The 57,671-nt window shown below is 32.6% G+C and carries 54 protein-coding genes and 1 riboswitch (2 of these 55 cut by a window edge); of the genes, 16 read left to right on the forward strand and 38 right to left on the reverse strand.

The genetic code is table 11. The annotated features are described in order from the left end of the window. Positions 1–210: the 5' portion of an aspartate 1-decarboxylase gene (gene panD, locus LQ622_RS12865; protein WP_025905023.1), read on the reverse strand. Its footprint begins 174 nt before the window's first position; 210 of the gene's 384 nt are visible here — the first part of the coding sequence; the start codon lies at positions 208–210; its stop codon lies off the left edge, out of view. Between the two features lie 411 nt (positions 211–621). Between panD and LQ622_RS12870 the strand changes: the two genes are divergently transcribed. Continuing rightward, entirely contained in the window at positions 622–978 is a 357-nt protein-coding gene (locus LQ622_RS12870; protein ID WP_103362065.1) for a transcriptional regulator, SarA/Rot family, read from the forward strand. A 192-nt stretch (positions 979–1,170) separates the two neighbouring features. On the opposite strand, the gene uidA is transcribed toward LQ622_RS12870, so the two are convergent. From uidA to LQ622_RS12890, 4 genes are all read right to left on the reverse strand, one after another. After that, complete coding sequence (gene uidA, locus LQ622_RS12875; protein ID WP_239763314.1) at positions 1,171–2,967, reverse strand: beta-glucuronidase; 1,797 nt, start codon at positions 2,965–2,967, stop codon at positions 1,171–1,173. Between the two features lie 24 nt (positions 2,968–2,991). Beyond that, complete coding sequence (locus LQ622_RS12880; protein ID WP_275589948.1) at positions 2,992–4,314, reverse strand: glycoside-pentoside-hexuronide (GPH):cation symporter; 1,323 nt, start codon at positions 4,312–4,314, stop codon at positions 2,992–2,994. Between the two features lie 395 nt (positions 4,315–4,709). Next, positions 4,710–5,930: a helix-turn-helix transcriptional regulator gene (locus tag LQ622_RS15185; protein WP_239763316.1), complete on the reverse strand. Its 1,221-nt coding sequence runs from the start codon at positions 5,928–5,930 to the stop codon at positions 4,710–4,712. A gap of 142 nt (positions 5,931–6,072) precedes the next feature. Further along, positions 6,073–6,993 (reverse strand): ABC transporter substrate-binding protein, encoded by a 921-nt coding sequence (locus LQ622_RS12890; RefSeq protein WP_239763317.1) that lies wholly within the window; start codon positions 6,991–6,993, stop codon positions 6,073–6,075. 153 nt (positions 6,994–7,146) lie between these two features. Between LQ622_RS12890 and LQ622_RS12895 the strand changes: the two genes are divergently transcribed. Both LQ622_RS12895 and LQ622_RS12900 read left to right on the forward strand, forming a co-directional pair. Next, positions 7,147–7,638 carry a GNAT family N-acetyltransferase gene (locus LQ622_RS12895; RefSeq protein ID WP_239763318.1) on the forward strand — a complete coding sequence of 164 codons (492 nt, stop codon included), beginning with the start codon at positions 7,147–7,149 and terminating at the stop codon, positions 7,636–7,638. Between the two features lie 13 nt (positions 7,639–7,651). Then, the gene (locus tag LQ622_RS12900) at positions 7,652–8,647 is read left to right on the forward strand and encodes an LLM class flavin-dependent oxidoreductase (protein WP_239763331.1); all 996 of its coding nucleotides are present in this window, start codon (positions 7,652–7,654) and stop codon (positions 8,645–8,647) included. Between the two features lie 1,050 nt (positions 8,648–9,697). Here LQ622_RS12900 and pruA read toward each other — a convergent pair. The 7 genes from pruA to LQ622_RS12935 all read right to left on the reverse strand — a co-directional run bounded on the left by pruA (position 9,698) and on the right by LQ622_RS12935 (position 17,505). After that, the gene (gene pruA, locus LQ622_RS12905; RefSeq protein WP_037589857.1) at positions 9,698–11,248 is read right to left on the reverse strand and encodes an L-glutamate gamma-semialdehyde dehydrogenase; all 1,551 of its coding nucleotides are present in this window, start codon (positions 11,246–11,248) and stop codon (positions 9,698–9,700) included. A gap of 229 nt (positions 11,249–11,477) precedes the next feature. Next, the gene (gene mmuM / locus LQ622_RS12910; protein WP_126476386.1) at positions 11,478–12,380 is read right to left on the reverse strand and encodes a homocysteine S-methyltransferase; all 903 of its coding nucleotides are present in this window, start codon (positions 12,378–12,380) and stop codon (positions 11,478–11,480) included. Further along, complete coding sequence (locus tag LQ622_RS12915) at positions 12,364–13,692, reverse strand: amino acid permease (protein WP_269154481.1); 1,329 nt, start codon at positions 13,690–13,692, stop codon at positions 12,364–12,366. Before LQ622_RS12915 ends, mmuM begins: the two co-directional genes overlap by 17 nt. Before the next feature lie 313 nt (positions 13,693–14,005). Then, a protein-coding gene (locus LQ622_RS12920; RefSeq protein ID WP_239775341.1) for an IS3 family transposase occupies positions 14,006–15,558 on the reverse strand; the annotation gives its coding sequence in 2 pieces (ribosomal slippage) (positions 14,006–14,881 and positions 14,884–15,558; 1,551 coding nt in all). A gap of 188 nt (positions 15,559–15,746) precedes the next feature. Then, a complete protein-coding gene (locus LQ622_RS12925; RefSeq protein ID WP_126476388.1) occupies positions 15,747–16,259 on the reverse strand; it encodes a thioredoxin domain-containing protein in 513 nt (170 codons plus the stop codon). A gap of 153 nt (positions 16,260–16,412) precedes the next feature. Then, a complete protein-coding gene (locus tag LQ622_RS12930; RefSeq protein ID WP_025905033.1) occupies positions 16,413–16,613 on the reverse strand; it encodes a cold-shock protein in 201 nt (66 codons plus the stop codon). A gap of 205 nt (positions 16,614–16,818) precedes the next feature. After that, the gene (locus LQ622_RS12935) at positions 16,819–17,505 is read right to left on the reverse strand and encodes a 2,3-diphosphoglycerate-dependent phosphoglycerate mutase (RefSeq protein WP_049320582.1); all 687 of its coding nucleotides are present in this window, start codon (positions 17,503–17,505) and stop codon (positions 16,819–16,821) included. 154 nt (positions 17,506–17,659) lie between these two features. Between LQ622_RS12935 and LQ622_RS12940 the strand changes: the two genes are divergently transcribed. Continuing rightward, positions 17,660–18,046, forward strand: coding sequence for a CidA/LrgA family protein (locus tag LQ622_RS12940; RefSeq protein ID WP_126476389.1), 387 nt, complete (start codon positions 17,660–17,662; stop codon positions 18,044–18,046). Continuing rightward, positions 18,043–18,726, forward strand: coding sequence for an LrgB family protein (locus LQ622_RS12945; protein ID WP_037560005.1), 684 nt, complete (start codon positions 18,043–18,045; stop codon positions 18,724–18,726). The genes LQ622_RS12940 and LQ622_RS12945 overlap by 4 nt, the downstream gene beginning before the upstream one ends. Positions 18,727–19,472: 746 nt before the next feature. Here LQ622_RS12945 and hxlB read toward each other — a convergent pair. Continuing rightward, positions 19,473–20,012, reverse strand: coding sequence for a 6-phospho-3-hexuloisomerase (gene hxlB, locus LQ622_RS12950; protein WP_239748896.1), 540 nt, complete (start codon positions 20,010–20,012; stop codon positions 19,473–19,475). Between the two features lies 1 nt (position 20,013). Then, entirely contained in the window at positions 20,014–20,646 is a 633-nt protein-coding gene (hxlA, locus tag LQ622_RS12955; protein ID WP_239775343.1) for a 3-hexulose-6-phosphate synthase, read from the reverse strand. A 112-nt stretch (positions 20,647–20,758) separates the two neighbouring features. Here hxlA and LQ622_RS12960 point away from each other — a divergent pair, with 112 nt between their 5' ends. From LQ622_RS12960 to LQ622_RS12975, 4 genes are all read left to right on the forward strand, one after another. Further along, entirely contained in the window at positions 20,759–21,112 is a 354-nt protein-coding gene (locus tag LQ622_RS12960; RefSeq protein ID WP_239775345.1) for a winged helix-turn-helix transcriptional regulator, read from the forward strand. Between the two features lie 60 nt (positions 21,113–21,172). Continuing rightward, positions 21,173–21,727, forward strand: coding sequence for a DUF4256 domain-containing protein (locus tag LQ622_RS12965; RefSeq protein WP_204196760.1), 555 nt, complete (start codon positions 21,173–21,175; stop codon positions 21,725–21,727). Positions 21,728–21,885: 158 nt separating this feature from the next. Further along, entirely contained in the window at positions 21,886–22,341 is a 456-nt protein-coding gene (locus LQ622_RS12970; RefSeq protein ID WP_239775347.1) for a LytTR family DNA-binding domain-containing protein, read from the forward strand. Positions 22,342–22,354: 13 nt separating this feature from the next. After that, positions 22,355–22,738, forward strand: coding sequence for a DUF3021 domain-containing protein (locus tag LQ622_RS12975; protein WP_075578408.1), 384 nt, complete (start codon positions 22,355–22,357; stop codon positions 22,736–22,738). 433 nt (positions 22,739–23,171) lie between these two features. Here LQ622_RS12975 and LQ622_RS12980 read toward each other — a convergent pair whose 3' ends face one another. From LQ622_RS12980 to isdC, 14 genes are all read right to left on the reverse strand, one after another. Next, the gene (locus tag LQ622_RS12980; protein WP_037589869.1) at positions 23,172–23,507 is read right to left on the reverse strand and encodes a hypothetical protein; all 336 of its coding nucleotides are present in this window, start codon (positions 23,505–23,507) and stop codon (positions 23,172–23,174) included. A 373-nt stretch (positions 23,508–23,880) separates the two neighbouring features. Beyond that, on the reverse strand, positions 23,881–24,345 hold the full coding sequence (locus LQ622_RS12985) for a hypothetical protein (protein ID WP_126477308.1): 465 nt from the start codon (positions 24,343–24,345) through the stop codon (positions 23,881–23,883). Continuing rightward, complete coding sequence (locus LQ622_RS12990; protein ID WP_239775349.1) at positions 24,346–26,394, reverse strand: AAA family ATPase; 2,049 nt, start codon at positions 26,392–26,394, stop codon at positions 24,346–24,348. Next, positions 26,381–26,572, reverse strand: coding sequence for a hypothetical protein (locus tag LQ622_RS12995; protein WP_107566179.1), 192 nt, complete (start codon positions 26,570–26,572; stop codon positions 26,381–26,383). Before LQ622_RS12995 ends, LQ622_RS12990 begins: the two co-directional genes overlap by 14 nt. Next, positions 26,556–28,619 (reverse strand): DEAD/DEAH box helicase family protein, encoded by a 2,064-nt coding sequence (locus LQ622_RS13000; RefSeq protein WP_239775351.1) that lies wholly within the window; start codon positions 28,617–28,619, stop codon positions 26,556–26,558. Before LQ622_RS13000 ends, LQ622_RS12995 begins: the two co-directional genes overlap by 17 nt. A 1-nt stretch (position 28,620) precedes the next feature. Then, positions 28,621–31,350, reverse strand: coding sequence for a sigma factor-like helix-turn-helix DNA-binding protein (locus LQ622_RS13005; protein ID WP_239775353.1), 2,730 nt, complete (start codon positions 31,348–31,350; stop codon positions 28,621–28,623). Next, complete coding sequence (locus LQ622_RS13010; protein ID WP_239775356.1) at positions 31,341–31,697, reverse strand: hypothetical protein; 357 nt, start codon at positions 31,695–31,697, stop codon at positions 31,341–31,343. The genes LQ622_RS13005 and LQ622_RS13010 overlap by 10 nt, the downstream gene beginning before the upstream one ends. Before the next feature lie 238 nt (positions 31,698–31,935). Beyond that, positions 31,936–32,286 (reverse strand): antibiotic biosynthesis monooxygenase, encoded by a 351-nt coding sequence (locus tag LQ622_RS13015; RefSeq protein ID WP_204256987.1) that lies wholly within the window; start codon positions 32,284–32,286, stop codon positions 31,936–31,938. A 20-nt stretch (positions 32,287–32,306) separates the two neighbouring features. Then, positions 32,307–33,026, reverse strand: a complete 720-nt coding sequence (srtB, locus tag LQ622_RS13020) for a class B sortase (protein ID WP_239775359.1) — start codon at positions 33,024–33,026, stop codon at positions 32,307–32,309. Further along, a complete protein-coding gene (locus LQ622_RS13025) occupies positions 33,010–33,795 on the reverse strand; it encodes an ABC transporter ATP-binding protein (protein WP_239775361.1) in 786 nt (261 codons plus the stop codon). Before LQ622_RS13025 ends, srtB begins: the two co-directional genes overlap by 17 nt. Then, positions 33,776–34,750, reverse strand: a complete 975-nt coding sequence (locus tag LQ622_RS13030; RefSeq protein ID WP_239748892.1) for a FecCD family ABC transporter permease — start codon at positions 34,748–34,750, stop codon at positions 33,776–33,778. The genes LQ622_RS13025 and LQ622_RS13030 overlap by 20 nt, the downstream gene beginning before the upstream one ends. Positions 34,751–34,762: 12 nt before the next feature. Then, positions 34,763–35,647, reverse strand: coding sequence for a heme ABC transporter substrate-binding protein IsdE (isdE, locus tag LQ622_RS13035; protein WP_239775363.1), 885 nt, complete (start codon positions 35,645–35,647; stop codon positions 34,763–34,765). Beyond that, positions 35,644–37,248 (reverse strand): NEAT domain-containing protein, encoded by a 1,605-nt coding sequence (locus tag LQ622_RS13040; protein WP_239775365.1) that lies wholly within the window; start codon positions 37,246–37,248, stop codon positions 35,644–35,646. The genes isdE and LQ622_RS13040 overlap by 4 nt, the downstream gene beginning before the upstream one ends. Then, positions 37,248–37,937 (reverse strand): heme uptake protein IsdC, encoded by a 690-nt coding sequence (isdC, locus tag LQ622_RS13045; protein WP_126477298.1) that lies wholly within the window; start codon positions 37,935–37,937, stop codon positions 37,248–37,250. The genes LQ622_RS13040 and isdC overlap by 1 nt, the downstream gene beginning before the upstream one ends. 230 nt (positions 37,938–38,167) lie before the next feature. Further along, positions 38,168–38,276, forward strand: a riboswitch (TPP riboswitch). 67 nt (positions 38,277–38,343) lie between these two features. Here isdC and LQ622_RS13050 point away from each other — a divergent pair. The 5 genes from LQ622_RS13050 to LQ622_RS13070 are packed head-to-tail and all read left to right on the forward strand — an operon-like array spanning position 38,344 to position 42,003. Beyond that, positions 38,344–38,937 (forward strand): thiamine phosphate synthase, encoded by a 594-nt coding sequence (locus LQ622_RS13050; protein ID WP_481817267.1) that lies wholly within the window; start codon positions 38,344–38,346, stop codon positions 38,935–38,937. Further along, the gene (locus LQ622_RS13055) at positions 38,930–40,039 is read left to right on the forward strand and encodes an NAD(P)/FAD-dependent oxidoreductase (protein WP_239775367.1); all 1,110 of its coding nucleotides are present in this window, start codon (positions 38,930–38,932) and stop codon (positions 40,037–40,039) included. The genes LQ622_RS13050 and LQ622_RS13055 overlap by 8 nt, the downstream gene beginning before the upstream one ends. Next, on the forward strand, positions 40,036–40,236 hold the full coding sequence (thiS, locus tag LQ622_RS13060; RefSeq protein ID WP_025905802.1) for a sulfur carrier protein ThiS: 201 nt from the start codon (positions 40,036–40,038) through the stop codon (positions 40,234–40,236). Before LQ622_RS13055 ends, thiS begins: the two co-directional genes overlap by 4 nt. Before the next feature lies 1 nt (position 40,237). Continuing rightward, positions 40,238–41,005 carry a thiazole synthase gene (locus LQ622_RS13065; protein ID WP_239775369.1) on the forward strand — a complete coding sequence of 256 codons (768 nt, stop codon included), beginning with the start codon at positions 40,238–40,240 and terminating at the stop codon, positions 41,003–41,005. Then, positions 41,005–42,003: a ThiF family adenylyltransferase gene (locus LQ622_RS13070; protein ID WP_239775371.1), complete on the forward strand. Its 999-nt coding sequence runs from the start codon at positions 41,005–41,007 to the stop codon at positions 42,001–42,003. Before LQ622_RS13065 ends, LQ622_RS13070 begins: the two co-directional genes overlap by 1 nt. Before the next feature lie 284 nt (positions 42,004–42,287). On the opposite strand, the gene LQ622_RS13075 is transcribed toward LQ622_RS13070, so the two are convergent. Then, positions 42,288–42,641: a DUF488 domain-containing protein gene (locus LQ622_RS13075; protein ID WP_210126523.1), complete on the reverse strand. Its 354-nt coding sequence runs from the start codon at positions 42,639–42,641 to the stop codon at positions 42,288–42,290. A gap of 149 nt (positions 42,642–42,790) precedes the next feature. On the opposite strand from LQ622_RS13075, the gene LQ622_RS13080 reads away from it, so the two are divergent. Continuing rightward, complete coding sequence (locus tag LQ622_RS13080) at positions 42,791–44,746, forward strand: fructose-1,6-bisphosphatase (RefSeq protein WP_239775375.1); 1,956 nt, start codon at positions 42,791–42,793, stop codon at positions 44,744–44,746. 601 nt (positions 44,747–45,347) lie between these two features. On the opposite strand, the gene LQ622_RS13085 is transcribed toward LQ622_RS13080, so the two are convergent. From LQ622_RS13085 to norA, 4 genes are all read right to left on the reverse strand, one after another. Beyond that, positions 45,348–47,348, reverse strand: a complete 2,001-nt coding sequence (locus tag LQ622_RS13085; RefSeq protein WP_239775377.1) for a CocE/NonD family hydrolase — start codon at positions 47,346–47,348, stop codon at positions 45,348–45,350. A 94-nt stretch (positions 47,349–47,442) separates the two neighbouring features. Further along, on the reverse strand, positions 47,443–49,206 hold the full coding sequence (locus LQ622_RS13090) for an ABC transporter ATP-binding protein (RefSeq protein WP_239775379.1): 1,764 nt from the start codon (positions 49,204–49,206) through the stop codon (positions 47,443–47,445). Further along, positions 49,190–50,980: an ABC transporter transmembrane domain-containing protein gene (locus LQ622_RS13095; protein WP_191836373.1), complete on the reverse strand. Its 1,791-nt coding sequence runs from the start codon at positions 50,978–50,980 to the stop codon at positions 49,190–49,192. The genes LQ622_RS13090 and LQ622_RS13095 overlap by 17 nt, the downstream gene beginning before the upstream one ends. 757 nt (positions 50,981–51,737) lie before the next feature. Further along, complete coding sequence (gene norA, locus LQ622_RS13100; RefSeq protein ID WP_204255316.1) at positions 51,738–52,883, reverse strand: multidrug efflux MFS transporter NorA; 1,146 nt, start codon at positions 52,881–52,883, stop codon at positions 51,738–51,740. Positions 52,884–53,036: 153 nt separating this feature from the next. Between norA and LQ622_RS13105 the strand changes: the two genes are divergently transcribed. Then, a complete protein-coding gene (locus tag LQ622_RS13105; RefSeq protein WP_204255315.1) occupies positions 53,037–53,852 on the forward strand; it encodes a MerR family transcriptional regulator in 816 nt (271 codons plus the stop codon). Positions 53,853–53,896: 44 nt separating this feature from the next. On the opposite strand, the gene LQ622_RS13110 is transcribed toward LQ622_RS13105, so the two are convergent. The 5 genes from LQ622_RS13110 to LQ622_RS13130 form a co-directional block, all read right to left on the reverse strand. Continuing rightward, a complete protein-coding gene (locus LQ622_RS13110; RefSeq protein WP_239775381.1) occupies positions 53,897–54,916 on the reverse strand; it encodes a DUF418 domain-containing protein in 1,020 nt (339 codons plus the stop codon). Between the two features lie 128 nt (positions 54,917–55,044). Then, positions 55,045–55,728, reverse strand: a complete 684-nt coding sequence (locus LQ622_RS13115; RefSeq protein WP_239775383.1) for a hypothetical protein — start codon at positions 55,726–55,728, stop codon at positions 55,045–55,047. Then, on the reverse strand, positions 55,721–56,602 hold the full coding sequence (locus LQ622_RS13120; RefSeq protein WP_204173444.1) for an ATP-binding cassette domain-containing protein: 882 nt from the start codon (positions 56,600–56,602) through the stop codon (positions 55,721–55,723). The genes LQ622_RS13115 and LQ622_RS13120 overlap by 8 nt, the downstream gene beginning before the upstream one ends. Then, complete coding sequence (locus LQ622_RS13125; protein ID WP_025905784.1) at positions 56,589–56,960, reverse strand: GntR family transcriptional regulator; 372 nt, start codon at positions 56,958–56,960, stop codon at positions 56,589–56,591. Before LQ622_RS13125 ends, LQ622_RS13120 begins: the two co-directional genes overlap by 14 nt. A 218-nt stretch (positions 56,961–57,178) precedes the next feature. Beyond that, positions 57,179–57,671 carry the 3' portion of an alpha/beta hydrolase gene (locus LQ622_RS13130; protein ID WP_239775385.1) on the reverse strand. Its footprint extends 209 nt past the window's final position, so 493 of the gene's 702 nt are visible here — the last part of the coding sequence; its start codon lies off the right edge, out of view — the gene reads right to left on this strand; the stop codon is at positions 57,179–57,181.

Consider the following 57,671-nt stretch of genomic DNA (forward strand, 5'->3'; position numbering starts at 1 on the left):
ACAAATTTTACCGCTTCCTCTTTCACCTTCAATTACATATGTTTCAAGTCTTGCCCCATTGTTATTATTCACAATCGCTACTTTCTCATTAGGCAAGATATCTACTGCATCTAATATGTCTGCATCTATTGTAATACTACCTACGTAATTTAAATTAGCTTCCGTAACTCTAGCACGATGAATCTTCCCGTTCATCATTGTTCTTATCATGAAATTCATCTCCATATATTTTTTTATTTTAAATTTATAAATTTTGATACTCGTTATTATCATACAATGATATTTTCATCCGTCAACTATTAAGTTCTTACACTTTTTATTTTATTTATCTTCTACCACGATTATAGATAGTTCAAAAAGAAAACATTTGTAATAAACAACTTTTTTATTTCGCACAAGATAATTATCATTTTATTTGTATAATACAATTATTTTTATAACTTTTCATTTTAATAAAATACATATGATTTTTTACTTATTATATTGCGTAAGTAGTTAATTTTTTGGTATTATTTAGGAGTAAACTATTTACTCTTTGAAAAATTCAACAAGTTTCAGACATTGCAATTTTACATTTTTAAAGATAAGAACAACTAAAAAATTAAACATTAGGAGGATAACATGGAAAACATTATTCATTATGAACTACTAAAAAAAGACATCTTTAATAGAATTTTTGATGAAACGCACTTAAAACGCATGGATTTAATCACACTATTCTATCTTAACGAAATCAATGAAGAGGAAGTCTACGTCCGTAAATTACGCAGACTCATGTTTGAACCTTCTTCGTCAGAATTAACAGGGGCATTAAAATCACTCGAAGAACTAAAATACTTCAATAAAGTGAGAGATCCTTTAGATGAACGTTCTATCATTTTAAAAAATATTAATTATGATGCAATCAAAGAAACATTAGATACTTGCAAAAAAATCACTTACGAAAATTTAGAAAAAATCAACCAAACTTCTAACTAAACTATTACATATTCATTATTATGCTTAACAAACTGAAACGCCTGGGACATTTACATATCCCAGACGCGTTTTAATGTTTAAATTGATTGTTTATCCATAATAAACTTCCATTATTCTGAATTGTGGTAATTAGAGGGACGCCTCTTACGGACATTTCTCAGAATTCTGTCCCTAACGACACCTACTTCACACTTATTTCTTCTTATATCCGAAGTCTGGTATGTTATTCCAGCGTTTTCTGAAGTAATGTGCGACTGCTTTTGGTCTTCTTTCTCTAGTAAAGATACCTTTACGGTTTCCTTGTACGCGAATGACACCATTACTTGTTTCAAAGTCTGCGAAATTCCATACTTGCTCTCCTACAAAATTAGGACATTGATCAATGATTTCATGGTTTGCTTCGTAATACTTAACTTGGTACTCTTCTGTAAACATAATATCATCTATTGCGTGTAAACCAACTACTGTATCTGCTCCATATTCTGTGAACATGATTGGTTTGTCTGGTTGTTTTTCTAGCCAGCCGTCTAATTCTTGTCGCAATGCTTCTTTTGCCGCTTCTAAATCACCACTTTGTACATACCATCCATAATATCTATTTAGACAAATAACATCTACTAAGTCTTGCACTTGGCACACGTCTGGTAATGAATTAAGTAATGTCACAATCGTACATGGTCTATTTTGCGGATCTAGTTCTTTTGCAAGATTCACTAGTGGTTCAAAGTATTCTTTTGCCCCTAATGAAGCAGAGTCTGGTTCGTTTGCAATCGACCACATCACAACACATGCTAAGTTTTTATCTCGAGCAATTAATTCTTTAATCACTTGCTCATGATCTTCTTTCGTTCTAATTTTCTTCCATGTATCTGTATTTTGACTACCGTCTAATGCTGCTGAGAAATTCAAATGCACACCGACTGCTGTTGTTTCATCAATCACGACTACACCTTGTTCATCAGCAAGACGCATCATTTCTTCAGAATATGGGTAATGTGAAGTTCTAAATGAATTGGCTCCTATCCATTTCATTAAATTTAAATCTTGAATATTAGAAACTTCATTCAAACCTCTTCCATGATAATAAGTATCTTCATGTTTACCAAACCCTTTAAAGTAGAACAGCTCACCATTAATGAGAAACTGGCCATTTTTCACTTCAATTGATCTTACACCAAATGGTTCTTCATAATAATCTATGACTTCATCATCAGCTTTAATAGATACTGCTAACGTATATTGATAACCATCACCTGGCTGCCATAAATGAACATTTTCAATTTCTACAGTACTTTCCGCACCATTTTCAGATGCTACGATACGACCATCTTGATCTATAATATCCACCTGTATAAATTGATTACCTGATGCTTTAACCGTATATTCTACTTGTGCATTCTGACCATCTACATGCGGTACGATAACGATATCTTCTATATAATGTTCTTTTGGCGTTGTATAAATTTTCACTGGTCTATGTAAACCTGCATAGTTAAAGAAATCGAAGTTCGGTTCATTGACTGCTTTAATATTTCCTTTTGAATCTTTAACTTCTTTAAAATTACCAACTGGAAGTGTTGAGTCATCTAGAATATTATTGATAATAACTGTTAATCGGTTCTTCCCTTTTTGTACAACATCATTGATTTCAACTTCGAATGGTAAGAATCCACCTCGATGTGACACAACTTTTTGACCGTTCACAAATACTTCTGCTTCATGTGTAGCTGAACCAAATCTGAGCACTTGTCGTTCTTGTTGTAATACGTTAGGAATTGTAAAAGTTGTTTCATAGACCACTTTACCGACATGATTTCTAATAGATGATACAACACCTTGATCGTTATAAGAACCTGGCACTGCCATTTGTAAATCTGTATCAATTTCAGTTGTAACGTCATATTCACCTTTATATTCAATCAATTTAAAAGACCAAATACCTGATAAATCAATCACGTTTCTCGTTTCTGTCATAATTGGATATAGCATATAACATTCTCCTTTATCTATTTATTATAGTTTTTCAAATAATGCGAGTTCTGAAACAATTCGTTTATGTTTTTTATCTGTAAGCGTATAGAACAGTCCAAATATGATGAGTGCTAATAATACTGCAACGCCTGGCACGATGAAATAAAGTATTTTCAAACCATGTATTGTGCCTGCTGTTTGCTGTACATTCGGTTGATAGCCGATAATCGTTAAAGCCATACCAGGAATAAAACCAGCTAATGCTTGTGATACTTTACGCGCAAAGCTATAACTTGAATAAATAATCCCTTCAGATCTAACACCTGTCTTCCATTGTGAATAATCTACAATATCACTAATAAAAGCCCAAACAACTGTATTCGGTATAACAAGGAAAAATTGAGATATACAGTTAATAACTAAGAATGTTATCACATGTTCACCACTGATTAAGAAGTTTGCCGCTTCAGCAATCGCAAACCCTAAAAGCCCGATAATCGCGGTATATTTCTTACCAAATTTTTTATTAAGAAAAGTTGTTAAGAATAATGCCGGAATTAACGTGATAATATTTAATACACTTACGATACCTACTAAATTCTGTTCGCCTAACACGTATTGGAAATAGTACAGTTGTGATTGTTGCTTTAAGAAGAGTGATGTAATACTGAGCAATGTAAATATAATTAAAACGATAAAAGGTCCGTTTTTAAAAAGACCTTTAAACGCTCTTAATTCACTGCCTTTCTTTTCATTTTCATCTCTTTCAACGATAAACCTTTCTTTAACACCTTTGTAACATAGAATATGGAATACCACACCTATCAGAGCTAACCCACCGATCACGACTGGATAACCAACAGATACACTATCAAAGAGCGATATCATTGGAATAACGATGATACCTGTTATAAACATCGCACCTTGAGAACCGAAATTCCTAAATACAGATAATTGTGTTCTATCATCTGAATTCAAAGTCATTGAAGCTGATAATGAACCATATGGTATATTGACTACTGAATAGGCAACATTAAATAATAAGTATGTCGCAAACGCCCAAATAATTTTACCTTGATCAGAAAAATCAGGTGAAATAAATGAAACAATCGTTAAAAATGCAAGTGGTAAAGTACCATATAATATAAATGGTCTAAATTTACCTTTTGGACCGATTTTATTTCTAGAATCTACTAATGCTCCAACACCTGTATCAACAAAAGCATCAAAAAGTTTAGCAACTAAGAACACTAAACCTCCGTAGAATGATGATATACCTAATACATCTGTGTAGAACTTCAGTAAATAAATTAAACCTAAATCAAACATGAGACCATTACCAAAATCTCCGGCACCATAAGCCATTTTTTCTCTTAAAGATAGTTTAGGTTTGTTAATATCCTTAAATGTTTCAATTTTTGTTTTCCCTTTTTTTACTTGGTGACTAGTTGTTGTTTTTGCGATGCTAATAACAACACCCCCTCAATAATTTGGGTAAGCGCTTACATAAATAAACTCGAATCTACGAGTTCATTATAATTCTATTAGCATTCGATGAAAATCATCACTCAAAATAACAACGTTGTTACAAAAATTGAAACGACTCTAAAAACGCTTATATATCAAGGATTATAGCAATATCGCACCCCCACACCTGTTGCCATAAAATGATACGATAAGTGACATTTTTCTTTTTAATTTATACGAAAAACCACACATTATAATATCAATATTTCGCTATTTATAACACAATTACGAACTTAATTATGTGAATTTTCAGTTTTTAACGTTTTTCTATAACTTAATGGCGTTTGACCATACACTTTTTTAAACAAACTAATAAAATAATGTGTATGTTGAAAACCGATATATGCTGCAATTTCTTGTATATTCATATTTGTCTTAATCAACAAGTCTTTTGCGAGGTCTAAACGAATCTCATTAATATATTGAATTACACTTTTGCCGACTTCTTGTTTAAATAGTCTTGATAAATATGATGTTGATACACCTAGATTTTCACAAATATCATCTAAAGAAATGTCTGTATGAATGTATTTATGAATATATTGTACAGCTGATTTAACATGTGCTGAATATTGAATAGCCCGTACTTTTTGTGCAGCTTTAGCATAATTGCAGCAAATTTCTTCTAACAATAATGCACTTTCTTTAACATCAGACGTATTAGCAATTAATCTCGCATGGGATTTGGACATATCATCAATCGTTAAATAATCTACCCCAGCCGCTTCAATCGCTTTTCTACCAAGTGTATTCGTTAAAGTAGCAGCATATAAGAAGTTATCCATTTTTGTACTCAATCTTTCAAGTCCTTGAACTTTATCATTTAACTTCCTATTTATTTCTAGTACTTCTTCAACTCTCCCATATTGCATAGCGAGCATCATTTGATTTTCAAGTTTATAGCGCTCCTCTAATTCTTTAAGTAAATAAGTCTTTGAAATTGGTTGTTGAATGATTTGGTCTTGATCCGTTTCATCCATATGTACCTCAACAACATCATAATTTCTTTTTTGTTGATGAACATGGCGCCCGACTAATTTAGCAAAGCGAACAATCTGTTGATAATGACCAGCAGAAATTCCCGTTAAATAATGTTTTAATATTTTTAAATCTGCACTAGAACGCATTTGTTCTTCTAACATACTTAGACATTCTTTCTCTGATGGTCGCTTTAATACAAACGGACCAAACAAAATAATCTCATTTATATTATGAAATTTCATCACCATAAAATGAATACCATAACCATTAATCATATGATAAATCTTTTTAGAACTTAGACCCTTTATCCATTTATAAATCTTTCGTTGAAACTTTTTTGATTTCACATTATCAAACGGTGTCGCAAGAACTTTAACAACATCTTCAATATCTTCAACATTAAACACATTTAAATGGATACTCAAAATTTGCTCAGCAACATCTCTATGCCATTGCAATAAAGTCTTCTCCACAATAACACTCCCCTCAACTACCATCCTATTGTTATTTTAACGTATAATATCATTTTGGTGTTTAGTATTGAATATTTGGGGTGGGATATAAAAAATACCTACTATAGATTGTCTTAATCATAGTAGGTATTTAGTCGTTATATTATTCAGCTTTTTTAAGAATTTCTTTTTTAAGTTTTACTCTAAGTTGTTCTAATGTAAGTGGATCTGTAAACCAATAATCTTCTGCTTTATACGTAATGACTCTATCATTTTTTACAGCGTCTAAGTTTTTCCAAGTTGCTGTTTTCTCAAAATCAAAGTTACCGTATGATGGTTTACTTAAGAAGATATAGTCTCCGGCATAATCTGAAATTTCTTCTTTAGAAATAGATTCATAACCTTTTCCGCCTTTTTTAACTTTAGCTTCATATTCTTTAGTCATTGGCATGCCAAATGCATCATGTACAATGTCTAATCCGCGTCCCCAGTTGCTTTCATAAATAAAGATTTCTTTTGAGTCTGGTTCAAATACTGATGCAGTTGAATCGCCAACTTTACTTTGAATCTCTTTTTTATCTTTAGCTGTTTCTTTATTCCACTTGTCGATCCAATCTTTAGCTTTATCTTCTTTACCAGTTAACTTCCCTAACTCTGTTAAAATTTCTTTATGGTTATACTTTGTATACGTATAAGGAACGGTTGGTGCAATTTTTTGATATTTTTTAAGATTTTTATCCATTGCATCCACAATAATTAAATCCGGTTTCTGTTTCGCTACTTGCTCAACATTCCCATCACCAACGAGTTCTACTCCATCTAAATGTGGTTTAATAATAGATGAGTCTTTCGTCCAATCCGGCACAGCAATTGGCTTAATACCTAATTCAATAAAATCCCCTACATAAAAAGCTGTTAAAACAGCAACTTTCTTAGGTTTCTTAGGAACTTGAATCGTCTTCCCGTTCTCTAGTTTGTAATCTTTCGTTTCATTCGATTCAGACTTTTTCGTATCATTTGAACTATTTGAGCACGCACTTAGAAGTAAAATACAACTTAACAATCCTATAATAAGCTTTTTCAAATTATGTTTCCCACTTTCTAATTGATATACATTATCAATTATATACACTTTTAAAAAAATAACCATACACATAAGCAAAAATAGTTAAAAATTTTAAAGATAAGATATACTAGAATTAAATAAATTACGAAGGTGATACATATGGAGTATAGAATGGCCACAATTAATGATGTACAGGGTATTATAAAAGTTTGTTCTGATGGATATCGTGTGACATATAAAGATATACTACCTGAAAAATACATCACACAAATTATTAATGAATTTTACAATGAACAACGCGTTTCAAAAGAAATCACGAATATTGATCAATATTGGAATGGTTGGTTTGTTGCTGAAGATAATGGACAAATTGTTGGCGCTGGTGGCGGCGGTTTTAGAGAAACACATATCTCTGAATTATATGTCCTATACTTGGATCCAACGCGTAAACGAGAAGGCATCGGTTCAGGTTTATTAAATATTATTACAGAAGATCAAATAAGAAGAGGTGCCAAAGAACAGTGGGTTTCAGTAAGTAAAGGAAACCATATGGGTATTCCTTTTTATGAAGCTAAAGGATTTAAATATCAATATGAAAAACCAATGTATACTTTACCAGAAAATGAAAACTACATTTCATTAAAATACAAACGTCAATTATAAGGAGCGTTATAACGTGAAATTAAGTGTATTAGATCAAGCACCCATTTCTAAAGGAAGTACACCTGAAGAAACATTACAAAATACTATCGCATTGGCACAATGGACTGAGTCTTTAGGTTATCACAGATATTGGGTTGCTGAACATCACAATACGAGTGGTCTCGCAAGTTCATCACCAGAAATCTTGATGACTCAAATTGCCGCTTCAACTGAACGTATTCGAGTTGGCTCTGGTGGCATATTATTACCACAATATAATCCTTATAAAATTGCAGAGAATGGTAAGACTTTATCTGCATTATTTCCTAATCGTATCGACTTAGGATTTGGTAATTCACCAGGTGGTTCTCCAATTACACAAAAAGCTTTAACCGATGATCATATTAAACCAATTGATGACTTTTACAGACAAGCATCTGACTTACAAGGATTCTTGCATAATTCATTACCTAGAGATCATCAATTTAGACTAGTCAAAGCAGGACCACGCATAGACAATCCTCCAACAATGTGGTTATTAGGTTTAACTGAAAATGGTGCTAAAAACGCAGCACAATTAGGTATTGGATTTGTATTCGGTCACTTTATAAATCCTAAATATAAAGAAATCGCTATGAAACGCTATTACGAAGACTTTAAACCATCCGTTAATATGAAAGAACCCTCAACCATTGTTTGTATTTTTGTAGTATGTGCAGAAACAGACGAAGCAGCAGAACAATTAGCCATATCACAAGACAAATGGTTATTAAACGTAGGTAAAGGATTAGGAACAAAAGTTCAACCACCAGAAGAAATCAATATAGACGATTATACAGAAGAAGAATTAGAACTCATTAAGACGAACCGAAAAAGAAGTATTATAGGTTCACCACAGACAGTGAAAAAACAACTTAACCAACTAGCAGAAGAATATCAAACAGACGAATTTATGATTATCACAAATATTTATGATTTCGAAGCCAAGAAAAAATCATATCAATTACTAGCAGAAGAAATCTTAACTTAAAATGAGATTTGATAGAGATGTGTGGCGATGGGTTGAGGTGTGTTGGGATGTAGGTGGGGATTTAACTACCATTATTTCGAATTGTGGTAATTAGAATGCTGTATCTTCCATTATTCTGAATTCTGGTAATTAGAACGCGCTAACTTCCATTATTCTGAATTCTGGTAATTAGAACGCTGTATCTTCCATTATTCTGAATTCTGGTAATTAGAACGCTGTATCTTCCATTATTCTGAATTGTGGTAGTTAGAACGCGCTAACTTCCATTATTTCGAATTCTGGTAATTAGAATGCTGTAACTTCCATTATTCCGAATTGTGGTAGTTAGAATGCTGTAACTACCATTATTTCGAATTGTGGTAATTAGAATGCTGTATCTTCCATTATTCTGAATTCTGGTAATTAGAACGCGCTAACTTCCATTATTCTGAATTCTGGTAATTAGAACGCTGTAACTTCCATTATTCTGAATTCTGGTAATTAGAACGCTGTAACTTCCATTATTCTGAATTCTGGTAATTAGAACGCGCTAACTTCCATTATTCTGAATTCTAGTAATTAGGTGAGCACTCACTTAGAGACATTTCTCAGAATACTGTCCCTAACAGCACCTCTTACGGACATTTCTCAGAATTCTGTCCCTAACAGCACCTCTTACGGACATTTCTCGGAATTATGTCCCTAACGACACCTCTTACGGACATTTCTCAGAATTATGTCCCTAACAACCTCTCTTACGGACATTTCTCGGAATTATGTCCCTAACAACCTCTCTTACGGACATTTCTCAGAATTCTGTCCCTAACAACCCCTCTTACGGACATTTCTCAGAATTCTGTCCCTAACAACATAAACTACTCATCAAAAAGAAAGACAGGCTGGGACATAAAGTAATGTCTCAGCCTGTTTTAGTATATTGGCAGTAGATGACTGAATTGAAAATGCGCTTGTATCAAGCTTTTTTCAACTCTAGTCATCCTTGCCGGGGCGGGACTACGAAATCTTTTTATACAAATTAGATTTCTGTCCCGCTCCCTCTCTTTATCTATTCTAGAATTGTTCTGATAAGATTTTTTGTTCTAAGAAGTTTAGCATATAGTCTGGGCTTCCTGTCTTAGCATCTGTTCCTGACATTTTGAAGCCTCCGAATGGATGATAACCTACTACTGCTGATGTACAACCTCTGTTCAAGTATAAGTTACCTACGTCATAATCTTCACATGCTTGTCTCCAATGTTCACGATTATTTGTAATGACTGCTCCTGTTAATCCGTAATCTGTATCATTAGCAATTTCTAATAATTCTTCAAAGTTATCGCCTTTAGTGAAGCCAACAACTGGTCCGAAGATTTCTTCTTGCATAATTTGATCACTTGATTTAAGTCCAGAAATAATTGTTGGATGTACGAAATAACCTTTACTGTCGTCAGTCTTACCGCCAACTTCTAACTTACCTTCTTTACTACCAATTTCGATATAATTTTTAATTTTATCGAATTGTTTTTTATTAATGACAGGTCCCATGTATACATCAGAACCGCCTTCTGTATGATTAATTGAAAGTTCTTTTGTTAATGCAATTGATTTTTCTAGAACTTCATCATAAACATCTTTATGCACGATTGCTCTAGAACATGCAGAACATTTTTGACCAGAAAAGCCAAATGCAGAATCTACAATTGCTTTAGCTGCTAAATCAGTATCTGTATTTTCGTCTACAATAATTGCATCTTTACCGCCCATTTCAGCGATAACACGTTTTAAGAAGTTTTGGCCTTCTTGAACTTTAGCTGCTCTTTCAAAAATACGTGTACCTGTTGCTCTTGAACCAGTAAATGTTACAAAGTGTGTATCTTTATGGTCGACTAAGTAATCACCGATTTCTTTCGGATCACCTGGTACAAAGTTTACAACGCCTTTTGGAAGACCTGCTTCTTCTAAAATTTCCATTAATTTATAAGCAATTAATGGTGTATCTTCTGCTGGTTTAAGTAATACTGTATTACCTGCAATAATTGGTGCAACTGTTGTACCTGTCATAATTGCAAATGGGAAGTTCCAAGGTGGAATTGTAACACCAGGACCCATTGGTTTATAAATATATTGGTTATGCTCCCCTTCTCTATCAAAGACTGGCTTACCATTAGCCAACTCCATCATAGAACGCGCATAATATTCAATAAAATCAATACCTTCATTTGTATCTCCATCTGCTTCATTCCATGGTTTACCCGCTTCATAAACCATTAATGCAGAAAGTTCATGTTTTCTTCTGCGAATGATTGCAGAAACTCTAATTAATAATTCGGCTCTTTCTTTATGAGACCATTTTCTCCAAGTCTTATAGGCTTCTTTAGCCGCTTCCATCGCTTGGTCAACTTGTTCTTTAGAAGCTTTTGAAATTGTACCTAGTACTTGTTGGTGGTTTGCTGGATCTACAGATTCAAACTTATCATCTGTATAAATCTTCTCACCATTTATTACTAGAGGAATTTCTTTCCCAAATTCAGATTTAACTTTTATTAATGCATCTTTAAACGCTTGTTGATTCTCTTGATTTGTAAAATCTGTTGCTGGTTCATTGTGAAATTCTACTACCATCCTTCATACCTCCTAAAAATATAAACCTAATAAGAGATAAATACCTCTTATAAAACATTTTACTATTGTATTTTAAAAATTATCAAGTAAAGGGCTTTCATAAAGAAATGATTATTATTCAAAAAGCTTATAATCGCTGTAACAACAGTACTTCAGGGCATCACACACATAAAAAGGATGAGACATCACAAGATGCCTCATCCTTACCCAAATAAAGAAATTATACACTTTATTTAATCGCTTGATGAATGTGTTGAATATCTTGTGGCGTTGTTTCACAACATCCACCCACAATTTGAATACCTTGCGATATCCACTCTTTAGACTTTTGAGCAAGCAATGCATGATCTCCTTGACCTACCCAAACTTTCTCTACTGGATCAAATGTCTTACCACCATTCGGATAAACAGCAATGACTTGTGGTAATGCCGTCAATCCTTTTTCAATTGCTTTATCAACACTTTCAATCTTTGAACAATTCACACCAAATACAGGCAGACGCGCTTCATGCTCTTTAATATATTGGCATACCGTCTCAAAGTCAGTACCATCAGATAAATTGCCTTCATCATTAACGGTACATGATATCCAGAATGTGATGTCATCTGAATATTGAGGAATGATATGTTCAACGATTGCTTTTATTTCATTAAAGTTAGGCACCGTTTCAAACACAAAATCATATATACCTCTATCAATTAGTGCTTGGATACGTGCTTGATGAAAGTCGATATAATCTTCTGTGGATACTTCATATGCCCCAGTATACTCTGAACCATCACTTAAATATGCACCGTATGGACCTAAACTACCTACTATAACTTGTTCGTCCGTTACAGATGATTTTATTTGTTCGACAGCTACATCAAATAAATGTTCTATTTCTGACGTTTGCATACCAATCGATTCAAATGTAGCAAAGCTTGCTTGATAAGTACTTGTTAATACAATATCAGCACCCGCATCTGTAAATGCTTGATGCGCTTGTTTCACTTTATTAGGTTCATGAATGATCACTTCACTAGACCATAATGACGAATTCAAATCACAGCCATAACCTTCTAATGTTGTGGCTAATCCACCATCTAATACTAAAGTGCGTTCTTGTTTAATTTTATTCAGAAGTCTCAATGATCTGACCGTCCTTTTTATGATATTTTACAAAATAAAATACAATCGCAATTATCGCAAACGGAATACCGAAATATAGTGCTGGTGATTGGTTCGAATCAAAGATCATACCAACACATGACACTAAACAAAGTATAAAGCCAATGATTGGTACACTTTGATGAATTTTCAAATGTTTATTTGCTCTTTTCGCATTGAAATAAGATAAACAAATACTCATCCATACGATAACGACAGCTAAACCTGCTATAGAAACAAGTACGATATATAATGTATCTGCAGTATAAATACTTGAGAATAATGCCAGTAAACCTCCACACATACTAAAAATAGTCGCGCGTATCGGCATTTGATGTTTGTTTAGTTTCTTAAAATATTTAGGGAACATGCCTTCATTTGAAAGACTCCAAACCATTCGACTAGCTGCATACAACCCTGAATTGGCTGCTGATAATAATGCAGTAATAATGACTAAATTCATAATATCTCCAGCATACGGAATACCCATATTTTGAAAGATGACAACAAATGGACTTTCTAAAGATTTCCCTTGATAACTTGGTATGAGAATAGAAATAATAACCATCGTTCCAATGAAGAAAATGATCAATCGCCATAACGTTGCATTAATCGCTTTCGGAATGACTTTTTTAGGATTTTTCGTTTCACCTGCTGCAATACCGATCAGTTCCGTACCACTAAATGCATAGTTAACTGCTAACATCGTTAAGAATACCGCACCTAAGCCATTCGGGAATGTTGGATTCGTATATCGTGATTTAATTGTATCTAGACCGTTATAACCACTGTAGTGAATAAGCCCGAATAACGTGAGAGCGCCTAAACAAATAAACAGTATAATCGCTAACACTTTTACTAAAGAAAAGTAAAATTCAACTTCAGCGTAGAATTTCGTAGATACAATATTAAAAGCTAAGACAAGTATAATCGCAATACTTGAAAATATGTATACAGGTACATCGGGTAGCCACTTCTGCATTAAAATACCCACTGCCGTAAATTCTGAACCAAGTGCTACAGTCCATGTTAACCAATAAAACCAAGCGACAATAAATCCTATTGAAGGATGTATATATTTTGAAGCATAAACATGAAATCCGCCTGTCACCGGATGTTCAATCGCTAATTGTCCGAGACATAGCATAACGAGATACACGAGAATAGCACCAACGACATAAGATAACATCGTACCTAACGGACCCGCTTGTTGCAAAGTATAACCAGAACTTAAAAATAACCCCGTTCCAATTACACCACCAAAACTTAATAACATAATATGACGTTGTTTCATATCACGTCTATATGACTGATTTGACACGATATACCTTCTCTCTAAAATTAAAAATATCTTCAATTTTATATCTTTCGAATAATTCAGTCAACTTATAATTTTCTGTAAATATAAAAAAAACTCTGTATAGCATGGTTTTTATACCTTGCTATACACAAGTTTTAGGTTGGGAGTCTTCGTGCGATACATCCTGCTTTTGCACCTTTGCGCACGATATCTCAGAGTCTTCGTGCGATACACCTTGATTTCACACCTTTGCGCACGATATCTCAGAGTGAACATAACCCTGTCAAGTAGACACTAAAAAAAGCAATCAATTTGTTGGCTGTGCTTTTATAAGCGCAGCCATTTTTAATGAAATTCTTTTAGAATTATAAAATTTTATATATTCGCTTATTTGCTTTGTGGCGTGTTTTATATCATTGAATGTTTGAGGTTTGTCTTTGAATACCTCTGATTTGAGTAACCCCCAAAAGCCTTCCATAGGACCATTATCAATACATCTACCTACACGAGACATGCTTTGCTTCATAGAAGCATTTTTAATCATCTCTCTAAATAGAACACTCGTATATTGGAATCCTCTGTCACTATGAAATATAATGCCTTCGGTATTTCTTTTAATTATGGCTTTGTTAAAGGTATCCAATACTAGTTTATTATTATTTTGAGATGAGATTACATGACTGATGACTTTTTTAGCACCTAAATCATAAATAGCACTTAAATACACTTTAGATCCATTTTTTAATTTAAATTCTGTCACGTCTGTTAACCAGACTTTGTTAACTTTAGTTGTTGTGAACTCTCTATTAAGGATATTTTGAGAAGTGATTTCTGGCTTACTAAGTTTATATTGCCTTCTCTTTTTTCTAATGACAGCTTTTAATCCGTACTTCTTCATAATTCTATATACGCGTTTATGATTAACCTGGAATTTAGTATATAGTCTCAAATAAATATAAATTCTTCTATATCCATATATGCCATCATGTTCATGATAAATCCTAAAAATCTCATCTTTTAATTCGTTATTGAATCTTTCAGATTCTGAAACCTCTCTGTTTTTCCATTTATAATAACTCGCTCTCGATATTTCAAGTGCGGCGCATATCCATTTGATTGGATACTTATCTTTTAATGCTTCGATTGTCTTGTATGCTGCTATTTGCCTGATTTTCGATTCATCAACTGCCTCTCTATTTCTTCCTGCTTTTTTAATACCTCATTCTCCATTTGGAGAAATTTATTTCTTTGTTCAAGTGCTTTTATTTTTAATTCAAGTTCTTCTTCTCTAGTTAAAGCTTCAACTGGTTTTCCTTTACCTCTACCATCTACTAAACCAATATCACCATGTTTTTCATATTTTTTTACCCAATTATAGACTTGTGAATAGTTAACTTGGTACTTTTCAGCTGTCTTATTAAAGTCTCTATTATTTTCAATACAATATTTAGCTATTTCAATTCTGTCTTCAAATGTTGTTTTTCTAGTATTCATAGTGTCTACCTCCAGATATGGAAAATAAGATTTATTTTCCTTTCCTTCAGTATACTTTACCACCCAATTTTTTAAAGTAGCGTGATGTGAAATATTGTAATAGGCTGCTAGATCTGAATACGTCTTATTAGTCTCTAGATATTCTTTAACAACTTTTTCTTTAAATTCACGTGTATAGATTTTATTTCGATTCTTATTTATAAGTGCTGTTATACCATGTTGCTTATACACTTTATATTTAAATCGAATCACACTATCACTAATATCTAGATTTAACTTATCAATTACATTTTGAAAGGAATAACCTTTTTCATGCAAATCGAAGATTTCCTGATATAGTTCAACAGGTAGTCTAGTTTTATACATAAAAATACCCCCTATAGAGTTTTAGTTTTTTTGATGTCTGCTCTATAGGGGATATTACAGAGTCTTCGTGCGATACACCTTGATTTTGTACCTTTGCGCACGATATCTCAGAGTCTTCGTGCGATACACCCTGATTTCGCACCTTTGCGCACGATATCTCGGAGTCTTCGTGCGTTCTCACCGCTTCATTATATACTTCCTAATGCATTTCTTAATTTTTCTTGTATTGTCTCTTTGTCATCTTCTACAGGATTAAATTCAAATTTTTCATCATTTATAAAAACGGTTGGTACGCCTTTAATCCCTCTTTCAAATGTTTCTTGCATAATGGCTAAGGATCGGTCGTCTGCATTTTTTTGTGGTGACAAGCCTAATTCATGTTCCATTTTTCTTTCTATCGTTTCAAAATTCAATGTCCATTCGTCTTGTGTTTCATATAGGTATCGTATTATTTTAAAAGTTTCTTCGGGGTCATCGTAATCCAGATAAATATTCGCAACAGTTCCTTTAAGCAATCTTTGTTTCGTCTTATCAAAATGCTTAACGATATATTGTACTTTATTCTCATTAATATAAGGTTCTAAAACTTCGTCAGCTGCTGCAAAATAATTTAAACAATATGGGCATGCAAAATTAATAAATGCCTCAATTGTTATGTTTGCGTCTTTGCTTCCTACTGTTAAATGTTGGATTTCTGTCATAACGTTTACCTCCTATATGTTGTTATACTTATTTAACCATTTCACAGCCGATAAAGCGAATGATTATATTCAGAATTGTTTATCAATTCTATTTTAATATAAAAAAAACACTCCATAACAAAGTTATGAAGTGTTTAACTAATTGGTTAAATATTAGTTTTTGATAACGTTAACTGCTTGAGGTCCACGTTGTCCTTCTTCGATATCGAAAGTAACTGAAGCACCTTCGTCTAATGATTTGTAACCTTCAGTTTGGATAGATGAGAAATGTACGAATACGTCGTTACCATTTTCTCCTTCGATAAATCCGTATCCTTTTTCTGCGTTAAACCATTTTACTGTACCTTTATTCATAATAAAAGTCCTCCTATTGTGCTTTTGCACGTATATTTGCAATAATCAATCTTCAAACTTAAATGGACTTTATTAACTATGAATAAAACTACCAATTAATTTAATCTCGAAATATCACTTGCTACCCACTATACGCTATAAATGATTGAAAGTAAAGCTTTATGTGAAATTAAACTTTTATTTTACTTTTATCATGCGTTATAACCTATAAATAATACTTGTCTATCACTTTTAAAGATTCATCTAATTCATATATTAATGGTGCACCTGTTTTGATTTCTAAGTTTGAAATTTCATCATCTGGAATATCTTCTAAATACTTAATCAGTGCTCTTAAAGAATTACCATGTGCAGAAACTAAAGTTGTTTGATGGTTTAATAAACTTGTTGAAATATGATCTATCCAATATGGGATGACTCTATCCAATGTATCTTTAAGACTTTCTGTAACTGGCATGATTCTTCTATCTAACATTTCATACCTTCTATCATTCAAGTATTCTTCTCGTAACTTTTCATCCGCTTCCGGCGGTCTTGTATCATAAGAACGTCTCCAAATATGCACTTGTTCTTCACCATATTCTTCTCGTGCTTGATCTTTATTTTTACCTTGAAGTCCACCATAATGACGTTCATTTAAACGCCACGTTTTGTAAACTGGTATCCAAAGTTGGTGAGAATGTTTCAATAATAAATATGTGGTTTCAATTGCTCTTGTTAAAAGTGATGTATATACAACATCTATTTCGATATTTTGTTTTAATAATTTTTCACCTGAGATTCTCGCTTCATTATACCCTTGCTCTGATAACTCTACATCTGCCCAACCTGTAAATAAATTTTTCGCATTCCATTCACTTTGCCCATGTCGACATAAAATTAATTTTGGCATATGATTCGCTCCAATCTTTTAATTGTTAAGTCTATTGAACCACTAATTGCAAACTTTTAAAAATAAAAAGACCGTCCGATAGCATTTCAAAATATACCAATCAGTTCTATAATAAATAAATATCATCATAAAATGTTCAAAGGATTGAGTTGTCATGATTTATAAATTCATAAAAATCATACTCCAAATATGTATGATCTATTTTATTACCGTTCTGGGTAGTTGGATTCAAGACACATTAAACATACCTATTGCAGGTAGCATTATCGGACTTGTGATACTTTTCTTATTATTACAATTTAAAATTATAAAAGAAGAATGGATTAAAGATGGCGCAAATTTATTATTAAGTACGATGATTTTCTTCTTCATCCCATCAATCGTCGGTGCTATGAATTTAGTTGACCAAATAAACGCACAGTTTATCTTTTTAATTGTATTAGTCATCGCAAGCACATGCATTGTTGCACTCTCTTCAGGATACATAGCTGAGAAAATGTTAAAAAGGAATCATATAGAAGAAAGTGGTGATCAATCATGATGATTAAAGCTCTTTTAATGATTCTTTTAACAGTTGTCATGTACATATTCGCATTATTTATACAGAAAAAATTCAAGATTGCCATCCTACATCCTGCACTCGTTTCATCCATTGCGATTATATGTGTACTTGTGTTATTTGGATATAATTACAACGACTATATGGTCGGCGGACAATGGATTTATGACTTTTTAAATTGCACAGTTGTATGTTTAGCATATCCACTATATTTATATAGAAAAATGATTGTTCAACATTTTAAAGTCATTATCACAAGTGTATTAGTTGGGATAACGATTAATATTATTTTAATGTTTACGATTTTAAATATATTCGGTTATTCAAAAGAAATGATTGCATCCTTGTTGCCAAGATCTATAACAGCAGCAGTCGGTGTACAAGTTTCACAACAAATAGGCGGAATAGATAGCTTAGCCGTGTTGTTTATTATAGGTACAGGATTAATAGGAAGTATGCTGGGATCATATCTTATCAAAATAGCCAAATTCCAAACATCCATTGCCAAAGGACTCACTTATGGCAATGCATCACATGCTATTGGAACAGCCAAAATATTAGAAACAGATATCGAATCAGCAGCCTTCAGTTCAATCGGCATGATTCTAACAGCCTTAATCAGCTCAGTCGTAATACCATTGTTTGTTATATTAGTATATTGAGAATTTAGAGATATAGATTATAAAAAGATAGAGGTCGGAGTGAGTTGGTAGGTCTGTATGAGGTCTGTATGTTGCTTGTTTTGTATGTCTTGCAACATACAGGCGAGCTATGTTGCTTGTTTGGCCAGTCTTGCAACATACAGGAGCTCTATGTTGCTTGTTTGGGCAGTCTTGCAACATACGAAGGCGCTATGTTGCTTGTTTGGGCAGTCTTGCAATATACGGAGCTTCTATGTTGCTTGTTTGGGGAGTCTTGCAACATACGGGAGCTCTATGTTGCTTGTTTAGGGAGTCTTGATAAATACAGAGCCTCTATTTATCTTGTTTCGCCTGTCTTGATAAATACAGAGCCTCTATTTATCTTGTTTCGCCTGTCTTGATAAATACAAGGCATCTATTTATCTTGTTTCACCAGTCTTGATAAATACAAGGCATCTATTTATCTTGTTTCACCAGTCTTGATAAATACAAGGCGCCTATTTATCTTGTTTTACCTGTCTTGATAAATATGAGGCCGCTATTTATCTTGTTTCACTAGTCTTGATAAATACAAGGTCCTGAACATTGCTAGTCACACTCCACTTGCAATATTCACACCTCCAACATTGCTAGTCGCACCCCACTTGCAATATTCACACCTCCAATATTGCTAGTCGCACCTCACTTGCAATGTTCACACCTCCATCAACACTCATCTCTATATAAAAAGTAAGAAACCGTCTGAATGTTTCAGACGGTTTCCTCTATTATTCTAAATTCGCGTGTTTATTTTGCATAAATGTTTCACTTACGTTTAATTGTTCCATTAAATCCATTACGATACTATCTAAATATAATTGAGTGCTTTGTTCGAACAGACTTCCTAGTGGTTGTTCTGAACCTTTTTCATCATATTTAGTACCTGCTGGTAAAACGATCACGTCATCTGCTATTTCAGCGATTGGTGATTGTTCTTTTGTAGAAATTAATATGACATTCGCTCCGATATCTTTTGCTGTTTGTGCGAGTAATTTCAAGTGAGCTGTTGATCCTGAACCGGAGACAATCAATAATTTATCTCCTTCTTGAATAGAAGGTGTACTTGTCTCACCTACTACATAACTTTTCTTACCTAATTGATTCAATCTCATAGCAAAACTGTTCGCAACAAATGCAGAACGTCCTTTAGCTGCTACAAACACTGGATCTTCTGACAACAAGCTATTTACGAATTGCTCAGTATCCTTCAAGTCTACTTGATTTAATGTTTGCGTAATTTCATCCAATATTAATTGATAACGGCTCATATTATTTACCTTCAATAATTTCTCTACATAATTTTGCGGCTGCTTTTGGATCGTCTGCGTTAGCAATTCCTCCACCAACAATAATTAAATCTGGATTTTCATCAGCAACAGATTGAATTGTTTCTGGTGTAATACCACCTGCTACTGCTACTTTTGAATTTTTGATAACTGATTTAACTGTACGTAAGCTTTCTAATGGTGATATACCTTCAGCTTGTAAATCGTAACCAGTATGCACAGCGATATAATCTGCACCTAATGCATCTAATTCTTTCGCACGTTTTTCTAAATCTTGAACTGCGATCATATCCACTAATAATTCTTTACCATGTTTATGTGCTTCTTCAACTGCACCTTTAATAGAAGCATCTTCTGCTACACCTAAAATTGTTACAATATCTGCACCAAATTTAACAGCTTGGCTTACTTCATAACTAGCAGCATCCATAATTTTTAAGTCAGCTAATACTTGAACATCTTTAACAGATTGACTTAATTTTTCTACTGCACCTAATCCTTCATTAATAACGATAGGTGTACCGATTTCTACTATATCTACATATTCCTCAACTTGTTGTGCTAATTGAGCTGCTTCTTCTTTATTTAATAAATCAATTGCTAATTGTAATTTCATATTAATCATATCTCCTTTATCTATATTACTTTACACTAATAATTGTGATACAATGTATAAAATTATGCAATACTGACAAATATGTCACTTAGTGAAGAAATGGGGTTGTATTATGGTATTAATTAACTATAAAGAAACGGAATATTATAATTCTAAAGACTTAGCATTATCTGTTATTGGAGGTCGTTGGAAAATACCAATCATCTGGCATTTATTACAAGTGTCACCTCTTAGACTCAACGAATTAGAAAAGAAACTACCAGATATTAATCAGCGTATGCTTATTAGGCAATTGAGAGAACTTGAAGACGATCATATCGTAAATCGTACCGTATATCCGGTCGTACCACCTAAAGTTGAATATAGTCTGACACAAATAGGCAAAGATTTAGAACCTGTTGTTAATGGCATTTGTGACTGGGGAGACGAATTTTTAAACTTTTTAAATACAAAAGATAAAGCCTAATCACATATTGCTTTTAATCGCTTCATAGTTTGCTACAATAAAATAAAAAAGGGGTATTTTATGACAACTCAAAAACTTTCACAAGAAGAACAAGCTGAACTGCTTACAACTTTACAAAAGCGTTTCGAAAAATTTCCAGAACGTCATAAAAATATAGAATGGTCAGATGTAGAAAAACGATTAAATGAACATCCAGAAAAATTATGGTCCCTTAATCAAATGGAACAAACTGAAGGAGAGCCTGATGTAATAGGATTTGAAGACGATGCTTATATATTCGTAGACTGTTCGAAAGAAAGTCCTAAAGGTCGTAGAAGTGTTTGCTACGATAGAGCAGCATTAGAATCTAGAAAGAAACATAAACCAGAAACAAGCGTAATGGACATGGTTCATGAAATGAACGTTACATTACTTAATGAAGAACAATATAGACATTTACAAACACTCGGTGAATTTGATAAGAAAACATCTAGTTGGATTGAAACACCTGCAAAAATTAGAGACCTTGGCGGTGCATTATTCTGTGATTTACGTTATGACACAGTATTCACTTACCATAATGGCGCTGATTCTTATTATGGCGCAAGAGGTTTCCGAAGCATGTTAAAAATATAAAATTAAGCTTCCTCAATTTGTCTCAATAAGACAAGTTCAGGAAGCTTTTTCTATACAATCATTACCTAACCACTTACACCGTATATTCAACCGGTTATGACATAACTACTGACAAATAATGTGATACAACATACTATATAACCAAAGGAGGTTATGCTATGACAGAGCCATTCAACGTTCAACTAAACATCGACACTTCACAAACGACGACGGATATTTCAATCAGAACCTTTGAACAGGAACTTGGTCATAACCTATTAACGTATATTCAACAATTTGAAACATCCAACCATAAAATAGGTATTAAGACATCACAAGGAACGTCACTTATTTTAAAAGAAGATATCATTTTTGCAGAAGTCTTTGATAAACAACTGAACATCATAACACTCAGTGAAACACTCACAACTCGAATGTCACTCACTGCCTTACAACAAACTTTGCCTAAGCAGAAGTTCGTACAAATTAGTAAATCGTCTATCGTCAACATAGAACATATCACCAAAGTATCACCGTCATTCTCAGGGAATTTATATGCAACTTTATCCAATAATAAAAAAGTAACCATTTCAAGAAGGTATGTTAAAAATTTAACTAAAATATTAGGTATATAAGGAGGAGAACATTATGAACAAAATCTTTAAATCTATTCTACAAGGTATCGGTATAGGAAGCAGCATTATGCTCATATTCATCGCAATATTTGAAGTAACAATTGACTTCCAAGCAGTATTCAGCGTTTATATATTCGGTGCCATTTGTGGATTTCTACCAATAGTTTATGAAATCGATCAAATACCACTTTTATTCAAACTCATCATTCATTTAGGCGGCAGTATCATTACGTTCTTTATCGTATCAACAATTAATAACTGGATACCATTACAACCAGCACCACTCATTGGCGGACTCACAACCTTCGCACTGATATTCCTCGTTATCTGGTTTATATTTATGTATCTCAATATTCAGCAAAGTAAAAAAATAAATACAAAACTTAAAAAAATGTAAACAAAGACCCTTAAGGTTCACACCTTAAGGGCCTTATTTTCCGTTTTTACATGTTTTACTGAAATATCTGAAATTCACACGATATAAATTCCTTATCACACAAATGTGTAATCAATACTAAAATATATTATCTATTCATATCTTCTAAACTCATAATCGATTTCCCCATTGATTATGAAAACTTCTCTTATTTAGTGCTTAAAATCTTATAAAGTATAATTTTAACGCCATGAAAAATTTATAAACCTAAAACTCCCCAAAACATTCTTTGAATCATTTAAATCCCTCTAAAATTCTTTATAACCTATAATAACCCTTTCAAAAAGAGAAAACGTACAATATCACATTAAAATTAAGCTTAACTACAATTATAATCAATTAATAAACTGTGCTATGAACAAATATGTGTAATGCTTTAAACAAAATGTACTACCTATGTGCCAATCGCATCTTCAAAGTGACGATTCAAATATAAACAAATTTCATTTATCGTATCAATCGTCTCACCAAACAAAGCAGAACTTCGTTTGAGAACCTTAAAGTGCTTTTGGTCTTCCTCTAGCCTCACGCATGCAAATATAAAAATTGAATTGAAAAATTCAGTCTGATCAGTAAGAGACTCTCCATATCTCTCGTCCAAATCATCCAAAATATCATCCAAACTTATATCTTTCGGAATCGCCAGTTCCTCCACTCTATGCATACCAATCTTACCTTCAGTAATAAAACCTTGAATGTCGTAAAATTCAAATTTAATGATATTGCACATCTTAACCTCCTTTCCTTGGGGTTGTTATAGGTTATACTCTTATTATATTCAGGACTCATTTAATGTCAACTATTTTCTATTCTTTTTTTATACAAATTCTTTAAAATACAATGAAACGCCGTTAAATCAACGTTTTATAAGCCATAAAATTTAAAAATGTCTCAAAATAAGTAGTTCAAAATCGTAAAATTTTCAAAAAAATTTATTAGACATAATTTAAGTAATAGTAATATTTAAGACACTTTAAACTTCAAAAAATGTAATATAAAAATTAAATTTTTCTCAAAAAAAGTGAAAGAAAAACAAAAAAATCTGCAAAAAATCGACAAAAAAAGACACGACGTAAAAAGTCGTGTCTGGGATTAGAATATTTTTAAAATGGTACCATCTTTAATTGGGACAATATAAACTTATTCAGATCATAATAATAATCCTCATATTTTTGATTTAATTCATATCCATCCCAATTTTCATAAAGTGATTCTTCAACAATAAGTTTCATGCCACCATTTGAATACTCTTCTATAATTGTTTTTATTTTACCCTTATTATCATCATCTATTAGTGATTCTAACTCGTTTGATAATTCTGGATCAGTAAATGCTAGATTTAATAATAAATTTTCTTCCATTGGTGTTAAATATGTACTTCGTGTTTCTTTACCTTTCTTTTCAAGCTGTACTCTTGAAGCATTTTTAAATCCAATTGATGCTGCTAAAATAAATAAATGCTTAGTTTCAAATTTCTTTTCTTGTTTTAATTTAGCAAAAGTTTCGTACACGCTTGAATACTTTTCATCAGCATAAAACAGTAATTGATTATCTCTTAAAATCCCCATCTAGTATCCTCCTCTTGTAGCCATTTTTTCATCAATTGAAACATATTCAATTTCAGAATGATGTACATCAATTTGATTAATTCTGTACCAACTTCCTAGTCTATTTGTACGCTTAAATACTCTCTCTTCACTTGGTGTTAATTCTGTATCTGTGACTAATAATATCCATTGTCCTGTTAAATCTGGAATCTTCTCAATTAAATTATCTCTGTTCATACCACTAAGTCTGTTAAATGGCGAATCCATGAATAAAGGATAATCTATTTTTTCACCAGAATTTTCTCTTGCTGCAATCTTAGCTAAGGCAGTAATAAATGATAATGCTAAAATTTGTCTCTGACCTTGTGATATATCTTGAGTAATCTTATATTCATTTCTATTAATAGCACCAATTTCAAAGTTTTTATCTATTGTAACTTTATCAATAATGTTTATATCTTTAGGATCTATTAAAGTTTTAAAGATTTCTGTAGTATAAGTACCAATTAAGGAACGTACATCATTACTAAAAGTATCAGATATCTTTTTCAGTTCTTCTTCAAGTTTATACATTAATTTTAATTTTTGTTTTTCAATTGTATATTTACTTTCTTTATCAATAAGTTCTTGGTACTGATCTTTTATTTCCTTCAATTCCATTTCTAAGTTATTAAGTTTATCTTTATTTTTTTCTAATTGGACTGTCATATCAATTTTCTTATTAGTATCTTGATCTATCATTGTTTGAATAGTTGATAAATCTACAGTATTTCTTGCTTGTTCAGCAATATCATTTTCTAAATCTTTAATTTGAATATTTGTTTTATCAATTTTTTCAATTGTTTCTTTATATTTCTTGATTAGACTCTCTAAATCTTTTGTATCATCTTCAAATTGTGGCTCTTTATCTTCAATTAAGCTTAATAATCTTCTAGCAATATCATATGTTTCTGAATTATTCTGTTCTTGTATTAATATTTCAATATGATCTCGAGCAGTATGATTATCACTTAAGTTATTTGCACAAATTATACATTCATTATCTGTAATGGATTTTTCAAGTATTTCTCTTGGAATACTAATTTTTCTATCACCTAAAAAATTCTCTAAAAATAATTTGTTAGTTTTAAAAATATCTCTTGCTAGTAAATAAGGCATACTAGAAAATGACAAATTAAACAACTGAGATTTCAAACTTTCAAGCTGTTGATTTAAAGTTAATAGAACCGATTTTTTGTCTTCAATTCTATCTCTTTTTTCTATAATATTTTTATTTTTATCTAATGTTATATTATGATTTGCAATTGACTCATCAATTGAAGATATTTCTTCATTAATTTTATTATTTGTTTGGTTTAGTTCTTCGATTTCTAAATCTATATCATTAATTTTTTTAGATAAAACTGTTACATTACCATCAGAAGAAGAACTAGTTAATTTATAGTTTAATATCTTACTTTCATCTTTTAATACCTTTTTAGCAAAATTTATTTTGTCTATTTGTAAGAGATTAAATATAGCATTTTTTACTTCTGACCTTACCTTGTTATCAAATTTAGCTAATGTATCAATTTTTTCTGCATCAAAGAGAAAGAAGTCTTTAATTTTTTCATTCATAATTTTATTGATTTTCAAACTTATCTCTTGCTTATCTTTTAAATAATCAGGCATAACATTTCCTGTTTCTGGATCTATTTGCGTTAAAGATACTGATTTTTCCCGTTCTGTTATAATTGAAGGTGATTGTTTAAAAGCACTAATTTTTCTACTTATTTCATATACAATATTTTCATGTTCAAACCTTAAAGTAACTGTTGCTTCACCAGTCCCTGAACTATTCTCATTCAAATATTTAAAATTAGTTAAATGGATCTTATCATTACCAGTATCTTGAGAAATTTTAGTAGACCCAAATAGCACAAACATAATTGCCCTATATATACCTGTCTTACCTTTACCATTTTCCCCAAATAAAATTGTTGTATTACGAGTACCTTCATAAGCGAAATCAACAGTTTGTTTACCATAATATTGTCTAAAATTATTAAGTTCTAATCTAATTAACTTCATCTTTATGTTCCCCTTTAACATATTTATTTATATTGTTTTCAAACCTATTAATTGCTGATTTTTCTTCTGAAACTGTATCAGAATTTGCTAAATCCTCTAAGAATGGTCTTAATAAATCTTCATACTCTTTGTCTAATTCTGCCAAATGCTTGCTCAATTCATTATTTAATGTTGCCATTTTCAAACATCTCCTTCATTTCTTTATATACTTCCCAAGGTTTTTTATACATTAAATGCGACAAATTATAGTCATTCAAAATATTCCCCATATAAAGTTTTGTTTTACTATAATTTAATGCACTGTTACTAAATTCAGTAAATCTAGGTAATTCTTTAGAAGCAATTTTATTAAAGTCATCAAAAGGTAAGCCTAATGGAAGAACAATATAATCATGTAATTTTGCATACCTTTTACCAGTATGCTTTCTTAGAATTCTACCTCTTCTTTGAATAAATTCTTTTGGATTCGAAGTACTAGCTAAAAAGTATGCACTTCTAGTTGCTGGTATATCAACACCCTCATCTAAACATCTAATAGCTACTAATACTTGAATCTGTCCTTCATCAAACATTTTTAGTAATTTTTCTCGTTCTTTATTTTTTATTTCAGAATTAAATTTACTAACTTTTAACCCTAATTCATATAATTTTTTTACTATAATATCTATTTCTCCAGGAGCACAATATACAAGTGTATGCTTTAAATTAGGTAAATCCTCTTCTTTAATATCTTGTATAAACTGAGGAATTTTATTTTCTGCTTTATAAATTAAATTTGCACGTTTTGAATAAAGCCTCTCCAATTTTTCTTTTTCCTCATCGGAATCCTTTTTTAATAAGTTAAATATTTGCATACTAATTTTGTTGTACTCCGACATCTCTTTTTCACTAAAATTAACGATATGAGGATAATATTCATAAGGTGTGAGTTTATCATTTTCAATTGCTTGATCAAGATCATATTGATATACAACATCACCAACTGATTTTTTTATAAAAAATGTACCTTCTTCATCCCACCATCTATCCGGTGTTGCCGACAAACCTAATCTTCCATTAAATTTATCGAAAGGAAAATCTCTATATCCGTTATATGTTAAAGAATGACATTCGTCACATATCAATAAAGATGGTCCTATCATGCGGTTGAATATATTTTTAAAACCAACTGATGATGCCGTTTTATAAGTCGTTAAAAAAACTTGTTCATCAATTAAACCTAGATTATATTCTTGTACAATTTTTTTAGCTTTATTAAACCATGTTTGTTTAGAATTCATACATTTTAGAACATCTATATCTAAAATACTTTCAACATCTTTTGACCATTGTTCTATAAGATGTTGAAATGGAACAATAATTATTATGAGAGCGCGTTGTTGGTTCTTTTTAAACCTTTTTGCGGCTAATAAACTTGTTATTGTTTTTCCGGTGCCTGTTGCCATTTCTAAAATTCCAATATTCTGATTATTAATCCAATTATTTATTGCTATTTTTTGATAGTCTCTTTCTTCAACTTTATCAGTTTTTTGTTTCTCGCTCTTCGATGTGTATAAATTATATTTTTCAATATCTTTTCTATAGGAAATTAACCCCCTATTAATTGAATCAGGCATATCCATAACTTCTAATTCTCTTGTTCTGTTATGCCAAAGATTATCAAAGTCACTTTTTGAATTTTCAATTCTATGTATATCTCTGATGTCAGAGTATACATCAATTTTTTCAAAATTTTCACGTAAACCATAATATGTTTCATTTGCAGATCCAGAAAAGGCTATCGAATAACCAGTTTCATCTGTAAAAACACCAAATTTTTCATGATAAATAGCATTTCCTTTAGTAAAAGCTATCTTAAATTCTAATTGCTCTTTAAATATTAACCACGAAATAACATTCAATGTATCGTCTTCAATTGTTTTATAACCTAATTTAATTTCTTTTAACAAATTCTCTTCAATTATTTCTTCTTTTGCTATATGGCCTTTTTCAATAGCTTCTATATCATCTTCCGATAATTTAGGATTAGCAACTATTCGTATTTTCCCTCCATTTTCTAAAAATACTTCTAATCCTCTAGCTAATAATTTAAAGCTTTCACTCGTAAAATAACCTGATGCACGATCATATGAAACTGAATTTTTTAAACAAGGATAATAAAAATCTTCATATATATTACTATCACTCGACCTATATTGTAATTTAAAGTCTAAATTATTTAACATATTAAACTTCTCCTCTTTCAAAGGTAAAATAACCAATGTCATCAAATTTTAATCTATCTAAATTTAAAATAACGTAATATAATCTATCAGCTTTTATATTAACTAGTAATTTGCTTTTTAAATAATTTAAAAACACATTACTTTCATAAGCATCTCTATAATTATTTTCAAGCTCGTAATAGATAACATCTTCATATGTTTTAAATTCTTTCGACACAATAGGCAACTCGTATTTTGAACCTTGATATGCTTCGATTAGTGAATAACCATTAATTTCAAGAAGGTATGCAATTAAATTAGGTGTTAATCGATTTAATTCTTCATAGTTTATATCAATTTGTTCTAAATCGTTTTTATTAAGATATATCTTATCTTGGAGAAGTTTATCTGCTTTTTTCTTAACCTCTTGTAAAATATCTTCATCAAATACAGTATCTTTCAGATTTAAAAATAGATCATTATCGTATGGTGCTATTTTATTGTCTTCTATTAGATTATCTCTAGTCTGATAATATTTTTGCCTTGAATATCCTTTGTAAACGATACACTCTTCTAATTCTTTATTTGAGAATATATTTGGTAATTCATTCGTAATTACATCTTCGATTTTTCTAATTTTACTATCTTTAACATATAAAAATTGTTTTTGACCTCTGATATTGTCTAATTTAGACTTTATAAACTGTGAAAAACCATATAAATTATCTATATGATATTTCTCAAGTAAAGGTTTGTATTTATCATCTAATGACATATCCATAAATAGATCTACTGTATAGATATATTCTTTGTTAAATTCATTTTTAATTAAATCGATGACTTCTTCAAAAAATGGTTCATCTTCAATTCCTTTGATTGATACGACATCATTAAATCCATTAATAAGAATATCATTCATCCTCGCAATTAATTGCTCTAATTTTGTATTACTCCATTTCAAATCATTTAATAAAGTTTTTACATTCGCTGGGCTATTTCTTTCTATATATTTCATTAAAATTTCTTCGGAAGATAGTGACTTTGCGTCTTTTTCATAAATATATAATGTATTTTGATAACCAATTTTATATTCATCTTCATAAAAGTTCTTAATAATAGAATAAAGATGTGTATATGAATTAACCTTATTATCAATCATTAATGTATGATTATTATTAAAAATATCTCTTGGATCAACGTATGGATAATTAGTTAATCCTTCATCGATAATCTCTTTAAGTTGACTAATAAACTGCTTATCTACTTCACTGAAATCATCATACTTATAAGTGTTTCTATCCACTAAAATTACATTTTCTGCACTTGCTACTCTACTAAATAAACTCCTTTGATTAGAAGTTATCTCCATTCCTAACATGGACTTTATTAAATTTTTTACCTTAATAAATCCATCTTCGTTATTAGTAATAATTTCATTTCTGTTATTATCAAAAACATATTCAATAGCTCTAACAATACTTATACTATTCTGCACAAATTTATCTTCTGCAAAGATATAGTTAAATTCATTAAATATAAATTTAAGTATTTCGAACTCTGTTTTATCAATAAATGGAATTTCATTTATTTTAATAACGAGTGTGTCATCATTCAGTTTTGAACTCACATAATCTTTTATTCTACTGTAATGCGTCTTTAATAAAATAATATCTAGTTCATCTATAATAATAAATTTTTCACTTTTCTCTAATATTAGCTTTATTAAATAATTAGATTCTTTTATATTTAAAACATTTTCCAATTCATCTATATGTACTTGATTATTCTTTGTGAATAATAATAATAATAAAGTTTCAATTGTATTGTGTATTCCGTTAGAGATGATATTCTTTCGTACTTTTTCTTGAATTTGTCTAACTCTTTCTCTAGTTACTCCAATGTTAATTCCTATTTCACCTAACGTTTCCCCACGCGCTCTACCACTTATAACTTTTTTCTGATTATCATTTAAAGATTGGTCAATAAATGTTTTTATTTCTGAAACTTTAAAGACTTTTTCTATATAATCTATAATTATTTCTATCAATGTATAATCTTCTAACTGATTACCAAGTTCATATATATACCTTTTATCATCACGAAAAAGATTAGAAATTTTAGTTATTTTTACAAATTCATTAATTCTATAGTGACTTATCAACTTATAATTCATATGATTTTTTAAATTTGTCAAGCTTTCATTCATTTTTTTATAGTAATTATCCAAATTAACATTATTATCTTTACTATTATTACTTAAACGTTCAATCAAATTTAATCCATATTTATATGGTTCATCTTTTTGTAAGTTTTCTTCACTAAAGTAAATATTTATAAAATCAGCATAATTAATATTATTTTCTTCTAAAGTATATCTAAGCTCATTATTGAAAATATCACGATAGTCTTGTCCGCCTGGTTTTATCATGTTATTTAGTTCAAAGTATTCATATAGCTTTTTTATATAAGTCTTACTTACTTTCTCTCTTTTCTTATAATCTTCTATAAGCATCTTAAATGATCTATAATTTTTGTTTTTTTGATATTTACAAAAATCTTTAAAGTGATCGAACTCATCTCCAAAAATTAATTTATCCATATCATATCCAAATCCATTTACATAGGTTAAAACCTTTTTCTTGGATTTTATATTTGAACTATACACTAACTCAAATCCACTACTTAAAAGCTCTCTTTTAAAATATTCTCTTTTTTCTTTGGGAATATATTTATAAAAGCCTTCTAACGGCATATAGTTAAAAAAAGATCTGAATTAATATTATGGTCCGAAATAAGATTAGATAATGAGAACATATTCAACGATAGCGATTCAAACCTTTTCTTATCGTCTTCAACATATATATATGGATATAAATTATATTCAATTTTATGAAATAAATTAGTATTCCACTCCCCTTTAAAACTGATTCCCCTAATATAAAGCTCTTTCAAAAACAAATTAAAATCACGTTGATCATCTATGTATAATTTTCTTAAGTTAACGATCAAATCATCACAATAATATTTTTTCATAAGTTGGCTGTGCGTTTCTACTTTCTTTAAATCTGTATAATGAGGTATATCGACAATCTGAGACATTTAATCCTCCTTAGATCTATATAAATAAATTAAAATAATCTTTATCTACATTTTATACAATTATACTACATTTACAAGAAAATGTTTTGAAATATTACGTTAATAATTTCATATTAAATATATTTCTTTATTTTATTAGACTTATAATTTTTTTTGCTTATTAATACTTTATTTTTACTGTGTTATATTTTTAATTTATCCTTATCCCCCCACAAAAAAACCCAACATGACTTTAATGTCATGCTGGGTTTATAACTTCCGCTTCTACCTCATTATCAAAGTGATAACCGATTGTATATGTTGTGACTGTGTTTTCTAATATAGGACTTTCGCTATCTTCTCTGTTATGTCGTACGTTCTTATGTGCTTCTTTGAATACGTCTGATTTTAACCAGTTTTTGAAGCATTGTTCTGATTCCCAGATTGTAAGTATTTTTACTTCGTCGTATTCTTCGAGGTCATTCGTTTTTGTTACATACATTTTCTTGAATCCTTCGATTGTTTCTATACCTTGTCTCATATAGAATCTTTCTATTGTTTCGTCTGCTGTTCCTTTATAGAGTTGTAATTTATTTTCTGCCATAAACATGTTATTTCCTCTTTTCTATTTTATACTTTTACGAGTTTGGCTACGACGACGATTCGTCCTGATGTGAGTGAATATGGGTCTTCACATGTTGAGAGTGTGACAATCTTGTCGTTTTTATTTACTTCTGTTGTTGTTGAGATTTGTGATTTTTTTAATGTTTGTTCTAGAAATTGTTCATACGTTGCTTTGTCTTTAAAGTCTGTTTGTATGTAATTATCTTTTGTTGTCGTTTCATATGCGCTAATGACTTCTAATTGATATTTACCGTATTGTGTGTCGTACTGGATTGTTTTATGTTGATTATAAAATGATTGATCTAAATATTTTTCTACGACGTCAAACATGGTGTTATCTCCTACGTGATGTCCATATATGACGGTATTCATTTTATCGTGCTTTGGTGTATTACGATAATCCATAAAGATACTACCTTTTCTACTTTCTTGTTGTTCAAAGTCTTTCTTTAAGTAGTCTTTGTTGTCTTTCGATTGTAGTATTGGATAGTTCAATGATGTGCCTTCTAGATGTATCCACCCTATGATATCTTTGTTGATGTTGCTAAGTTGTTTGAATTGTGGTCGCACGGTATTAGTGTTTGTCATTTGTGTGTAATTTTGTTGTAAATGAATGTAGCGTTCTTCCGCTTCTTTATCTTCTTGCTTATTGTGAAACATGACATATCCAGACCATATGATGACAGCGACTAATGCTATTTGAATGATTTTAATGATGATTTTCATGAGGCGCTCTACCCTTTCTCTTACAAATCAACATGCCACATTCTGGGTCATGAATGATTTTCGCATCGATATTATATACGCGTGCAATAAAGGATTCTGTTACGACTTCTTCTGGAGGTCCTTGGATGACTTGATTGTTATGTATACATACGATTTCATCACTATATTCTATCGCTTGGTTAATGTCATGTAACACCATAATAATGGTGATATTAAAGTTCTCTTTCAGTGATCGGATAATGTCCAACACTTGATATTGATAGTTTAAATCTAAGTAAGTCGTTGGTTCATCTAGCAACATATATTGTGGTTCTTGCGCAAGTGACATTGCGATATACACACGTTGTAATTCTCCGCCTGACAATTCACTAATGGGTTTATCTTGAAAGTCTTCTAATTCTAGTTGATGTAACACATGCTGAATGACTTCTTCTTGTTTGATATCTTTCTTCAATATGGATTGGTAACTATATCTACCACATTGTACGACTTCTTTTACTGTAAAATCTTCTGGCGCACGGTTAGTTTGATGTACGGTTGCTAACTGCCTTGCTAACGTCTTTCTATTTAATGATGAAATAGCTTGATTATCTAAGTAAACAATACCTTCACTCGGCTCTAAATTACGTGATAATATCTGTAACAATGTTGATTTACCTGATCCATTAGGTCCAATGATAGTTGTAATGGCGTGCTTTTTGAGTTGTATGTTTAACGATTTAAAAATATGCTTTCGCTGGTATTTGAAACTAACGTTCTCTGTTCGCATGGACATACGCTCCTTTACAAATAAGGTAAATCAAGAATGGCCCACCTACTACAGTTGTTATCGTACTCGCTGGTATCTCTAAAGGTGGCGCTATTGTTCGACCTGCTGTGTCTGCTAATAATACGAGCCAGGCACCAAATATAATGGAATAAGGTATGACTTTTTTATAATTCGTCCCAACGATACGTCTTATAATATGTGGCACGATTAAGCCTACAAATGCTAATTGACCTACGATAGCTGTTGCACTACTTGCTAAAAATACAGCAACTAAACCGACGATGAGGCGGTATTTCGTGATATTAAAACCAATATTATGCGCTTGTTTATCTTCGAATGATAACAAGTTCACTTTGTTTACTAACATGAGTGCGAATATAATCCCTATTGTTGAAGTGACGGCGATTATATAAACATCTTGCCATACTTTCATCGTTAACCCTGTCGGTAACTGCATAACAGGACTCATAGATAAAAGCTCTATTACACCATTTAACATGGCATATATCGCAACACCTACTAATATGAGTCTAATCGGTGTTATGTGATAACGAGATACTAAAAGGAATAATATAAGAAACGGTATAACCCCACCAATAAAGACGAATATCGGTAAATAGAAATACAAGGTAGGTAAAAATATAAGTATGACACCTCGTGCAACAAGTGCACCAGATGTCACACCAATAATATTCGCTTCAGCTAGAGGATTTTGTAATACCGCTTGTAGCAAAGCCCCTGATACACTCAGAGCAGCTCCAACAAATAACGCGATGAATATTCTTGGCATGCGTAAATCAATAACTGCATCTACTTGAGGTTCAGTACCTGTTGTGAGTTTCGTGATGATTTGTTCTATACTTAAAGGTAACTTCCCACTTACAAGCGATATATAAATTGTTATGACAAGCATACATAACATGATCCAGAACGTGAGTCGCGAATATTTTTTCATGTTTTAACCTCTTTACTTATTATATAAAATGTCATAAAGCTGTACTAACGCATCGTCAGCTTTAATACTTGCTGTTATGCCAAATGGTATTTCTTCTAAATCATAAACTCTATTATTTTTAACTGCGTCAAAGTGTTTCCATATATCATTTGTACTAAACTCTTTTTTAAACATTTCTTTTACTTGATCTGGAAAACCATGTGGCAATCTTAAAATAATATCAGGATTGACTTTATAAAGTTCTTCCGTATTAGAAGATAAATAAGCTCTTGATTCATTTTGTATAACATTCTCTCCTCCGGCAATTTTCACTAAATCACCAATATAAGAGTGTTCTGTTGCTACAAGATAACTACCAGGCACACCCATAAGAATTAGTACTTTAGGGCGTTCTTTGCCTTGAATCTTAGCTTTAATTTCTGCTTCGGCATTTTCAAACTTGTTATTAAGTTTTTTAGCCTGTTCTTTACGGTTGAACGTATTACCCATTTCGGTGATAGATTTCTTCAAACCATTTAAACTGTCGTAATCATAATAAGTACCTTTCATTTTAAGTTGTTCAAACACAGGATCCATCTCTGATTTAATTGTTGTAACCGTTAATACATGTGTTGGATTAAGTGATTTTACAACTTCAACATTCGGTTTCTTAGGCTGACCAATTTCAGGTACATCTTTGTATCGCTTCGGTAAATCTTTATAAGTTGTCGGTTTACCTACGATATCTAAATCTAATGCATCTAAAGTTTCCGTTAAAGCTACAGTAGTTGGTACGATTCTGAATTCTTCTTTCTTCTGTTTACTTGCAGGTTCTGATGATTTACTAAAGTTGATGTTACAAGCCGCAAGTAGACAGCTACATATAAGCATTAAACTTAATAGCGATTTAATCTTCATTTAGATGCTCGCTTCTTACCTAAGAAGAATGAACCAGCTAATAACAATACTGCACCACTGAAGATAAGTGCATATGTCATCGCATCTCCACTGCTACTTGTTGAAGGATTAACGAGTTTCATGTTTGTTGAACCATCTGCGTTACGATCGAAACTTGGATTGGCTTTATCTGCACTTGTAGAACTTGTTGCATTGTTACCACTTGTCACAGCTTGATTTGCAGGTGTGGCAGGTGATGAACTATGATTTGTTGAACTATTTGCTGCAGATGAAGCATTCGAAGATTCGGCTTTTTGGTCATCTGACGGTATTGTCTGATTGTGTTGAACATTATTAGAATCATGACCTTTAGTGTCATCATCTTTACTTGGTGTGCTGACAGGTTGTTGTTGTTCATCACTTGTGTCTGTATTTCCGTTGCCAGATGCCGCTTCTTTATCAAATTCAATTCGTGTTGTGTAATGATTGTCGTAATTAATTGCTGGTACAACAATGTGCACTTTAGATGTTAATACTTTTAAATCTTTCGGCTTTTCAAAGCGAATGATTTTTGTATCTGCAGATTGATCTTCTGACACGGTTGTGACATTTAATTTTTTATCATGATCGAATAATTCAAACGACTTCCAATATGAAGCTGATTTCAATGTTAGTTCAACATATTGTTTACCATTTTCTTCAACAATACGTGCAGGTTTCACCATATATTGGTCCATATAAGATATTTCACTTGAACCATTTTTATAGACCATGTAACCTAACGTTGAAGTTGCTTTTTCTTGTTGAGTTGATCCTTGGTTGGAGCCAGACGGATTTTTAACTTTATCAGGAATTGGCACTTCTTTTTTTGTTATCGGCTTATTATCATTCTTAGGTGTTTCGTTCTTTGATATATCCTTCTTTGGTGATTCATTCTTTGATGTATCTTGCTTTGGAAGTTCTGTTTGTGGTTTCTCATGATTCGTATCCTTGGCAGGTGCTTGTTGTGTATCTTCATTATTCTGCGTTGTATTATCTTGCTTTTGGTCAGTCGTTGATTGGTTTGAATCATCTTTTGCTTTATCGTTTGAATCTACTTTTCCTGTATCTTGTTGATTTGAATTCTGAGTTGTCGGTGCACTAGGAATAACTTCTTTAAAATTTACATGAGTTGTATATTTGTTGTCATAATTGATTGCCGGTACAACAATGTGAACTTTTGAAGTAAGCGATTGACTACCTGGTTTAACTTTAAACTTAATGACTTTTGTATCAGCTTGATGATCTTCTTTAACTGTTTGAATGGCAATTGCGCCTGATTCATCATACAGTTCAAATGACTTCCAATAAGAAGCACTTTTCAAAGTCATCTCAACATACGTTTCCCCATTCTCAAAATATACCTTTGCTGGTTTCACCATATATTGATCCATATATGAGACTTCATTTGATTTATCTTTATTTACAACAAAATCAATTGTCTTACTTTCCACTGCTGATGCTTGTTCTTCTGCTGCTTCAACTTTTTTCATTGTTGTATGACTAAGCGGTTCATAAGTGTTGAATGAAAGAGTTGAGAATAATAAAGAAAACGCTAATAGTGACTTAACATTTTTCTTCATTAATTATGACCTCTTTTCAATTTTTTATTGAACATAAACGTAACGATTAATAACATACCCGCAACAATTGGAAGGACTGTGATCATTACTGGTGTGCCTGCGCTCGTTTGAGGATTTTTCACATCTTGTGAAGTTGTAGAAGTAGTAGAACCACTAGATGGTGTACTACTATCTGAACTAGTTGATGCTGCTGTTGTTGAATCTTTTGAAGCATCACTAGATGAATCTGCTGCAGCCTGTCCAGAAGGTTCTTTCACGTCAAATGTGATTTTATATTTGTTATCGTATAAGAACGGTTTACCATCGACTTTTTCATTGATATAAACATCAATTGTTCCAGCAAGTTGTCCAGATGTAGAATTCACTTTAAAGCTAGACGTTCTAACGTCTGAACCTTTATCTTCACTTACGATACTTTCAGCAGAACCATCAACTGTAATACCTTTAATCCAATGGCTATGATTCATCGTTAATTGAAGTTGCTTTTCACCATTCTTAACAACTAACTTACCTGGTTTATTAAAATAATCATTTGCAATCGAAACATCTGAAGTACCATGTTTCAATACTGTGTAATCAACGTCATAAGTACCATCCTTCACATCAGCAGAAGCCACCTTACCTACACCTACTGATAATAAAATAAGTACTAATAACCCAATATTTAAAACTTGTTTAAACCTTTGCATAATATACCTCCTTTGTAAATTTATTGAAATTCTCCTTCCATCTTATAATTTAATTGATAATAGTTATCAATGTCAATATTATTTTCTGTTTTAATAAATAATTGGTCTTTAAAATTTTATTTCACGGAATTTAAAAAATAGATTAATGGAATAATTTAGGATGTGACTTAATAACATATAAATTTGAACATTCTTACTTTTATATGTACAATGGATGTAATAACTGAATAAATGTCCACTGGAAGTGCCTTATTATAGGCTGAGACTGAAGTAGTGACTTCGGGATTCCTTGAACCTGATCCAGTTCATACTGGCGTAGGAAAGTGGCGTATATAAGCTTACTTATACTTATAATTAAATTTTTACGCTATTTTTCTATCCAGAAAAATAGCGTTTTTTATTTGGAGTGATTTCATTGTTTATTGCTGTTACACCGTATAAAGACTTAGATGTTGATGATTTAGAACATTATATAGAGATTGCTGAAGAGATTGATTTGTTATTACTGAGAGTGCCTATGACACGTAATGATCTATGCTGGGCGCTTGATTATTTATTAGCAAATGGCTTTCCGCAAACGAAATTAATGATTCATTCTGATATGGCCATACTTGAAAAATATGATTTAAATTTTATTCATTTTCGTGAAGATGACGTGCACGCATTTGAATATAAAAAACTTCATCCTCATATATCAGTCAGTATGTCTACACATTCAGTTGAAAGTGTGAAACGTGCACGTGAGTGGTCTTTAGATTTCGTATTCTTTGGTCACGTGTTTGAAACACGTTCTAAACATGGTCTTAAACCAAGGTCTTCTAAAGAAATAACAAATGCAGTATCTATAGATATTCCTGTTTATGCAATTGGTGGTATAGATACCCATTCTATTAAGTCGTTACCTCATGGTTTTAAAGGTGTTTGTGCAATTTCATTTTTCAGAGATCGAAGTTTGCGTGAAATTCAGTTATTAAGAGAGGAGTGGCTTGCATATGTATGACGTGTTAATTGTTGGTTCAGGCGTCATGGGCATGTCTATTGCACGTGAATTAGCAATTAAGAATGATTCTTTGTCTATCGCTGTGATAGATCGAGATGTGCCTGGATTACATGCATCTTATAAAGCTGGTGGCATGTTAGGTGCACAAAATGAATTTATTGAAGATACACCCCTTTATCAACTTGCATTACGTTCGAGAGATTATTTCGAATCACTTAGTCATACGTTATATAAAGAGACGAATATCAATATTGATTATCAAGCGCACGGTTTAATTAAAATGGCCGCTTCACGAGAAGATATCGACAGCTTAACAGCGCAATATCTTTTTTTGAACAAACGCGATCGTTCAGTTACGACGTTAGATAGTCAATCACTTCGTCATCTTTCAAATCATACGATTGCTTATAATCATAAAGCGATTTATATTCCATTTGATGGACAAATTAATGCTAATCAATATGCTAAAGCTTTATTGAAATCTATTGAGTATAAAGGAATTGAACGCATTTATCATACTGAAGTTAAATCCATTCATCGCTTAAATGATTCGTTTAAAGTGCTCACTGCAAACCAAATTTTACTTTCCAAAAAAGTTATAGTTGCTGGCGGTGCATGGAGTCATCAGTTATTAACCGACTATGAAATTGAGCCTAAAGTAACAGGTGTTAAAGGTGAAGTACTACTGTTAGAACATCCAGACTTAAAATTAGAACAAACACTTTTTATGACGAATGGCTGTTACATTGTGCCGAAACGTGGCAATCGATTTTTAGTGGGTGCGACAAGTTATGTAGATGACTATACTGTAGGCACATCAGTTGAAGGAGAAAATTGGTTAATGCGTCAAGCGTGTAAATACATTCCATTATTATCAAGTAGCCGACTCATTCATAAATGGTCGGGAATTAGACCATACACTGATAATGAATGGCCGATTATGGATGAAATCGATAAAGATTTATATATTGTTACGGGTCATTATCGTAATGGCATATTACTGTCACCTATCATCGGCAAATTAATGGCTGAATGGATTATTTATGAAGAAAGACCTACGTTATTAGAATCATTTAAAGTGAGGAGGTGTGTCCATTTATGAAATGTATCATTAATGGTGATGAATTTAATTTTGAAGATGCGTTAACGTTGTCAGATTTACTAGACTCGCTGGAATTAGATAAAGATAGAATCATTGTCGAATGGAACGATACACTCATCAAAAGTGAACAATTTAATGATATTACTGTTAGAGAATCAGATAGATTAGAACTACTAGAATTTGTTGGAGGCGGATAAAATGTTAAAAATAGGACCATATGAACTCAACTCAAGATTATTATTAGGTACTGGTAAATTTAAAGATGAAGAAACACAATCTAAAGCAATCCAAGCATCAGGTACAGAAGTGCTCACTTTTGCTGTAAGAAGAATGAATCTATATGACAAATCATTACCGAACCCATTAGCAAATGTTGATTTAAATCGCTTTATTACTTTTCCTAATACTGCTGGTGCACATACTGCTGAAGAAGCAGTACGTATTGCAGAAATTGCCAATCATGCTGGGCTTTGCAACTTAATTAAAGTAGAAGTCATTGGTGACGATAAGACTTTATTGCCAGACCCAATCGAAACTTATAAAGCATGTGAAATATTATTAGATAAAGGCTATATTGTCTGTCCATATATTTCGTGTGATGTTGTATTAGCTAAACGACTTGAAGCATTAGGTGTTCACGCGATTATGCCACTAGCTTCTCCTATTGGAACTGGTAGAGGTCTTAATAACCCACTCAATTTAAGATATATCATTGAACAAGCTAACATACCCGTTATTGTGGATGCTGGTATTGGTTCACCGAAAGATACTTGTTACGCGATGGAACTTGGTGCAGATGCAATTTTATTAAATACTGCCATTTCTGGTGCGAAAGACCCAGTTAAAATGGCTGAAGCGATGAAATTAGGTATTGAAGCCGGACAATTAAGTTATGAGGCAGGTAGAATCCCTGTTAAATATACAGCACAAGCATCAAGTCCAACTGAAGGATTAGGATTCTTGTAATGGAACGATACGAGCGACAAATGAAGTTTCAACAGTTCGGTGAGCATAGCCAAGAAACATTGCAGAATACCCGTATATTGATTATGGGTGCAGGTGCATTAGGCAGTCATGTTGCAGAACTACTCGCTCGCATGGGCGCTCATCAATTAACGATAATCGACATGGATATCGTTGAGCTTTCTAATTTACATCGTCAAGCACTCTATGATGAACGTGATGCACAAGAAATGCTTCCTAAAGTCGTTGCTTTAAAGAGGAAAATTAAACAGATTAATCATCATGTTGAATTAAATGCTATACATCAAGAATTAACAGCACAAAACATTGAAACGATTATTAAAAATGTCCAACCAGATATAGTAATCGATGGCATGGATCAATTTGATATGCGCTTTTTAATCAATGAAGTTTGCCATAAATTAAACATTCCTTGGATATATGGCGCAGCAGTCGGAAGTAAAGGAACTGTTTATGCAATTGATTATAGTGGACCTTGCTTAAGATGTATCCTTCAAAGCGTACCTCAAACTGGAGAAAGTTGTGCCATAAATGGCGTGCTACCACCAGTCGTTCAACAAGTAGCCAGTTTCGAAGTATCAGAATTACTCAGATATGTTGCAGGAAAATCTTTTTCCAAAAAGCTCATCACAATTGATACATTTGAAATGAACATACGCGCAACAAACATCAATTTATTAAAAGACGATGACTGCGTTGTATGTGAACAAGGGATATACCAAGCATTAAACACACCACCTCTTTCATCAATAGAAGCATTATGTGGAGATACGTTCATGTTTAGATTTAAACAACACGCATTTGAATTAGCACATCACTTCCCAGGACATATCGCTAAAGAAAACGCATATGTAAAATTTATAGCATATGACGATATGACCATGACCTTATTTAAAGACGGTCGCATGAACGTACGCGGCATAGCATCACATGAAATCGCAGAAGATATATATCAACAGTTTAATAGGTGTATAAGGTAGGGAGTGGGATAGGATTGGACCAAGTCTTGGAGGCAGTTGCGGGTGAAGTCTTGGCTTTACTCGGTACTTAAGCCATAACTTGGGGCATCTCTTGGCTTTACTCGGTACTTAAGCCATGACTTGGGTGATCTCTTGGCTTTATTCGGTACTTAAGCCATGACTTGGGTGATCTCTTGGCTTTATTCAGGCGTTAAGCCATGACTTCGCTCATCTCTTGGCTTTATTCGGTACTTAAGCCATGACTTGACCTATCTCTTGGCTTTATTCAGGCGTTAAGCCAAGACTCACCCATCCAATATTTCTTTTAACACGATTGCTTGATTGTGTTTTTCGTCTTTGGCGCCATACAGTATGATGAGTGTTTGTTTATTGTCTTTATAAATTTCTTTTAGCTGATTTAAAGCTTCTTGTTGATCTCCGGATTCGAGTTCTTTTTTATATTTTTCTTTAAATTCTTCAAATTTGCTTGGTTCGTGATTGAACCATTTTCTTAATTCACTTGAGGGAGCGATGTCTTTTAACCAATGATCTAAATTTGCTTTGTCTTTAGATATCCCTCTCGGCCATACTCGGTCCACTAATACTCTTACACCTTTTTCATCAAGATTATTATAAATTCTATCTATTTTACATGCCATGAATAATCGACTCCTTTATATATATTTAGCCTACAGAAGTGAATCTTAAACCATAAAAGAAAACGCTTAATGTGTTATACTATATCTCAAATGGTAGGTTTAATTTCTAAATAAAAAATCTCGAAATGATGAACGGAGTGAATTTTTTTATGACTCAATACGACAGCCAGATTTTAAAAGAAAAATACTTAAATTTATTAGCAGAAAAGTTTGATGAAGAAGAAAAAGTAGCAACTGAAATTATTAATTTACAATCTATTTTAGACTTACCTAAAGGAACAGAACATTTCGTAAGTGACTTACATGGCGAATATCATGCATTCCAACATGTTTTAAGAAATGGTTCTGGTAATGTGAGAGCTAAAATTAATGATATTTTTAAAGAGACACATTCTGAAGAACATATTAGCGACCTTGCTGCACTCGTTTATTATCCAGAAGAAAAATTGAAACTTGTTAAAAATCAATTTGCATCGAAATCAGAATTAAACGATTGGTATATTGAAACAATTCAACAAATGATACATCTTATTTCATACGCTTCAAGTAAGTATACACGTTCTAAGTTACGTAAAGCTTTACCTAAACAATTCGTATACATAATCGAAGAGTTATTATATAAAAGCAATGTCTATAACAATAAAACGACTTACTACGAAACAATTGTTCAAAAAATCATTTCACTTGGTCAATCAGATAAACTGATTATTGGTTTAGCATACACGATTCAAAGATTAGTCGTTGACCATTTACATGTTGTAGGAGATATTTATGACCGTGGTCCTGAACCTGATAAAATTATGGAAACGTTAATTAATTATCATTCTGTTGATATCCAATGGGGTAACCATGACGTATTGTGGATTGGCGCTTATGCCGGTTCAAAAGTATGTTTAGCGAACATTTTAAGAATATGCGCACGTTATGATAATTTAGATATCATTGAAGATGCATATGGCATTAATTTGCGACCTTTAGTTAATTTAGCTGAAAAATATTACGGCGATAATACTGCATTTCATCCAAAAAAACATGCCGACAAAGAACTATCAGAAGAAGAAAAACTTCAAATCACTAAGATTCATCAAGCAATCGCCATCATTCAATTTAAACTAGAAAGCCCAATTATTAAACGTCGTCCGTCATTTGATATGGAAGAAAGACTCGTACTTGAAAAAGTAAATTACGATAACAATGAAATTACTATTTACGGTCAAACGTATCAATTAGAAAATACATGCTTTGAAACCGTTGACCGAGCAAATCCAGCACAACTAAACGAAGAAGAAGAGGAAGTCATTAATAAACTTCTACTTTCTGTACAAGAATCCGAAAAACTGAAACGTCATATGAACTTTTTAATGAAAAAAGGTAACTTGTATTTAAAATATAATGGTAATTTACTTATCCATGGCTGTATACCCGTAGATGAACAAGGTAATATGGAAGAAATGGAAATTGACGGTAAAGTCTATAATGGGCGAGAATTATTAGACCAATTCGAATATCATATTAGAAATTCATTTAGTCGTAAACATGAAACAGATGACTTATCTACAGATTTAATTTGGTATTTATGGACAGGTAAATATTCTTCATTATTCGGTAAACGTGCCATGACAACATTCGAAAGATATTTTATAAAAGATAAAGCATCACATAAGGAAGAAAAAAATCCTTATTATTACTTAAGAGAAGACAGCGATATGTGTCGCAAAATGTTAGAAGAGTTTGATTTAGATCCTGAACAAGGTCGTATTATCAACGGTCATACACCTGTTAAAGAAATTGATGGTGAAAATCCAATTAAAGCAAATGGTAAGATGATCGTTATCGACGGTGGATTTTCAAAAGCTTATCAATCTACAACAGGTATCGCAGGCTATACATTGCTGTATAACTCATTTGGTATGCAGCTCGTTGCTCACAAACACTTTGGTACAAAAGAAAACGTACTACTCAACGGGGCTGATGAGCTATCCGTTAGACGTGTTGTAGACGAAGAACTCGAAAGAAAGAAAGTTCGAGATACAAATATCGGCGCCAAATTACAAGAAGAAATTCAAATGTTACAAGAATTGATGTCGTATCGTTATATAGATTAAAAGAACCGCGAAAACTAACGTGAGCTGTTAGTTTTCGCGGTTTTTCTTATATGTTATTTGAAAAGGAACATATGACTTTTCATATATTAGCGCACGATATCTTACAGTCTTCGTGCGATACGACCTGATTTTGCACCCTAGCGCACGATATCTCGCAGTCTTCGTGCGTTATGCCCCTTTTTTGCACCCTAGCGCACGATATCTCGCAGTCTTCGTGCGTTATGCCCCTTTTTTATACCCTAGCGCACGATATCTCGCAGTCTTCGTGCGATACGACCTGATTTTGCACCTTAGCGCACGATATCTTACAGTCTTCGTGCGTTATGCCCCTTTTTTGCACCCTAGCGCACGATATCTTACAGTCTTCGTGCGTTATGCCCCTTTTTTATACCCTAGCGCACGATATCTTACAGTCTTCGTGCGTTATGCCCCTTTTTTATACCCTAGCGCACGATATCTCGCAGTCTTCGTGCGATACGACCTGATTTTGCACCCTAGCGCACGATATCTCACGGTCTTCGTGCGATACGACCTGATTTTGCACCTTAGCGCACGATATCTTACAGTCTTCGTGCGTGATTCTCCAATTCAAATTTCATCTTCAAGTAAAGTCTCGTTCTATTTTCTTTTTCCATGTTTTTGAGAAGCATTGTTCGCCTTCGTTATAAGCTACAACTTTATTATATAAGTAATAATAGTCTGCATCACATGTCATTGTACTAAATGTCTCTACTTCAGTATCTATATCATCATCTTTAACAATCACTTTCCAATCACATTGGACTTTGGCTGATAATGGATCGTCTTCTTTAATTGTATAGACATTTAAGTTCTCTGTTCCATATGTGATATGACTTTCTTTTAATGTTCTTAATCCTTCATCTGAATAATCTCTTAATTCCCATTCATTGGTCGTTAACCGCTTCGTGATATCCCTCGTTCGAGACCCTTCTCTATGAATGATTTTTTCTAGAGGCTGTGCAGTTTCTGATAAAGGATAGTCTAATTGAATTTCTTCAAAATGATCAATTAAAGGTAATATCAATTGCGAATACTCTAAATCCACTTTTATATTTGCTATCTCTTTGCTCGGCCAAATTTGTGGCCAATATGTAGGTGAGATAGACACTTCTATTTTATGTCCTGCTGGTATTTGATAGCCTATGACATCTAAAGGTACTTCTGCATTGATATACTCGTTAATCGGTAGTGTCTCTGGCGTTTCATGACTCTTGTAGTGATTTAGATTCAACTGACCTTTCGTAATCAATGTCTTCTTGCCGTTAGGATGCACGTCAGAAATACGCACATGGATATTGCCATATTCACGATCAGATTTAACATGGAGCTTTGCGATAGGTTGTCCAATAATATTCAATCTTTCACCATACGTCTCAACCATAAATGAGCATGCTAAAGCATTATCGATTGTTTGATCATCTGGTAAGTCCCCTTCTTGGCCAAAAGGACAGAACACGCCTGAATAAAGACCATGTTGTTGATTATTTTTCAAAGTGATTTCTTGCGTCATACTACTAAAAATATCTTTCGACTTGATGTCTTCTTTCAATAAATCTAACCATTTACCTTCTCGATAGTCGTATGAAGTTTGTGGTTCCACGCTATCTTGAACATAAACAAGAAATTCATCTTTATGGTTTATATGTTCACTCGGTTCCATCCATTTATCTAACCATGCGACAACTTCTTGTAAATATCCAAATTGAGGTCCAGGAATTGCGACGTCTGGAAATTCATGTGCCCAAGGTCCTATAATACCTTTCTTCGGAACATTCAAATGACGCATTAAACGAAACACAGCATTTGTATAGCCGTCAGCCCAACCACTCATCGTTAATACTGGAATGGTAATGTTTGAATAGTCTTCATTTATAGAACCATGCTTCCAATAATCATCTCTTGTTTGATGACTAACCCATTCTTCCACAAACGGTGGTGTATGTTCTAAACGTTCAAGCCAATTTTCATACCATTTATCACCGAAATATTTCGGAAAAGCTGGTCGTGCATTATATGCAAACATCGTAGAAGCCCACCAAAGCATATCAGAAGCCATAAGTGTTCCGCCTTTATAATGAACGTCATCCGCGTATCGATCATCCGTTGAACATAATGAGATAATGGTCTTCAATGCTTCTGGTTGTCTCGCAGCAACTTGTAATCCGTTAAATCCTCCCCACGATTTACCGATCATTGCTACTGAACCATTTGACCATTCTTGGTTTGTTATCCATTCTATAATGTCCAATGCATCGTCTTGTTCTTGTAACGGATATTCGTCTTCGATAATACTTTCAGAATCCCCAGTTCCCCTTATATCAACTCGAATAGCAGTATACCCAAACCCTGCAAAATATTTATGTCTAATTTCATCCCGTAAAGCAGTAAATTCATCTTTTCTATATGGTAAATATTCTAATACCGCGCCTTTAGTCTTAGTGTCGGTCTTAGGTTGCCAGATTTTAGCTGATAATTTCGTACCATCTTGCATCGTTATCCAAGTATGATGAATCACTTCGATTTCATATGGAAATTGTGTTCGCTCAGTTATTTTATTATAGTCTACATCAAAAACACCCATGTAAAATCCTCCTCTATTTATCTATTACTGCTTATTATACATAATTACATATATAAAAACTGACCAGACACTTTCGTCTGATCAGTTCGTACTATTATCCATTTTGAAGTAAATACATTTTGTGATAAATGCCGTCTTGTTTAATCAATTCGTCATGTGTACCTCTTTCAACGATTTCGCCTTTATTCAATACGAGTATTTGATCAGCATCTTGAATAGTTGAAAGTCTATGTGCAATCGCTAATGTTGTTCTGCCTTTTCTCATTTTTTCTAAAGATGCTTGAATTTGCGCTTCTGTTTCTGAATCGATATTAGCAGTCGCTTCATCCAGTATTAATATTTTGGGATCACTTGCGATCGTTCTTGCAAATGCTAACAATTGTCTTTCTCCACTTGAGAATGCACTACCTTTTTCGATTACTTTATGATCATATTTCCCAGGTAATTTATTAATAAATTGATCTGCATTTACAAATTCAGCCGCTTCTTTCACTTTTTCAAAAGTCATCGTCGGGTGATACAATTTTATATTCGATGTAATCGTTCCGTAGAAAATAAATGCATCTTGAAGCACAAGCCCAATATTAGATTTCAGTTCTTTTTTCGGTATTTGCTTAATCGATTGTTGATCGATTAGTATTTCACCTTGTTCAAATTCATAAAATCTCATAAACAAGTTAATGATTGAACTTTTACCAGAACCTGTATGCCCAACAAGTGCAACTGTTTCACCTGGATTTGCGGTAAATGATATATTTTTTAATACATCTGTTTTGCCATCATAACTAAACGTTACATCTTTAAATTCAATTTTGCCGTCAGTAATTTGAAAATCTTGACGCTCTTGTTGCGCGGGTTCAAGCATATCATTATCGATAAGTTTAAATACACGACTCGCTGATACGAGTGCTTGTTGAAGTACGTTTAAATTTTGACTGACTTGGTTAATCGGTTCAAAGAAACGTTCCATATATTGTACAAATGCAAATACAACCCCTGCTGTAATACCACCTGAAAAGCTCAATATACCGAAGTAACTTAATATCATAATGACCGCAAATACTGAAATCATACTGATTGCAGGTCTGAGTAGTAAGCCATCAATTTTGACTGTCTTCATATTAAACTCATAGTGCTCATCGTTAATGTCATTAAATTCTTTTTGCAGTCTCTTTTCTTGATTAAATACTTGAATAATTCTCATACCTTCGATAGATTCAGCTAACTTCGCATTTAAATCTGATAAAAGCTGTCTCGCTTGAGAAAAGTATATCGCAGAATATTTTCTATAAAGTGCTAATATGACAACTATAATAGGTACAAATACAAGTGCCATTAGAGCCAATTTAAAATCTAAAATAAACATCATGACATAACTTGAAATAACCATAAATAATGCCATTAAAAATGATGAAAATACGCCGATAAACATTTCTACAATGGCTTCAGTATCATTCGTTAACCTTGATACAATACTGCCACCTGGCTCTTTATCAAAATAGCGCATGCCTAATTGGCCAATTTTATCAAAAGCATCAATTCTTAATTGTTGAATGACTTTAAAAGCTAAATATTGAAATAAGTATACATTCCAATATGTTGTTACAGCACCAATAATTTGAACGACAAAGAATATGACAATCAATAATGTCATATCAGATTCTGGAAATACTCGTGGTGTTAAATAATCATCGATAAATACTTTTACTAAATAAGGTGTTGCGACACTTGCAACTGTCGAAATCGTCAGCATCAAGAAAGCAAGTGCAATGATACCTTTAAAGGGGAACGTATATTTAATTAATCTTTTGAGTACATCAAACTGATCTTTGGCAGTTAAATTATGATTTTGTGCCATCGTTGTCATCCCCCTTTGCCAATTCATCTAGACTACTCGCAAGTTTTTCATGTAACGCTTGTGATTGATACGTGTCATAATACCAACCTTTAAGATTCATCAACTCTTGATGTGTACCTCGTTCAATGATTGTGCCTTCATCCATCACGATAATCATATCGGCATGACTGACAGCACTCATTCTATGAGCTGTTATAATATTCGTCTTACCTTGTCTGACGTTCTGCATATTTTCAAGTATATGTTCTTCAGTTTCTGCATCTACTGCTGATAATGAATCATCTAATATCAGTACAGGTGGATTCATAATTAACGCCCTTGCGATAGAAATCCTTTGCTTCTGACCGCCTGATAATGATACACCTCTCTCACCAACAACTGTATTGTAGCCTTCAGGAAAGCTTAATATATCTTGGTGAATATAACTAATATTACTCGCGTTATGAATAATATCATCATCGATAGTAGGATCACTAAAGGCAATGTTATTTCTTATTGAAGTCGAGAATAAAAAGTGGTCTTGAGGGACATAACCAAATTGCGCTCTTAAATGACGAATATCAAAATAACTTAATGGATGATGACCATATATAATTTCATCCGCTTCTTTCGTATCAAATTCGCGTAATAATAGTCGAATGATTGCACTTTTACCTGACCCTGTTCGACCAACAATGCCTAATGTTGTACCTTTTTCAATCGTGAAATGAATGTCATGTAATGCCACATTATCATCGTTTGGAAATTTAAAGGATTTAATGTCGACATGAATATCCCCTTCAGGAATCATATCCGTCTTAACTTCTGTATCGACATCGTTTGGAACATTGGTAATTTCATTAATCCTTTCATATGAAGCGTGACCTCTTTGAACAATGTTAAAGAATAATCCAAGTGCGAGCAGTGGCCAAACCATCATACCTAAATAAGTTGTAAAAGTAACAAGTTGTCCAATTGTAATATCATCTTGAATCACCATTCTTGCGCCAAAGAATATCGCTAAAAAATAACTCACACCAATTACTGACATAATCGTTGGATCAAACAATGCATCAATTTTAGAAACTTTTAAATTTTTGTATACGACATCATCACTTAGTTGCTTAAAATCTGCTTGATCGTCTTTTTCATAACCAAATGTCTTTGTGACTTTTATCCCAGCAATACTCTCTTGAGTCTTATCATTTAACTGACTAAACGCAGCTTGTGCTTTTTTGAAACCGCGGTTAAGCAACTTACCATAATAACTCGTTAATATAATCATAATAGGAAGTGGAATCATCACAATTAAAGTTAAACGCCAATCAACAGTAATCGCCATAGTAATCAGAACAGCCCCACCTGACATCAGTGAATCAGCAATTGTCAGAACGCCACCACCTGCAGTATTCTGAACAGCTCTAATATCATTTGTAGCATGTGCCATTAAATCTCCAGTACGTCTTTCTTGGAAAAAAGAAGGACTCATCGATGTATATTTATGATACAGTCGCTCTCTTAATATCTTCCCTAACCTCATACTCGCCCCGAAAATCATAATGCGCCAGTAGTAACGAAATACATATGTTAATACAGCAGCAAGAAATAAAATGATGAGATAAATAAGAAGCGTCTTTCCCGTTAAAGTATTAAAGCTAATACCATCAATCACTCGACCAATAATTTGTGGTGGCAACAAATCAATCAGCGCAACGAGTAATAAAATGAGAATGCCAAAAATATAATTTTTCCTTTCTTGTTTAATAAACCAGCCCAATTTTGCAAATACCTTCATAATCGTCCACACTCCCCTTATATCTACACATTTAAAATTTTAGCACAAAACAATCATCTGAAAATTGAAAGTTCATAATTTTCATACATTTATATAAAAATCATCCGAATGGCGTATACAGGAATTATGTAGATGAGGGAGATTGGGAGGTGTGGGGTTCTGGGTTTCGGCGGAGTTCTGAGGTTCGGGCGTTTGGCGGATTGGAGGATGTATGTTGCTAGTTTGGTGGGTCTTGCAACATACAGGTGTGCTATGTTGCTTGTTTGGGCAGTCTTGCAACATACGGACGTGCTATGTTGCTTGTTTGGGCAGTCTTGCAACATACGGGCGTGCTATGTTGCTTGTTCGGGCAGTCTTGATAAATACAAAGCCTCTATTTATCTTGTTTTGCCAGTCTTGATAAATACAGCGCCTCTATTTATCTTGTTTTACCTGTCTTGATAAATACAGCGTCCCTATTTATCTTGTTTTACCTGTCTTGATAAATACAGCGCCTCTATTTATCTTGTTTCACCAGTCTTGATAAATACAACGCCTCTATTTATCTTGTTTTACCAGTCTTGATAAATACAACGCTCCTATTTATCTTGTTTTGCCAGTCTTGATAAATACAGTGCTCCTATTTATCTTATAGACCCCATTTCTATAATTACAAACCGCTCCATCCTCCTCACCATCCCCGACCTACTCCCCATCCCATATACTTCTCCCAAAAAAGAAAGTCAGGGACATCACGCGAGGTGTCCCTGACTTTTTATTAGAATTTTAATTTATCTGGTCTATAAAATGCGATGATAATTGAAGCGATGATAAAGAATGCCATGGCTATAAATAACGGGAAGTCGATTTTAATATCGAATGCTGCTCCGGCTACTAATGGCCCTATCAAGTTACCAACACTTGTGGCGGCTGAGTTCAAGCCACCTGCAGTACCTTGGTTATTACCTGCTAATTTAGAGAAATAGTTCGTCATGGATGGTCTGATCAAATCAAATCCTATAAATATTACGAAACTGACTAACATCACAGTAATGTAGTGAGAAGCATATACAAAGGCTCCTAGAATTAACACTGAGTAGATTAATGAGAATAGCGTTAATTTAATTTCACCGATCTTACCGACAAGTTTCTCGAATAAGAATAATTGGAATATTACCCCTACTATAGCGCCACCTGTAATCGCGATAGAAATATCTTTCGGTTCAAAGCCTACTTTCTCTGCTGTATATAATGAGAACATCGTTTCTGTAGATGCTAAACCGTAAGACAATATCAACATAATGATAACTGGTACAATAAACAATTTATATGGGAATGGCTCTTTGACTTTAGGACGTGCTGTTTCATTTGAATCATCGTCACTTGCTTCTTTTAAAAGGAATACTGAGAATAACAAAGCGATGATGCCAAGTGCACCAGCAAAATAAAAAGGCATTCTATGCGAAATTTCTGCTAAGAATCCTCCTACACCCGGTCCAACTATGAACCCTGTATTAATAACGGCTGACATATAACTAAAGTTCTTTGCTCTATTTTCTGAAGTTGATAAATCACCAATCATACCATTTACACCAGGCATGACAAACGCTGCACTAATGCCACCTAATACTCTTGAAACTAAAAGTATTGAAAATGTATTACCCACTGCGAAAATAAATTCTGAAATGGAGAATAATAGCAGGCCGATAATGATAATAATTTTTTTACCAAACTTATCTGCAAATCGTCCTCCAAACGGTGAAGCGATCATTTGGAACATTGCAAATACTGCCACCAGCATGCCTAAATCACTTCCATTTAAATCTAAATCATGCAAAATTGTAGGTAATACTGGTATGACAATACTAATACCTAAAAACATTAAAAATATATTAAAATATAAAACGTTTAACTTATTATTCATTTTAGACCTCCTTCTTCATTACTTTTAAAAATATTAAGTGATTTTCACTATATTCTAATCTATTTATTTTGATTTGCATAACATAATGCAATCTTTAATATATACAATTTATAGTGTATAGTAACTATACAGTCAATAGGAGGAACTTAATTTATGCAAAAAATTAATCAAATACCTATAAGTGAGTTTGCAAGCTTAACAAATGTTAGCCGCCAGACACTCATATACTATGATAAAATCAATCTTTTTAAACCAGATTATAAGAACGAAATTGGATACCGATATTACTCCATTAAACAAATTGAACTTATAAGTGTGATTACTTTATTGAAAGAACTCGGCATGCCACTTAAAGAAATTAAAGAATATACACAAAATAAATCACCAGAGCACTTTTTAAATTTAATGACGCAACAGAAGAAAACGATTCAAGAACAGAAGAAGCATTTGGAATACAATGAAATGATCATTGATAGTAAAATTCAACTCATCAGAGACGCTATGAAAACTTCCTTTGATCAAATTGAAATTGAAGAATATGATGAAATGACTTTCTATATCAGTGACAACATCGCGAATGCTTCAGAACTCGATTTCTTAATATCGATTAACCAGTTTATTGATGAGCTGAAATCACACGAAATTTTTTCTAGTCAGCCAATCGGTGTCGTAACGCACAAAAATGATATTTTAAGTGGTAATTACTATCATTATAGTTACCTTTACGTGAATATCCCCAATTCTAAAAAGCACTATAAAAATACCGTTACGTTAAAAGGTAAATATTTAGTCGGTTATTATATTGGCATTGATGAACATGTTGAAGAAGCTTACAACAAAATGTTAAATAAAATCGATGAATTGAATTTAACAATGGGTGAATATGTATATGAAGAATACGTATTTGATTCAGTTATTAAAAATAATGAGAATGAATATATCACTAAAATTATGATTGAAGTCATATAAAAAAAGCATAGACTCCGGGATATCAACTCCCAGACTCTATGCTTTTATTTTATTGAAAACATCTTGAAATACGTACCGATTTTCCATAAGTATTCTAACGGACCATATTTAAAATAACTCAACCATAAACTTGAGAATATTAGCTGTATGACAAGAATGATTAAACAAAGATTCGCCGTATGTATTAAGCGACAATCTGATAATCCTAATCCATAGCTAAATAATAGTATCAATAATGTTTGCCCGATATAATTCGTAAGTGCCATTTGTCCATACATTCTTAACGGTTTCAATAATTGTTGCACGACTTTATATTGTAACAACGTGACGAGTATACTAAAGTAACAGATCGTCATGATAGGACTCAGTATTAAAATAAATTGATTTGTTAAAGCGTATTGTTTCAAATATTGCGCTTCAGTAATACCTGTATATTTAATCGCTTGATAAGAAGCGCCAACGTAGATTTGATTCAAGTAATAGATGCCGATTACCGAAATGATCATCGAAATTACCGCAATAATGGCATAATACTTTTTATGCTGGAACATTTTTTGATGTAGACCAAATTGAGCAAAGGTTAAACCTAAAGTAAACAGTGGAAGCGGCATTAATATTTTCCCGCCCAAACCAATCGCTACGCATAAGAGCACGATACCGATTACGAAATTCACCCACTTATTCACTTTAAACAGTGGTAGTAGCACTAAACCAAATATAGCGTACACGAGCAATACCTCTCCCGGTTGGAGTTGCATATGCCCTAATCCTAACAGCGCCAATATCACAATTCTTCTCAAATAAATCACATATGGATGTTCACTTTTCGCTTTCGCACGATTAATAAAAATATAAAAACCAACACCAAATAAAAATGAAAAAATCGACATAAACTTTGATTCAATAAATATATCTAAAAACTTCTGATAACGAACTTCTACTATTGAAAAATCAAATGGTACTTGTATAATGCTCGAAACATTAAGAAAAATAATGCCTAATAAAGCAAATCCTCTAATATAATCTAATTCATAAATACGATGATTCGATGCAGTCGGGTTCATGACTTATGCCTCCTTTAATTCCTTGTTATAATTTACCATTTATATAAAGAAATACAACGAACAATATTGTCACATGCCCTGTCACATAAAAAAAGACTAGGACAACTAGCCCTAGCCTTAATATAATACTATGCCTTCAATCTTGCTTGAATCATAATTGGATAGATACATAATGCTGATATGATTCCAATTGCCGCCAATATATGGAGCATTTCATAAATATGTTGATATACCCATTTGAAGAATGGTGTGAAATCACCGAGTACAAACCAGATAAATACGATGACACCTAGAAATAGTACACCGATCATTGTTGGGATAACACCTATGCGATAAATAATCGCACCGAGTAAGAAACAAATTCCTGCGATAAACAATATAGCTAGGAAATCCACCCACATACTATCTAAACCACTAGCATTAGGCAGTATATCTGATATTCTCATAAGTGTTACATCACTATTTGTCGCACTTGCTACACGCTCTAATATAAAGCTGATCACTTCTTGAATGATAAGCAACATAACTATAAATATAATGTAACTTAGCCATAAACTTACGATATACTGTCTTCTTGTCGCACCAAGTTCAATAGATGATTTAAATGAATCACCAAACATGAATAATGGTAAGAACCCTAAGATACCGTATACCGGTCCAGATAATAAAGGATTATATGAATCTGATGGTTCAATATAAAATCCAATTACAAAGTATATCGCGGCAAAAACAACAAGTACGATACTAAAGATATATAATTGTAATTTTAGTTCTTTAAAGATAATCGAGAAAGACCCTTTTAAATCACCCATGATTAGCCTCCTTTGTCATCGTCATATTCACTAAATAATCTTGAATACTTGCTTTATCAACTTTTACATTCAACGCTCTACATTGTTCTTGTAGCGCTGCATCATATGGGATATCCGCCATCACTTTATGCTGACTCATAATCGTTGATTGCTCAATAATAGTATCACTCGAAGTAATTTGATGAATATCTTCTAATTTACCAACTAATATCGCACCTCTAGATTGAAAGTATTCTATTGGCTCATGTAACTTCACACGGTGATCAGATATCACGATGAGCTTTTCACATATCTTCTCAATTTCTTTAATATGATGAGAAGCAATCATGATATACCTCGGATCCGCTTCAAACGATTCTCTCAACGCTTGTGTAAACAACTTTCTCATATAAGCATCCAATCCGTTTGTCGGTTCATCTAACATCGTCACTGGTGCATGACTTGCAAGCCCAATCACACTTTGAACCATTGACTTCATACCTTTAGAAAAAGTTCGAATCTTCTTCTTTCTTGGTAGTTCAAATAAATCTATTAAATAATCAGCTTCTTCTTGATTCCAATTGTCATTGAACATTGCTGCAAATTTCATCGCATCATTAACATTCCATGACTTTCCGAAAAAGTGGTTCTCTCTTAAATACGTAATTTTCTTTGCAGCTTCTGCATTGTTATAAGGTTTATAATTTAATATCGCTATGTCACCTGAATTTTGTTTTTCTTGACCTGACATGAGTTTCATTAACGTCGTCTTACCAGAACCATTTCGCCCCCACAAACCAATAATCATTGGTTCATCATCTTGAAGTGTTAAATCTTGAAGTATATATTCATCTTTGTACTTAAACGACATGTTCTGAATATCAATGATTGTCATAGTCTTGCTCCACCCTTCTTATGAGTTCTTCCTTACTTATATTAAGTCTTTTAGCTTCTTTAACCATGTTTTGAATATAAGAGTTTGAGAAGTCTTGCATTCTTGTATTTACGAGCTTGTCGCGCGCATCTTCAGCTATAAATACACCAATCCCTCTCTTCTTAGCTACAATGCCTTCATCCATCAACAGTGCAATACCCTTTTGAGCCGTCGCTCTATTAATATTGTAAAAGTTTGAAAGTTCCGTTGTGGAAGGTATTTGTTCGCCTTCTGACAAAAGTCCTTCAACTAAATCATCTTTAATCATATCTGCAATTTGCAAAAATATAGGTGTATCTTCATTTAAAGTAGGTTTCATTTTCATTCTCCTTATCCTATAACATGATTGGTTGATTAGTTGTGTAATCAACTATAATATCATTCATGCTATTTGTCAAACATTCTTCATTTATTTCATTCGTCCTAAACGATGTTAACCCTTATTATATCAGCAATTCACATACGTTAAATTTTATTTATTAAAACAAAAAAGACTTAGACACCCCATCATGTCTAAGTCTCTTATAATAATTACATCTAAAACAACGTATGAATCGCTTTGTCGAAATATTTTTCAAAGTATTCATGTCTATGAATGCCTTCTTTATCTGTGATAAATGTTAAAGTCGACGCATCATTGACCAGCTTCTCTTTCACCAATTCAACCGCTTCATACGTATTCTGTACCATCCATTTTAATATATTAGGATATTCTACTCCTTCTTGCTCTCCTACATACCAATAAATATGACGTGGATATTCTATCGGTTTGCTATTTTTAATGAAATCTAAAAAGTTCGGATACCACATAGAAGCAGACATTAAGATATAACTACCGAATAAGTGCGGTCTTGTTAATAATGCATATAATGACACTAACGCGCCGAATGACCCACCACCGATTGCTAAATATTCCGCTTCATCAAAGATATGATAATGTTCTTTAAGAAATGGTATTAATTCAAATTCCAACATATCTAAATATTGATCAGCTTCTCCCGCATAATGTGCTTGATCGACTTGCTCTTCC

Origin of the sequence: Mammaliicoccus sp. N-M50 (genome assembly GCF_022386995.1) — a bacterium.
Classification (GTDB): Bacteria; Bacillota; Bacilli; order Staphylococcales; family Staphylococcaceae; genus Mammaliicoccus; species Mammaliicoccus sciuri_A.

Excerpts from the sequence above, each read along its gene's own strand:
- thiS (WP_025905802.1), top strand. The coding sequence starts at position 40,036 with ATGAAATGTATCATTAATGGTGATGAATTTAATTTTGAAGATGCGTTA.
- LQ622_RS13105 (WP_204255315.1), top strand. The coding sequence starts at position 53,037 with ATGCAAAAAATTAATCAAATACCTATAAGTGAGTTTGCAAGCTTAACA.
- LQ622_RS13070 (WP_239775371.1), top strand. The coding sequence starts at position 41,005 with ATGGAACGATACGAGCGACAAATGAAGTTTCAACAGTTCGGTGAGCAT.
- LQ622_RS13090 (WP_239775379.1), bottom strand. The coding sequence starts at position 49,206 with ATGGCACAAAATCATAATTTAACTGCCAAAGATCAGTTTGATGTACTC.
- LQ622_RS12935 (WP_049320582.1), bottom strand. The coding sequence starts at position 17,505 with ATGCCAAAATTAATTTTATGTCGACATGGGCAAAGTGAATGGAATGCG.
- LQ622_RS13030 (WP_239748892.1), bottom strand. The coding sequence starts at position 34,750 with ATGAAAAAATATTCGCGACTCACGTTCTGGATCATGTTATGTATGCTT.
- LQ622_RS13065 (WP_239775369.1), top strand. The coding sequence starts at position 40,238 with ATGTTAAAAATAGGACCATATGAACTCAACTCAAGATTATTATTAGGT.
- LQ622_RS13010 (WP_239775356.1), bottom strand. The coding sequence starts at position 31,697 with ATGTCTCAGATTGTCGATATACCTCATTATACAGATTTAAAGAAAGTA.
- hxlA (WP_239775343.1), bottom strand. The coding sequence starts at position 20,646 with ATGAAATTACAATTAGCAATTGATTTATTAAATAAAGAAGAAGCAGCT.
- LQ622_RS12880 (WP_275589948.1), bottom strand. The coding sequence starts at position 4,314 with ATGGCTTATGGTGCCGGAGATTTTGGTAATGGTCTCATGTTTGATTTA.
- pruA (WP_037589857.1), bottom strand. The coding sequence starts at position 11,248 with ATGGTAGTAGAATTTCACAATGAACCAGCAACAGATTTTACAAATCAA.
- hxlB (WP_239748896.1), bottom strand. The coding sequence starts at position 20,012 with ATGAGCCGTTATCAATTAATATTGGATGAAATTACGCAAACATTAAAT.
- LQ622_RS13110 (WP_239775381.1), bottom strand. The coding sequence starts at position 54,916 with ATGAACCCGACTGCATCGAATCATCGTATTTATGAATTAGATTATATT.
- LQ622_RS13075 (WP_210126523.1), bottom strand. The coding sequence starts at position 42,641 with ATGGCATGTAAAATAGATAGAATTTATAATAATCTTGATGAAAAAGGT.
- LQ622_RS12925 (WP_126476388.1), bottom strand. The coding sequence starts at position 16,259 with ATGACAGAAATCCAACATTTAACAGTAGGAAGCAAAGACGCAAACATA.
- LQ622_RS13055 (WP_239775367.1), top strand. The coding sequence starts at position 38,930 with ATGTATGACGTGTTAATTGTTGGTTCAGGCGTCATGGGCATGTCTATT.
- LQ622_RS13125 (WP_025905784.1), bottom strand. The coding sequence starts at position 56,960 with ATGAAACCTACTTTAAATGAAGATACACCTATATTTTTGCAAATTGCA.
- LQ622_RS12995 (WP_107566179.1), bottom strand. The coding sequence starts at position 26,572 with ATGGCAACATTAAATAATGAATTGAGCAAGCATTTGGCAGAATTAGAC.
- LQ622_RS12965 (WP_204196760.1), top strand. The coding sequence starts at position 21,173 with ATGACAACTCAAAAACTTTCACAAGAAGAACAAGCTGAACTGCTTACA.
- LQ622_RS12960 (WP_239775345.1), top strand. The coding sequence starts at position 20,759 with ATGGTATTAATTAACTATAAAGAAACGGAATATTATAATTCTAAAGAC.
- LQ622_RS12870 (WP_103362065.1), top strand. The coding sequence starts at position 622 with ATGGAAAACATTATTCATTATGAACTACTAAAAAAAGACATCTTTAAT.
- LQ622_RS12945 (WP_037560005.1), top strand. The coding sequence starts at position 18,043 with ATGATGATTAAAGCTCTTTTAATGATTCTTTTAACAGTTGTCATGTAC.
- LQ622_RS13115 (WP_239775383.1), bottom strand. The coding sequence starts at position 55,728 with ATGGGTGATTTAAAAGGGTCTTTCTCGATTATCTTTAAAGAACTAAAA.
- LQ622_RS12980 (WP_037589869.1), bottom strand. The coding sequence starts at position 23,507 with ATGTGCAATATCATTAAATTTGAATTTTACGACATTCAAGGTTTTATT.
- LQ622_RS12930 (WP_025905033.1), bottom strand. The coding sequence starts at position 16,613 with ATGAATAAAGGTACAGTAAAATGGTTTAACGCAGAAAAAGGATACGGA.
- isdC (WP_126477298.1), bottom strand. The coding sequence starts at position 37,937 with ATGCAAAGGTTTAAACAAGTTTTAAATATTGGGTTATTAGTACTTATT.
- LQ622_RS12985 (WP_126477308.1), bottom strand. The coding sequence starts at position 24,345 with ATGGGGATTTTAAGAGATAATCAATTACTGTTTTATGCTGATGAAAAG.
- LQ622_RS12915 (WP_269154481.1), bottom strand. The coding sequence starts at position 13,692 with ATGAAACAACGTCATATTATGTTATTAAGTTTTGGTGGTGTAATTGGA.
- LQ622_RS13080 (WP_239775375.1), top strand. The coding sequence starts at position 42,791 with ATGACTCAATACGACAGCCAGATTTTAAAAGAAAAATACTTAAATTTA.
- LQ622_RS13005 (WP_239775353.1), bottom strand. The coding sequence starts at position 31,350 with ATGCCGTTAGAAGGCTTTTATAAATATATTCCCAAAGAAAAAAGAGAA.
- LQ622_RS13015 (WP_204256987.1), bottom strand. The coding sequence starts at position 32,286 with ATGTTTATGGCAGAAAATAAATTACAACTCTATAAAGGAACAGCAGAC.
- uidA (WP_239763314.1), bottom strand. The coding sequence starts at position 2,967 with ATGCTATATCCAATTATGACAGAAACGAGAAACGTGATTGATTTATCA.
- LQ622_RS12975 (WP_075578408.1), top strand. The coding sequence starts at position 22,355 with ATGAACAAAATCTTTAAATCTATTCTACAAGGTATCGGTATAGGAAGC.
- LQ622_RS12895 (WP_239763318.1), top strand. The coding sequence starts at position 7,147 with ATGGCCACAATTAATGATGTACAGGGTATTATAAAAGTTTGTTCTGAT.
- LQ622_RS13025 (WP_239775361.1), bottom strand. The coding sequence starts at position 33,795 with ATGCGAACAGAGAACGTTAGTTTCAAATACCAGCGAAAGCATATTTTT.
- LQ622_RS12990 (WP_239775349.1), bottom strand. The coding sequence starts at position 26,394 with ATGAAGTTAATTAGATTAGAACTTAATAATTTTAGACAATATTATGGT.
- isdE (WP_239775363.1), bottom strand. The coding sequence starts at position 35,647 with ATGAAGATTAAATCGCTATTAAGTTTAATGCTTATATGTAGCTGTCTA.
- LQ622_RS12940 (WP_126476389.1), top strand. The coding sequence starts at position 17,660 with ATGATTTATAAATTCATAAAAATCATACTCCAAATATGTATGATCTAT.
- LQ622_RS13120 (WP_204173444.1), bottom strand. The coding sequence starts at position 56,602 with ATGACAATCATTGATATTCAGAACATGTCGTTTAAGTACAAAGATGAA.
- srtB (WP_239775359.1), bottom strand. The coding sequence starts at position 33,026 with ATGAAAATCATCATTAAAATCATTCAAATAGCATTAGTCGCTGTCATC.
- LQ622_RS13085 (WP_239775377.1), bottom strand. The coding sequence starts at position 47,348 with ATGGGTGTTTTTGATGTAGACTATAATAAAATAACTGAGCGAACACAA.
- norA (WP_204255316.1), bottom strand. The coding sequence starts at position 52,883 with ATGAATAATAAGTTAAACGTTTTATATTTTAATATATTTTTAATGTTT.
- LQ622_RS12970 (WP_239775347.1), top strand. The coding sequence starts at position 21,886 with ATGACAGAGCCATTCAACGTTCAACTAAACATCGACACTTCACAAACG.
- LQ622_RS13040 (WP_239775365.1), bottom strand. The coding sequence starts at position 37,248 with ATGAAGAAAAATGTTAAGTCACTATTAGCGTTTTCTTTATTATTCTCA.
- LQ622_RS13095 (WP_191836373.1), bottom strand. The coding sequence starts at position 50,980 with ATGAAGGTATTTGCAAAATTGGGCTGGTTTATTAAACAAGAAAGGAAA.
- LQ622_RS13000 (WP_239775351.1), bottom strand. The coding sequence starts at position 28,619 with ATGTTAAATAATTTAGACTTTAAATTACAATATAGGTCGAGTGATAGT.